At 60.1% G+C, this 41,335-nt stretch carries 38 protein-coding genes and 1 tRNA gene; 23 read left to right on the top strand and 16 right to left on the bottom strand.

What is annotated here, in order from left to right:
- Window positions 1-867 (top strand): class II fructose-bisphosphate aldolase (gene fbaA, locus ACILSL_RS20770; RefSeq protein WP_395733981.1); only part of this gene is annotated, 867 nt, incomplete at its 5' end.
- Between the two features lie 83 nt (window positions 868-950).
- Window positions 951-1,598 carry a histidine phosphatase family protein gene (locus ACILSL_RS20765; protein ID WP_395733980.1) on the top strand — a complete coding sequence of 216 codons (648 nt, stop codon included), beginning with the start codon at window positions 951-953 and terminating at the stop codon, window positions 1,596-1,598.
- Window positions 1,599-1,772: 174 nt separating this feature from the next.
- On the opposite strand, the gene ACILSL_RS20760 is transcribed toward ACILSL_RS20765, so the two are convergent.
- A complete protein-coding gene (locus ACILSL_RS20760) occupies window positions 1,773-2,873 on the bottom strand; it encodes an aminopeptidase (protein ID WP_395733979.1) in 1,101 nt (366 codons plus the stop codon).
- Window positions 2,874-2,939: 66 nt separating this feature from the next.
- On the opposite strand from ACILSL_RS20760, the gene ACILSL_RS20755 reads away from it, so the two are divergent.
- Entirely contained in the window at window positions 2,940-3,803 is an 864-nt protein-coding gene (locus tag ACILSL_RS20755; RefSeq protein WP_395733978.1) for a DUF3108 domain-containing protein, read from the top strand.
- On the opposite strand, the gene ACILSL_RS20750 is transcribed toward ACILSL_RS20755, so the two are convergent.
- From ACILSL_RS20750 to ACILSL_RS20720, 7 genes are all read right to left on the bottom strand, one after another.
- Window positions 3,800-4,447 carry a hypothetical protein gene (locus tag ACILSL_RS20750; RefSeq protein ID WP_395733977.1) on the bottom strand — a complete coding sequence of 216 codons (648 nt, stop codon included), beginning with the start codon at window positions 4,445-4,447 and terminating at the stop codon, window positions 3,800-3,802. The two genes, ACILSL_RS20755 and ACILSL_RS20750, sit on opposite strands and share 4 nt — an antisense overlap.
- Before the next feature lie 21 nt (window positions 4,448-4,468).
- Window positions 4,469-5,263, bottom strand: a complete 795-nt coding sequence (locus tag ACILSL_RS20745; protein WP_395733976.1) for a class I fructose-bisphosphate aldolase — start codon at window positions 5,261-5,263, stop codon at window positions 4,469-4,471.
- 87 nt (window positions 5,264-5,350) lie between these two features.
- Window positions 5,351-5,698 carry a hypothetical protein gene (locus tag ACILSL_RS20740; protein WP_395733975.1) on the bottom strand — a complete coding sequence of 116 codons (348 nt, stop codon included), beginning with the start codon at window positions 5,696-5,698 and terminating at the stop codon, window positions 5,351-5,353.
- Between the two features lie 65 nt (window positions 5,699-5,763).
- On the bottom strand, window positions 5,764-6,453 hold the full coding sequence (locus ACILSL_RS20735; protein ID WP_395733974.1) for a type II secretion system protein: 690 nt from the start codon (window positions 6,451-6,453) through the stop codon (window positions 5,764-5,766).
- A 33-nt stretch (window positions 6,454-6,486) separates the two neighbouring features.
- Complete coding sequence (locus tag ACILSL_RS20730) at window positions 6,487-7,767, bottom strand: type II secretion system F family protein (RefSeq protein ID WP_395733973.1); 1,281 nt, start codon at window positions 7,765-7,767, stop codon at window positions 6,487-6,489.
- A 122-nt stretch (window positions 7,768-7,889) separates the two neighbouring features.
- Window positions 7,890-9,554 (bottom strand): GspE/PulE family protein, encoded by a 1,665-nt coding sequence (locus ACILSL_RS20725; RefSeq protein ID WP_395733972.1) that lies wholly within the window; start codon window positions 9,552-9,554, stop codon window positions 7,890-7,892.
- A 48-nt stretch (window positions 9,555-9,602) separates the two neighbouring features.
- Window positions 9,603-11,261, bottom strand: a complete 1,659-nt coding sequence (locus tag ACILSL_RS20720) for a GspE/PulE family protein (protein WP_395733971.1) — start codon at window positions 11,259-11,261, stop codon at window positions 9,603-9,605.
- Window positions 11,262-11,457: 196 nt separating this feature from the next.
- On the opposite strand from ACILSL_RS20720, the gene ACILSL_RS20715 reads away from it, so the two are divergent.
- Complete coding sequence (locus ACILSL_RS20715) at window positions 11,458-12,507, top strand: DUF3500 domain-containing protein (RefSeq protein WP_395733970.1); 1,050 nt, start codon at window positions 11,458-11,460, stop codon at window positions 12,505-12,507.
- A gap of 345 nt (window positions 12,508-12,852) precedes the next feature.
- Window positions 12,853-14,286, top strand: coding sequence for a chromosomal replication initiator protein DnaA (gene dnaA, locus ACILSL_RS20710; RefSeq protein WP_395733969.1), 1,434 nt, complete (start codon window positions 12,853-12,855; stop codon window positions 14,284-14,286).
- Window positions 14,287-14,451: 165 nt separating this feature from the next.
- Here dnaA and ACILSL_RS20705 read toward each other — a convergent pair whose 3' ends face one another.
- Window positions 14,452-18,399, bottom strand: coding sequence for a PVC-type heme-binding CxxCH protein (locus tag ACILSL_RS20705; protein ID WP_395733968.1), 3,948 nt, complete (start codon window positions 18,397-18,399; stop codon window positions 14,452-14,454).
- A 136-nt stretch (window positions 18,400-18,535) separates the two neighbouring features.
- On the opposite strand from ACILSL_RS20705, the gene ACILSL_RS20700 reads away from it, so the two are divergent.
- From ACILSL_RS20700 to ACILSL_RS20675, 6 genes are read left to right on the top strand one after another with little or no spacing between them, the layout of a single operon-like run.
- Complete coding sequence (locus ACILSL_RS20700; RefSeq protein WP_395733967.1) at window positions 18,536-18,778, top strand: hypothetical protein; 243 nt, start codon at window positions 18,536-18,538, stop codon at window positions 18,776-18,778.
- A 52-nt stretch (window positions 18,779-18,830) separates the two neighbouring features.
- Complete coding sequence (locus tag ACILSL_RS20695) at window positions 18,831-19,106, top strand: hypothetical protein (RefSeq protein WP_395733966.1); 276 nt, start codon at window positions 18,831-18,833, stop codon at window positions 19,104-19,106.
- 17 nt (window positions 19,107-19,123) lie between these two features.
- Entirely contained in the window at window positions 19,124-20,341 is a 1,218-nt protein-coding gene (locus ACILSL_RS20690; RefSeq protein WP_395733965.1) for a cysteine desulfurase, read from the top strand.
- A gap of 33 nt (window positions 20,342-20,374) precedes the next feature.
- Window positions 20,375-20,812, top strand: a complete 438-nt coding sequence (gene sufU, locus ACILSL_RS20685; RefSeq protein WP_395733964.1) for a Fe-S cluster assembly sulfur transfer protein SufU — start codon at window positions 20,375-20,377, stop codon at window positions 20,810-20,812.
- A gap of 2 nt (window positions 20,813-20,814) precedes the next feature.
- A complete protein-coding gene (mutM, locus tag ACILSL_RS20680; protein WP_395733963.1) occupies window positions 20,815-21,633 on the top strand; it encodes a bifunctional DNA-formamidopyrimidine glycosylase/DNA-(apurinic or apyrimidinic site) lyase in 819 nt (272 codons plus the stop codon).
- A 60-nt stretch (window positions 21,634-21,693) separates the two neighbouring features.
- Window positions 21,694-22,743 (top strand): fructose-bisphosphatase class II family protein, encoded by a 1,050-nt coding sequence (locus ACILSL_RS20675; RefSeq protein ID WP_395733962.1) that lies wholly within the window; start codon window positions 21,694-21,696, stop codon window positions 22,741-22,743.
- On the opposite strand, the gene ACILSL_RS20670 is transcribed toward ACILSL_RS20675, so the two are convergent.
- Window positions 22,740-23,780, bottom strand: coding sequence for an SAM-dependent methyltransferase (locus ACILSL_RS20670; RefSeq protein ID WP_395733961.1), 1,041 nt, complete (start codon window positions 23,778-23,780; stop codon window positions 22,740-22,742). The two genes, ACILSL_RS20675 and ACILSL_RS20670, sit on opposite strands and share 4 nt — an antisense overlap.
- Window positions 23,781-23,844: 64 nt before the next feature.
- Window positions 23,845-24,279, bottom strand: a complete 435-nt coding sequence (locus ACILSL_RS20665) for a c-type cytochrome domain-containing protein (RefSeq protein WP_395733960.1) — start codon at window positions 24,277-24,279, stop codon at window positions 23,845-23,847.
- A gap of 160 nt (window positions 24,280-24,439) precedes the next feature.
- On the opposite strand from ACILSL_RS20665, the gene ACILSL_RS20660 reads away from it, so the two are divergent.
- Together ACILSL_RS20660 and ACILSL_RS20655 are read left to right on the top strand one after the other, a co-directional pair.
- The gene (locus ACILSL_RS20660) at window positions 24,440-27,082 is read left to right on the top strand and encodes a DNA translocase FtsK 4TM domain-containing protein (RefSeq protein WP_395733959.1); all 2,643 of its coding nucleotides are present in this window, start codon (window positions 24,440-24,442) and stop codon (window positions 27,080-27,082) included.
- A gap of 284 nt (window positions 27,083-27,366) precedes the next feature.
- Window positions 27,367-28,356, top strand: a complete 990-nt coding sequence (locus ACILSL_RS20655; protein WP_395733958.1) for an AAA family ATPase — start codon at window positions 27,367-27,369, stop codon at window positions 28,354-28,356.
- 13 nt (window positions 28,357-28,369) lie between these two features.
- On the opposite strand, the gene ACILSL_RS20650 is transcribed toward ACILSL_RS20655, so the two are convergent.
- Together ACILSL_RS20650 and ACILSL_RS20645 are read right to left on the bottom strand one after the other, a co-directional pair.
- Entirely contained in the window at window positions 28,370-29,053 is a 684-nt protein-coding gene (locus ACILSL_RS20650; protein WP_395733957.1) for a hypothetical protein, read from the bottom strand.
- A 45-nt stretch (window positions 29,054-29,098) separates the two neighbouring features.
- Window positions 29,099-29,767 carry a hypothetical protein gene (locus tag ACILSL_RS20645; protein ID WP_395733956.1) on the bottom strand — a complete coding sequence of 223 codons (669 nt, stop codon included), beginning with the start codon at window positions 29,765-29,767 and terminating at the stop codon, window positions 29,099-29,101.
- A 357-nt stretch (window positions 29,768-30,124) separates the two neighbouring features.
- On the opposite strand from ACILSL_RS20645, the gene ACILSL_RS20640 reads away from it, so the two are divergent.
- The 10 genes from ACILSL_RS20640 to ACILSL_RS20595 all read left to right on the top strand — a co-directional run bounded on the left by ACILSL_RS20640 (window position 30,125) and on the right by ACILSL_RS20595 (window position 39,883).
- Window positions 30,125-30,376, top strand: a complete 252-nt coding sequence (locus ACILSL_RS20640) for a hypothetical protein (protein WP_395733955.1) — start codon at window positions 30,125-30,127, stop codon at window positions 30,374-30,376.
- A 23-nt stretch (window positions 30,377-30,399) separates the two neighbouring features.
- Window positions 30,400-31,311 (top strand): DUF58 domain-containing protein, encoded by a 912-nt coding sequence (locus ACILSL_RS20635; protein WP_395733954.1) that lies wholly within the window; start codon window positions 30,400-30,402, stop codon window positions 31,309-31,311.
- A 67-nt stretch (window positions 31,312-31,378) separates the two neighbouring features.
- Window positions 31,379-31,723 carry a DMT family protein gene (locus ACILSL_RS20630; protein WP_395733953.1) on the top strand — a complete coding sequence of 115 codons (345 nt, stop codon included), beginning with the start codon at window positions 31,379-31,381 and terminating at the stop codon, window positions 31,721-31,723.
- Window positions 31,720-31,887: a hypothetical protein gene (locus tag ACILSL_RS20625; RefSeq protein ID WP_395733952.1), complete on the top strand. Its 168-nt coding sequence runs from the start codon at window positions 31,720-31,722 to the stop codon at window positions 31,885-31,887. The genes ACILSL_RS20630 and ACILSL_RS20625 overlap by 4 nt, the downstream gene beginning before the upstream one ends.
- Window positions 31,888-31,968: 81 nt before the next feature.
- Window positions 31,969-32,781 carry a hypothetical protein gene (locus ACILSL_RS20620; protein ID WP_395733951.1) on the top strand — a complete coding sequence of 271 codons (813 nt, stop codon included), beginning with the start codon at window positions 31,969-31,971 and terminating at the stop codon, window positions 32,779-32,781.
- 45 nt (window positions 32,782-32,826) lie between these two features.
- Window positions 32,827-34,176 carry an exodeoxyribonuclease VII large subunit gene (gene xseA, locus ACILSL_RS20615; protein WP_395733950.1) on the top strand — a complete coding sequence of 450 codons (1,350 nt, stop codon included), beginning with the start codon at window positions 32,827-32,829 and terminating at the stop codon, window positions 34,174-34,176.
- 130 nt (window positions 34,177-34,306) lie between these two features.
- Window positions 34,307-35,743 carry a DUF1501 domain-containing protein gene (locus ACILSL_RS20610; protein WP_395733949.1) on the top strand — a complete coding sequence of 479 codons (1,437 nt, stop codon included), beginning with the start codon at window positions 34,307-34,309 and terminating at the stop codon, window positions 35,741-35,743.
- A gap of 291 nt (window positions 35,744-36,034) precedes the next feature.
- Entirely contained in the window at window positions 36,035-37,558 is a 1,524-nt protein-coding gene (locus ACILSL_RS20605; RefSeq protein WP_395733948.1) for a DegQ family serine endoprotease, read from the top strand.
- A 260-nt stretch (window positions 37,559-37,818) separates the two neighbouring features.
- Window positions 37,819-38,493 (top strand): response regulator transcription factor, encoded by a 675-nt coding sequence (locus ACILSL_RS20600; protein WP_395733982.1) that lies wholly within the window; start codon window positions 37,819-37,821, stop codon window positions 38,491-38,493.
- Window positions 38,474-39,883: a sensor histidine kinase gene (locus ACILSL_RS20595; protein ID WP_395733947.1), complete on the top strand. Its 1,410-nt coding sequence runs from the start codon at window positions 38,474-38,476 to the stop codon at window positions 39,881-39,883. The genes ACILSL_RS20600 and ACILSL_RS20595 overlap by 20 nt, the downstream gene beginning before the upstream one ends.
- A 6-nt stretch (window positions 39,884-39,889) precedes the next feature.
- Here ACILSL_RS20595 and ACILSL_RS20590 read toward each other — a convergent pair whose 3' ends face one another.
- The 3 genes from ACILSL_RS20590 to ACILSL_RS20580 form a co-directional block, all read right to left on the bottom strand.
- Window positions 39,890-40,312, bottom strand: a complete 423-nt coding sequence (locus ACILSL_RS20590; protein ID WP_395733946.1) for a hypothetical protein — start codon at window positions 40,310-40,312, stop codon at window positions 39,890-39,892.
- A gap of 33 nt (window positions 40,313-40,345) precedes the next feature.
- Window positions 40,346-40,420 (bottom strand) — tRNA-Val (locus ACILSL_RS20585).
- A 64-nt stretch (window positions 40,421-40,484) separates the two neighbouring features.
- Window positions 40,485-41,204, bottom strand: a complete 720-nt coding sequence (locus tag ACILSL_RS20580; protein ID WP_395733945.1) for a VC0807 family protein — start codon at window positions 41,202-41,204, stop codon at window positions 40,485-40,487.
- Window positions 41,205-41,335 lie beyond the last annotated feature (131 nt).

Genomic DNA, 41,335 nt, shown 5'->3' with positions numbered 1-41,335 from the left:
GGCGGCGAATTTGCCTCCGGCACCGCTGTCAAAGATCAGGCGTTTGGGGCCATCGTCCTCGCTGAGGCCGCGCACCGCCTTGCGGAAAAGTACAACATCCTCGTCGGTCTGCACACCGACCACTGCCAGCCGAAGAAGGTGGACAGCTTCCTCAAGCCCCTCATCGCCGAAACTGCCAAGCGCCGCGCTGCGGGCCTGAACAACCTTTTCCAGAGCCACATGCTCGACGCCTCAGAGCTGCCGCTGGCCGAAAACATGCGCCTTTCCAAGGAACTCCTCGCTGAGTGCGTGAAGCACGAGATCATCCTCGAAGTCGAAGCCGGCGTTGTCGGTGGCGAAGAAGACGGCCACGACACCAGCGGTGTGGCTGCTGACAAGCTCTACACCACCCCCGAAGACATGGTGGAAGTGTATGAGACCCTCAGTGGCATCGGCCGCTTCATGTTCGCCGCCACCTTTGGCAACGTGCATGGTGCCTACAAGCCCGGTGCTGTGAAGCTCAAGCCCACCATTCTGCGCGACGGCCAGGCCGCAGTGACTGCCAAGCATGGCGCCAAGGCCGAGATGGACCTCGTCTTCCACGGCGGTTCCGGCTCCCTCCTTGAAGAAATTCGCGAGACCCTGGGCTACGGCGTGGTGAAGATGAACATCGACACCGACACCCAGTACGCCTTCACCCGCCCGATCGTGGATCACATGATGAAGAACTACGCCGGTGTCCTCAAGATCGACGGCGAAGTGGGCGACAAGAAGACCTACGACCCACGCAGCTACCTCAAGAAGGGCGAGCAGGGCCTCTGCGACCGCATGAAGGAAGCCTGCAACGATCTGCTGAGCACCGGCAAGACGATCTTCGGCACGGTGTAAGGCCGCTGGAATCATCAAACGCACATTCTGGAAGGCAGCGTTCAAACGCTGCCTTCCGTCTTTTCCCCTTCTATCGTTTTGTCATGAAATCCCATCTTCCGAATCATCCCATGCAGATCTATCTCATCCGCCACGGCGAGGTGGAGGAGAAGTATCACAAGGTGTTTGGCGGCTCGCGCATCGACATGGGGCTTTCACCTTTGGGCGTGAAACACGGGGAGGCCGTGGCGGCGTGGCTGAAGGACACGAAGCTGGATGCGCTTTATGCCAGCCCGATGCTGCGGGTGCAGCAGACGCTGGCACCACTGGCGGAGCAGCGGGGCATGCAGCCGACGCTGATGCCGGGGCTGCGGGAGATCGATTTTGGCGACTGGACCGGGCACCGCTGGGACGAGGTGCAGGCGAACTTTGGCATGAGCGCCTTTGACTGGCTGGAGATCATCGAGAGCAATGGCATCGCCAACGGCGAGAGCATCGACAGCCTGATGGATCGGGTGCGCGAGAGTTTGCTGCAGATCATTCAGGCGCACCCGCATCAGCAGGTGGCCATCTACTGCCACGGCGGCATCATTCGGGCGATCATCGCGCTGCTGATGGAGATGCCGCTGCGGCACATGGCGCATTTCAACATCGAGTACGGCAGCATCAGCCTGGTGGAGCTGCTGCCGGATCGGAAGCATGCGGTGGAGTTTGAGCTGCTGAATTTTCAGCCGCCGCTGGTGGTCGCGTGAGCATGCCGGTAAGTGATGTGGGCACTCCTGCCCGCAGCGAGTTTCCCGAGGCGTTCGAACTGCGGGCAGGAGTGCCCACATCACACTGATGGGGCGTTGGGTTTTCAACGCGAATGAAGAAGGAATGAGCGCGAATTATCGCGAATCAGAATCCAAGGCCAGGCAGGTGCACGTTTAGTAGTTCAGCGGCTTGAGCTCGGGCAGGAGGAACTTGCCGTCTTTGCGGATGAGCTTGCCATCGAAGTGGATTTCTCCGCCGCCGTATTCGGGGCGCTGGATGTTGACGAGGTCCCAGTGGACCTGGCTGCGGTTGCCGTTGTCGGCGACGCCTTCGTAGGCCTGGCCGGGGGTGAAGTGGAAGCTGCCGGCGATTTTTTCGTCGAACAGGATGTCGCGCATGGGCTCTTTGATTTCGCGGTTAAAGCCGATGGCGAACTCGCCGATGTAGCGGGCGCCGGGGTCGCTATCAAAGATCTTGTTGATGGCTTCGGTGTTGTTGGCGGTGGCGCTGACGATCTTGCCCTTGCTGAACTCGAGCTTCACGCTGTCGAAGGCGATGCCCTGATAGATGGTGGGGGCGTTGTAGCTGATGACGCCCTCAACGCTGTCTTTGACGGGGGCGCTGAAGACTTCGCCGTCGGGGATGTTGTGGTTGCCGCCGCAGGCGATGGCCTTGAGGCCTTTGAGGCTGAAGCTGAGATCGGTGCCGGGACCTGTGATGTGGACGTGCCTGGTCTTGTCCATGAGCTGCTTCAAGGCTTTCATGGCAGGGAGCAGGGCGGCGTAGTCGAGCAGGCAGACGCGGAAGAAGAAGTCTTCGAAGGCCTGGGTGCTCATGCCCGCCTGCTGGGCCATGGAGGCGGTGGGCCAGCGAAGGACGACCCAGCGGCTGTTGTTGACGCGCTCGTTCTGCACGGGGCGGAGCTTGGACATGACGAGCTTCATTTTTTCCGCCGGCACGTCTGCGGCCTCGGTGATGTTGTGGCTGCCGCGCACGGCGATGTAGCAGTCGGTCTGCTTCATGAGGGCGAGGTTGTTTTCGGCGATGATGTCGTACTGCTTCTCACTTGCATGGATCATCTGCTCGCGGGTGAGAACGGCGTCATTGATGCGCACCATGGGCAGGCCGCCGACGGCGACGACTTCACGGATGAGGCTCTGGCCGACGGTGTTCGGCACGTCGAAAAGGTCGATCCAGACGAGGTCGCCTTTTTTGACTTTGGTGGAGTAGCGGACAAGCTGGCGTGAGAGGGCGTCAATTCGGGGATCGTGCATGATGGGGGGATTGTGGCGGAAAAGACACGGACTGGCAAAAGGGAAAATCGAGGGAATACTGGGGGCATGCGCTTTCTGCTCCTTTTCCTCCTGGGTGTGCTGGGCCATTCTGTGACGTGTGCGCAGACGCCAGAGTGGGTCAAAGAGCTCACGCCAGGCACTGCTGGAACTCACCGGAAGGTGCCGCCGTGCAAGCTGACTTTTGACATCGGCTGGAGCCATGTGATGACGGCGGGGCAGGCCACGCTGACCGTGCGTGAGGCGGGTGAGTACTGGCGTGCCGATGCCTCCGCTGCGAGCACCGGGCTGGCGCGCTCTCTGTGGAAATACGACTGTGAGATGACCTCCATCATGCATCGCGGTGATCTGCGGGCGCACTTTCTGCAGCACCGTGAGACGGACAGTGAAGAGACCTGCCGCTACCGCGTGGCCTTTGAGCGGCATCGTGTGATCACGCAGACGCAGGTGCAGCCGGTGAAGGGCGCGCCTTCCTCCTCCACCGCCGTGTGCGCCTATGGCCCCATGGATGACATTCTTTCCGTGATCCTGTATGTGCGTAGCCTGGAGCTGAAAAACGGACAAAAGATCACGCGGGTGGTGCAGCCCTGGGATACGCCGTACCTGACCACCTTTGAGGTGCAGGGACGCGAGACCATAACGTATGGCGGGCAGAAGCGGCCCTGCATCAAGCTGGGGCTGAAGATTCGAAAGATCGACCGGTCCACGCTGGCGCTGAGCGCCTACAAGAAGATGAAGACGGCGACGATCTGGGTTTCAGATGACGAGCTACGCATTCCCATCGAGATGAATGCCAGCGTGTTTGTCGGGTTCATGTTTGCCCGGCTGACGAAATTCGAAACACTCAGCGGCAAAGAAGCAACGGCTTCATTGCCTCACCGAACCACGGTTAAACCACCGGCCAAGCCTTAAGGAGCGGCGGCTGCTGCTTCGACGCTGATTTTGATGTCGTCAAAGAACACGGGTTCGCCGGAGAAGGGCGTGGCCCAGATGGCGCATTTGCCCTGGCCTTTGAGCTTGGTTTCCTCGTGTTTGATGAGGGGCTCGGCTGGCTCTGCGGCATCGGCGGGCCAGGCTTTGCCGACGATGGTCCAGGCGTCTCCAGCGCCTTTTTTGGCTTCGAGTTTGACCTTCACCCAAGCTTCACTGGTCCAGGCAAAGGGAACGGTGACGAGAGTTTGATCGCCTTTGACGAGGTCGAGGGATTTTTTGGCGGGATTGAGGATGAGCCGGTGACCGCTCATGCCATGCACGCTGACGCCGAAGCGCGGTGTGCTGCGGCCGCGCTTGATAGCGAGGATTTTGGCTTCAATGCTGGCATTGCCGCTGGCGGAGACAGCGAGCTGGGCGCTGGCGTCGGTGACGGGATTGGGATCAATGACGATGGCCTTGCTGCCATCGCGTGCGGCGATTTTGATGGTGCCGTCCACGATGAAGACTTCCTTCGGCGGCTCACCTTCGGCCCAGTCGTCAGCCTTGATCTCGAAGGATTGCAGCTGCTGGGCGTGAAGAGAGCAGGTGGCGAACAGGCTGGCGGCAAGAAGCAGTCGTTTCATGGCGGGTAAAACGAAACTGACTCAGCGCACCGGTTCTTTCAGCAGTGCGAGGGCTTCAAGCGCGGAGGCGTCTTCATGTACGACGGCGGCGATGCTGCGGGCGATGGCGGCAGGGTTTTTGTGCTGCCAGACGTTACGGCCGATCGCCACGCCAGCGGCACCGGCGTCCATGGCGTCTTCCACCATCTTCAGGAGGCCTGCGTCGTCTCCCATGGCGGCACCGCCGAGGATGATGACAGGGACGAAGCTCTGGCCGATGATGCGACGGAAGTCGTCCACGCTGCCATTGGTCGGGTAGGGGCACTTCACGACATCCGAGCCAAGCTCGGCTGCGAGGCGGACGGCAAAGCTGACATTTTCCACGGTGTATTTTTCCGGTGCGCCCAGCGCGTAGGGCAGGGATTCCAGGATGACGGGAATGTCGGTATCGAGGCTGAGGCGGATAAGATCGGCGCACTCCTGAAAATTGGCCTTCTCATAGGCGGAGAAGGGGTAGAGCATGTTCATGACGGCATTGGCGCCGACCATTTCTGCTTCCTCGACGCCGAAGACGCCGATGCTGCCAGCGCCTTCACCTGTGGTGCGGGTGTTGTAGACGTCTGTGCGGAGGATGATGCCCTTGCCGGCGAGGCTGTCGGCCGCGCGCAGGGCGACGCCGAGGTTCATGACGTAGCCATCGACGAATTCATTGACCGAATCGATGAGCTGAAAGGGATTTTCCAAGCCAGGCACTGGAATGGCGCAACCGTGGTCAATGGGAAGGATGACGGTCTTGCCGTTGCGAAAGAGGGATTCGAGATTTTCCTGGCGATTCATGGGGTCGGGATTGGGAATGAGACGTTTCTTCGCAGCGATGCACGCCGCGTGCAAACCAAAATCCACCCCTTCAGGTCTGCCGCATCCTTAGCGGGCAATGCTCTGGGGCTGACTTTTGACCTTCTCGATTTCGCGGTTGGAGCTCATCTCTGCACGCTCAAAGCGTGTTTTGTCACGTTTGTGATCCCGCACCAGGTCAACTGTCCAGAAGGCTCCGCTGAGGCCGGTGGACAGGAGGAGCAGGAACAGCGTGAAGCAGATGAAGGACATCTGGCGCTCCTGGCTGCGCCTCTGATCCCGATTGGAATCCACATCGAGCACTCCGAGCAGATCCATCCACCAGAGCCGCCACACACTCGGATCACGTGCGATGTTCAATGCCCAGAAACTGACGAACAGCGCAAGAATGGAGGCGATGGCGAGACCGATGGGCATACTTGATCAAACTTTGCCCGGAAACACGCGATGGATGTCGATTTCAGATGCAGCAGCACCGCAATTCACCAGTTTTTGATCCATTTGACGGACACGGTTGGGTCCGCCAAAGAGCTGATGCTTTGCTTGGTGGTGTTCAACTCATCTTCTGAGTATGACCAGAGATCATACGTGGAGTTGATGGTGGTGGGAATGGGTGTGCTGCCCCCGCTTCCAGCGCCGGTCGTCGGGGTGGTGGGGATCGCGGCTTTGATGTACTGAAAGGGATGACCAAAGCCGTCGATGAGCATGAAATTGGCGCCTCTGCGGGTGTAGATGGTCTGGGGGATTTCGACGAACATCTTGTTTTTGAGTTCGGCGGCGCCTTCCACTTTGCCATCTGAGGTGCCACCAGATGCGCCTCCTGCAGTACCTGTGACGCCCTTGATCTGATCGTAACCGTCACCTGTCAGAGCCTGATAAAGGCATGAAGCGCCAGAGGTGTCATAGGTGGCCAAGCCGGGCGGGAACTGCATCATTTGATTGCTGCCTGTAGGCTGCGGGTATTCACCGAATTCCGTGTTGTAGCGTTCAAGGGCGAGCTTGATCGCCTCAAATGTTCCTGTGGTCAGGCGCCGTTTTGAGGAGCGCATGGCATAGGTGTACCCCCCCATGGTCAGGGCGGCAAGCAACGAGATGATGGTGACCACGATGAGCATCTCCACCAGGGTGAAGGCGCGTGCACGTGAGCGGAATGGCAAGCGGGTTGATTTCATGACTCCGAGGTTGGTTGGGGGTGGTGTCCGGTCCTAGCCGCCGGCGCCGCTGAGGTTTTTGATCACGTCGATGAGCGGGAGGAAGAGGGCCATGACGATCACACCCACGACGAGGGCGAGAACGACGATCATGAGCGGCTCCAGCATGGAGGTGAGGGCGGAGACGGAATTGTCCACTTCGTCTTCGTAGACGTCAGCGATTTTCAGCAGCATTTCAGGAAGCTGGCCGGTTTCTTCGCCCACGTCGACCATGGAGATCACCATCGGGGGGAACACGTTGCTGGACTCCAGGGGCGCGACCATGGACTCACCTTCTTTCACGGCGTCATGCACCTTGGTGATGGCGTCTGAGATGATGGTGTTGCCAGCGGTGTCGCGGGTGATGTTGAGGGCCTGCAGGATCGGCACGCCGGAGGTCACGAGCGTACCCAAGGTGCGGGTGAAGCGTGAGATGGCGGTCTTGCTCTGCACATCGCCGAAGAGCGGAAGTTTGAGCTTGGTGCGGTCGATCCAGCGGCGTCCGCCTTTGGTGGCGGCCATCATGCGCCAGCCGGCGATGATCGCAGCGAGGGCGGCCACCTGATACCAGATGTAATCGTACATGGTGCGGCTGAAGCCGATGACGAATTTCGTCAGGGCCGGCAGCTTTTCTTTGCCGCCCGGGATCATGTCATCAAAGATGGACTCAAAGCGTGGAACGATGACCAGCATGAGGAAGACCATGATGGCCGCGGCGATGAACATGACGATGATCGGGTAAACCATCGCCGCGACAATCTTGTTCTTGAGCTTCTGGGCCTTTTCCTGATACTCGGCAAGACGGTTGAGCACGAGCTCAAGCACACCGCCAAGCTCACCGGCTTTCACCATGTTGATGTAGAGCTTGTTGAAGATGCGCGGGTACTGCTGGAGGCTTTCGGAGAAGGTGCTGCCGGTCTGAACATTGTCTGCCAGCGTGGTGATCGTTGCTTTCATCACCGGATTGGGTTCCTGACGGCCCAGCACGGTGAGACCGCGCAGCAGGGGCAGGCCAGAATCGATGAGGGTCGCGAGCTGACGCGTGAAAATCATCAGGCTCTTGCTCTTCACCTTGGCGTTTGCACCGATTTTGACGGTCTTCGTTTTGCCCTTGGAGGTGGATTTGACCCGCTTCTTGATGGCAGCCGCCTGACCCTGGCCTTCGGCGGCGACGCTGGTCGGATAGAGGCCGGTCTGGCGCAGTTGATTGATGGCATCTGCCTCGGAGGCGGCTTCTAGATCTCCGGCGGTTTCCTGTCCGTTCTGATCCAGGGCGATGTAGTGAAACGTGGGCATAGGGGCGTATCGTGGCGGCGTTTGTTCAGGGTAATTTTAGAATACCGGGACGGCGGGTGTTCTGTCCATCAAATAATGTACAGGGTTGCACTCGGCAGGGGCGCCGTCTGGCGTTGCGGAGATCAGGTGTATTTCAGGACTTCCTCGATGGTTGTTGATCCATCGTAAATGCCGCGCAGACCGTCTTCACGCAGGGTGACCATGCCGAGCTCGATGGCTTTCTGCTTCAAGACGATGGAGGGAGCGCGTCCGGTGATGAGCTCGCGGATGGGGTCGGTGACGTCCAGCAGCTCGTAGAGGCCCTTTCGGCCTTTGTAGCCGCTGTTGCCGCAGACAGAGCAGCCCGAACCGGTGTAGAAGTGCTTCCCACCGAGGTCTTCCGGCGTGAGGCCAAGCTGATTGAGAATGCTCAGGCTCGGTTCATACGGAGAACGGCAGCTCTTGCAGATCGTACGCAGAAGGCGCTGGGCGAGCACTCCTTCCAGCGTGGCAGAGACGAGGAAGGGCTCCACGCCCATGTCCACCAGACGGGTGACTGCGCCGGCGGAGTCGTTGGTGTGCAGGGTGCTGAGCACCAAGTGGCCGGTGAGGGAGGCCTGGATCGCGATCTGGGCGGTCTCAAGGTCACGCATTTCTCCCACCATGATGCGGTCGGGGTCCTGACGCAGGAAGGAGCGCAGGGCCTTGGCAAAGGTCAGACCCACCGCGTCATTGATCGGCACCTGCATGACGCCGTCGAGCTCATATTCCACCGGGTCTTCGGCGGTGATCAGCTTGCAGTCGATGGTGTTGATCTTCCGCAGGCAGGCGTAGAGGGTGGTGGTCTTGCCGGCTCCGGTCGGACCGGTGACGATGAAGATGCCGTTGGGCTTGTGAATGGTCTCGACGATGTAGTCTTGAAGGAAGGGCTGCATGCCCAGCGCATCGAGTTCGATGTTGATGGAGGAGCGGTCAAGAACACGAAGCACCACGGACTCACCGTGCTGTGTGGGCAGGGAATTCACGCGCATGTCCACCGGCTTGCCACCGACGTTGGTCATGATGCGTCCGTCCTGCGGGATGCGGCGCTCGGCGATGTTCATGTTCGACATCACCTTGATACGGGAAATGATCGAGGTGGCCAGGTGAATGGGGGGAGGGGCCATTTCATACAGCGCGCCATCCACGCGGTAGCGGATTTTGAACTCACGCTCAAAGGGCTCGAAGTGAATGTCGCTCGCGCGCTCCTTGATGGCCTGCTGCATGACCAGATCGACGAACTTGACGATGGGGGCGGAATTTGCTTCAGCTTCGGCGGTGATCCCGTCTTTGGCGCTCTTGCCGAGCTGGCCGAAGATTTCCTCGATGCTGGGGGCGCCAGCGCCATAAAACTTTTCGATCAAGGTCAGCACCTGGCTGCGGCGGGCGACGACGGGTACAATCGTTTTTTCGAGCCCGAAGCGCAGGTCTTCCACCAGCTGGGGATTGAGGGGATCAGTGAAGGCGACGTGCAGGCCCTGGGCATCCAGAGTGATGGGGAAGGCGCCGTAGAGGCGTGCCATGCCAGCCGGAATCAAGGCGATGACGGAGGGCGGTGGCTCGAAATTGTCGAGATCGAAGTGGTCGGCGCCGAGTTCATCGGCCACCTGCGCCCAGAATTCATCCTCATTGGTGTAGATGCCGTAGGACAGCAGCACCTGGACAATGTCTTTGCCGTTTTGAACGGAATCCTGCTCGATGTCATAGGCGAGACCTTTGTCGATCACGCCCCGGCTTTTGAGCATCTCTACCACATTATGGGGAGTCATAGTCGTCTGTAAGAAATGAAGTTCGTTGGGAAAGTCTGGGGGTGGGGATCAATCGGCGTCAGACATGGTCGCTTCGATCACTTCATCGGCGGTGGTGAGGCCGGAGAGCACCTTGCGGATGCCGTCCTCGCGCAGGGTGCGCATGCCCAGTTCGCGTGCTCGTTTGCGCAGCTGGGGAGTGGTGAGCTGCTGGTTGATCATGCCGCGCACTTCGTCGTTGATTTTGAAAATCTCCACGAGGGACATACGGCCGCGGAAACCACGCTGGCGGCATTTGGAGCAGCCTACTGCGTTGTTGATGGTGGCCTCCGCCATTTGGGCGGCTTCGAGGCCGAGGGAGCGCAGTTCATGATTGGAGAGGCTGCCGGGCTGCTTGCAGTCGGGGCAGAGTTTGCGGACGAGTCGCTGCGCTTCGATCGCGCGAACGGCGGAGGCGGTGAGGAAGGGCTTGACCCCGATGTCCGTGAGACGTGCCACCGCGCTCGGTGCATCGTTGGTGTGCAGCGTACTGAAGACCAAGTGACCTGTGAGTGATGCCTGGATGGCGATGGAGGCCGTCTCCAAGTCGCGAATTTCCCCCAGCATGATGATGTTGGGCGCCTGACGCAGCATGGCGCGCAGTGCTGCGGCGAAGGTCATGCCGACGTCTTCCTTCACCATGACCTGGTTGATCCCTGCGAGTTCGTATTCGACCGGATCTTCCACCGTGATGATCTTGCGGTCGGGACGGTTGATGAAATTGAGGCAGGCGTAGAGCGTGGTAGTTTTGCCGGAACCCGTAGGGCCGGTCACCAGAATGATGCCGTCAGGCAGAGTGATGAGCTGCTCAAAGGAGGCCTGGTCATCACTGAGGAATCCCAGGTCCACCAGGCCGAGCTTCAGGCTGCTCTTGTCGAGCACACGCATGACGACGCTCTCGCCGTTGTTGGTGGGGATGATCGACACACGCATGTCGATCTCCTTGTCATTGAAGTTCATCTGAATGCGTCCGTCCTGCGGGATGCGCTTTTCATCCAGCTGCATGGAGCCGGTCATGATTTTGAGACGCCCGATGATCGCAGAATGGAGGCGCTTGGGGTGATGCTCCACGTCCACAAGGACGCCGTCCATGCGGTAGCGGATGCGGATGTCCTTCTCCAGCGGCTCCACATGAATATCAGAAGCCTTTTGTTTGAAGGCCTCCATCAGCAGGTTCTGCACCAGCCTGATGACCGGGGCGTCAGCGTCTGAGGAAGTGCCGGCGTCTGCGCCCTTCGTTTCAATGCCAAGAATGGCTTCATTGCCATAGATATTGGACTGCACTGTCTTGATCAGCCCCGGGGTGGAGCAGTAGTACTCAATGTCCGGCTGCAGCACATGCGGCAGTGCATCCAGCGTTTCAAAGTCAAACGGATCAGCCACGGCCACCTGCAGGGTGCTTCCGTTCATCCCCAGCGGCGCGATTTTATATTTCTTGGCCACATCCACAGGAACGAGTCCCTTGAGGCCTGGATGTGCTTCGAAGCCATTCAGATCGACGTATTCCATGCCGGAGCTGACAGCCACCGTGCGTGCGATCTGCTCGTCGGTGATCGTGCCCGTTTTAACCAGAATGGCAACGGCGCTCTCTCCAGGCTTCAGACCTGTTTTTGCATGCTGGATGTCGCGCTCGGACAGCTGGCCGGTTTCCAGGAGCTGTTCAAGGAGGTATGCTTCATTGGAGTACATGAATTCGGATCTGCTTGGCGGGTGGTGCGTTAAATCGGTAATTTACGATAATCATCAGACTACAACCTCACGCAGGAAAGTGTCAACGACTCGGCGCTCGCAAGATGAAAATTGATGACAATGAATGACAAACCACCCTAGGAATGAGCGTTCGACTTGCCCTGCCTGCCAATCACGACGACTCACTACAACCATCATGCACCTCGCTCAGCGTCTTTCCCTGCCGTTTCTCGGCATCTGCCTTGCCTTTTCAAGTTTCACTTCGAGCAAAGTTGGGGCGCACGATGCGGGCACGCAGATGTCCGCCATTGCCAAGGTCTTCCTGGCTGCGCTGACTCCGGAACAAAAAGCGAAGGCTTGTTTCGAGTTTGCCGCCGAGGAGCGCGAAAACTGGCACTTCATCCCGCGTGAGCGCAAGGGGCTGCCCCTCAAGGAAATGACGCCGCAGCAGCGCCTGCTCGCTCATGCTCTCTTGAATACCGGCCTCAGCTTCCGTGGCTCTGCCAAGGCGGTGACGATCATGAGTCTCGAAGAGGTGCTTTACCAAATGGAGGGCGCAGATGAGTCCAAGCGCGCCGCCGCCCGTGAAAAGCGCGATCCTGAAAAATACTTTGTCTCGATTTTCGGCGAACCTGCTGACAAGGGAGCCTGGGGCTGGCGTGTCGAAGGGCATCACCTGTCGTTGAATTTCACCCTCAAGGACGGCCAGATGCTCCGTGCCACTCCAGCTTTCATGGGCACCAACCCAGGTGAGATCCGCCAAGGGCCGCTTACCGGACTGCGGGTGCTTGGGGTTGAGGAGGAGCTGGGCCGTGAACTGGTCAAGTCGCTCACACCCGAGCAGTTCAAGACGGCGTTTGTCGCCACAGAAGCCCCCAAGGAAATGATCACTGCCGCCGAGCACAAAGTGAGCCCGCTGGCACCTGCGGGTCTTGCTGATTCCGAACTCAATGAGAATCAGAAGGGCATGCTCACGCGCATCATCGCCGAGTACATTGACCGGATGCGTCCTGAAATCGCTGAAGCCGCCCGTGCTGAGTTTAAAGCGAGCGGTCCGATTTATTTTGCCTGGGCGGGTGGCAAGGAGCGCGGCGAACCGCACTACTACCGTGTGCAGGGCAAGACCTTTCTGCTTGAGTATGACAACACCCAGAATGATGCCAACCATGTGCACAGTGTCTGGCGCAGCTTTGACGGCGACTTTGGCCGTGATCTGCTGGGCGAGCATGTGAAGCAGGCTCATTGATGCCGGCGGCTGCATGCGGGAATGATTTTTTCCCGCATGAAATCATGCACGCATTTTGCGAGCCTGTTCTGGTTGCTCACATCTATTCGCATGCTGTTCACAGCTTGTTCGCTGCTGTTTGAATGGATCTTCACAATTCAATGCAATTAATTTTGAATGTTTTGTTCGTTTGGATGGAAACTTCAAAAAATATATCGAAGAAGAGCTTGTTTCATGTGTCGGTTTCGACATACAAAGAAGAGTCGTTTAAAAAGATATTCGATGGCCTCCTGATTACTCCCATTTGAATCCTGTCGACGCTCTTACCAACCCAATCCCGACCTCATTCTCCCAGAAACACTCATCATGGCGCGCAACGATGAAAACTCGAATCACACTTCCCTCAATGGCTCGGCTCACCATGCACACACTGAATTGTTCACGCCAGTTCCCACGGTTTGGGACCAGGTCTGCGAAGTTTTGGTAAAGCGCCTCGGTGGCGACAATTTCCAGCGCTGCTTCAGCGGTACCTCGGGTCGTCTGGCAGATGATGGCAGGTTCATCATCACCGTGCCGAATCCGATCCATCAGCTGTGGATCGAGAGCAATCACACGGTGGCTGTTGCTGATGCCGTGGCTGAAGTCACTGGAGTGCCTGCAGTGATTGAATTTCATGTGGCGACGGAACCGACCCCCGTGTCCTACGCGCCCATGCCCGAACTCAAGGCGGCGCGTGTCAACGCTGCTGACCAGGCTCCGATCCGTTTCTTCAGCGAGGCCGGACTGAACGCCAAGTTCAACTTCGACAGCTATGTCATCGGCCCCAACAGCAGCTATTCTGTGGCCGTGGCCAAGGCGGTGGCTGAAAAGCCGGGCCGCATCTACAATCCGCTGTTCTTCTACGGTGCCACCGGACTGGGCAAGACGCATCTCCTGCAGGCCATCGGCCAGGAAGTGCTGGCGCGCAAGCCGCGTGCCAATGTGCGCTACGTCACCTCCGAACAGTTCACCAACGAATTTGTCGACGCCATCAAGCGCCAGACCTTCAGCCAGTTCCGCCAGAAATACCGCAAGGTGGATGTGCTGCTCATCGACGATGTGCAATTCTTCGAAGGCAAGGACAGCACGCAGGAGGAGTTCTTCCACACCTTCAACGAGCTCTTCAACAACGCGAAGCAGATCGTTCTGGCCAGCGACCGCCCGCCGAGTGAGATCAAAAACCTCGAAAGCCGTCTGGTCTCACGTTTTGAATGGGGTCTTGCCACGCAGATTCAGGTGCCGGATTTTGAAACCCGCATCGCCATCCTGCGCCGCAAGCAGAGCGACTTCAATGTCTCCCTCGACCCATGGATCCTCGACTTTATGGCGCAGCGCATCCGTGTGAACGTGCGCAAGCTGGAAGGTGCTCTGATGCGCGTGGCCGCCCATGTCTCGCTTGAAGGCTCCGTGCCCACGGAGTCCGCGCTCGCGACGATGCTGCATGATGTGATCGATGAAGATCCATCAAAGACCGTCACGGTGGACCGCATCCAGCGCATCATCGCCACGCATTATGATCTGCGCGTGAGCGACCTCACCGGCCCGCGTCGTCCGAAAAACATCGCCGAAGCCCGTCAGGTGGCCATGTATCTCACGCGCACGCTCACCAAGCTGCCGCTGGTGCAGATTGGCGATGAATTTGGGGGTCGCGACCACGGCACTGTCATTCACGCCTGCAAAGTTGTCACGAATCTCGTCAACGGCTCCAACGACTTCAAGCGCACGCTGGACGCGCTGGCTGGAAAGATCCGCGAGAACTGAGCCACGCTTTCATGTGCGGTCTGGGGTATCGAGAACGCGCCAGCGTTTTGGAGTGCTCCAAACCTCTGGAGCTTTACGTGGGCCGGTGGACGTTCGAAAGCGCCGGAAGACCGGCGCACGCCAAGACGCTGGCGCGCACGCGGTGATTTCGCTGGACTGTCCGCCTCACTTCGTCACGCTCAGCGTCCCCCACATGAGCACGGCATGGCCGGGGAAGGTGCAGACGAATTCGTAGTCGCCGGGTTGTGAGGGGGCTTTGAGTTTGATGGTTTCCTTCTGGCCGGGTTCCAGGAGCTTGGTGGCGGCGAGGATTTCTTTTTCGAAGGCGGCGGGCATGAAGGCGCGGCCTTGTTTATCGAGCTTGTCGGGTGTCATGGTCATGGCGGCGGTGCCGATTTCCATGTGCTTGCCGGGCGGGACGATGGCGAAGTTGTGCGGCATGACGTCGTCGTTTTCAAAGATGACTTCAAACTGCTTGCCGGCGGTGACTTCGATCCGGGTGGTGTCGAAGCGGAGCTGCTCATGCACGGTGTGGACGACGAAGACATCGACGCTGATGGTTTTCAGCTCGGCGAGGATGCCTTTGCCTGCGTCTCCCTGCAGCGCGGCCATTTCTTTGGCGGCGGAAATGATTTCCACATACTCGGACTTGCTGCGGTCGGCGGGTTTGACGGTCCTGCCATAGGCCAGCACGGCATCGGTGATGGCCTTCGCTTTGGCGGCATCCCAGCTGGCTTTCGGAAACTTGATGAGGGCCTTGGCGGCGGCATTGCGCTCTTGGCCGTCGATGAGGTGCCGGGCCACGATCTGGAAGTTTGCGGCAGCATTGTCAGCGCCCATCAGGGGCAGGGCGGTGAGCACGGCGCGCAGGCGGCCGCCGTCGAGTTTGGCATCTCCCAGCAGGGCGGTGAGGTGCGGCTGGAACTTGGCGCGCAGCGCGGCTTCATTGGCGGGGATGAGGGCGATGGCTTCGATGAGGTAGTTGCGCTCGCCACCGTCGGTGACGGCCTTCCAGAGATTGTCAGGTGTTTTGTCGCCGACGATGTAGGCGGCGTAGCAGGCGCGTTTTACGGGAGCCTGTTTCGCATCTCTGGCCAGGGTCTTGAGGAGCGTGCCATGGCGGGCCAGCATGCCGGAGGATTGCGCGAGCAGGAGTTTGCCGAGGTCGTCGGCAGTCGAGTTGAGCTTGCCATCCGCGGCTTCGACACGCCTGAGCATGTTCACAAGCACGACGGGGGTGTCGTCACCGCTGGTCTTGGCGAGTTCTTCGAGGGCTTTGGCACGAACATCCGCGGTGAGTTTCGGGCGCGTGAGTTTTTCAACGAGCACGGGCTGCAGGTCTGGCAGGCCCTTCAAGTCGGCGTCGGTGGTTTTGGCGATGAACTCGGCGAGCGCGCCGGGATCTTTTGGCAGGATCTTGGTCTTGAGCACGGACTGCAGGCCTTTGCGGCATTCGCTGAAGACGTGGTCGATGTAGGAATCCGTTGGCTGCTTGAGCACGTCGTAGGCGATCTCGAGGGCCTTCTCAGCATCGGGTGTGGGCTGGTAGAAGCTGAGGGCGCGTACGGCGTGCATGCGTACAGGCATGGCGGAGTCGTTGACGGCAACCTTGAGCAGATCGAGCGCGCCGGGCACGCGGTCCTTCCAGTAGCAGAGCACGCGGGTGGCGGCGGCGCGGGCGCGGGGCTCGGGGGATTTCAAAACGGCTTTGAGCAGATCCACATCTACCACATCGACCCACTGGTGAACCCACAGGGCTTCGAGGCGGTGGTGCTCGTATTCTTTGTCGGTCGGATCGAGCTTTGTGGCCCAGGCTTTCGCGGCAGCAGCGACTTTGGCGGGCTCATGCTTGGCGAGTTCGATCTTGCTGCGCATGCGCACGTTGTCCTCCCACGCCTTGAGGTTTTCGAGCAGGTGCTCGATGCTCTCGCCGTGGATTTTGGCGGGCTTGAGCAGCGCGCGGCCTTCATAGGTCAGCTTATAAATGCGGCCGTGCAGGTGGTCGCGGTTCGGATCACGCAGGTGGTGCTGCATGTGGCCGATGATGGCATTGGACCAGTCGCAAAAATACAGCGCGCCATCCGGGCCGACGCTGACAGCGCTGGGGCGGAAGGTGGGGTAAACAGCAGGATCGACCTTGACGAGTTCGTTGCTGACTTCGCCTTTCAGAGCGGAGCCGTCTGGCATGAGCGGCACGCGCCAGATGCCCTGGAAGCTGATGACGTTGCAGTTGAGGAAGTTATTTTGCCAGTCGTCCGGAAAGTGGCGGCTGGAGATGAGGTTGTTGCCGGCGGCGGGGCGTGCGGGGCGTTTCCAGAATTCCTGCAGCTTGGCACTGCCGCCGCCTTCGCGTGGCAGGTAGCAGGAGGAGGCTTCGGCAAAGGTGTTCACGTTGCCGGTGGCGTCGGTGAAGAAGGCATTGCCCCAGCGGTCCCAGACTTTGCCGTGCGGGTTCACCGTGGCGTCCGTGGTGAAGCGCTCCAGTGTGCGGCGGTTGAGGTCAAAACGGTAGATGCAGCCGTTCGTGTTGCGCACTGGGCCGTAGAGTGTTTCCACCTGCGTGCGATGGAAGACGCCGTCACTTGGATAGAGAGCGCCACCGCAGTCGTAGCTCAACGCATTCGTTTCATGGTGGGAGTCGGCGGCACAGAGGCCCATCAGCAGGATGGTGCGTTTGTCGCTTTTGCCATCGCCATCGGTATCTTCGAGATACACGAGATTCGGCGACTGCATGACGATGACGCCATCCCTGTAGAAATTGAATCCGGTGGGGCAGTTCAGATTGTCGGCAAACTCGGTCATCTTGTCCGCCGTGCCGTCACCGTTGGTGTCTTCAAAGACCAGCAGGCTGTCGCCTTTAGTGCTGGTGGGGGTGCGCTCAGGGTAGTTCCGCCAGGCGCTGATCCACAGGCGGCCGCGGGTGTCCCATGCCATCTGGACGGGCTTGGCGAGCTCGGGGAACCGCTTTTCATCGGCAAACAGTGTGATCTTCAGGCCAGGTTCCACCTGGATGTTTTTCATCGCCTCCTTGGCGTCCGGGAAGGCCACGAGGCCTTCAGGCGTGAAGGTCATGCCGGTCATCGGCACCTTGTTGAACTCCTTGCCCTCCTTCGGGTCGGGCATGTTGGTCGGTACTTTTTCGACGGGCGGCAGGTTGTCGTCTTTGACTTCGAGATCGCCGCCCTTGGCGATGGCGTGCACGCGCAGATCGCGGTTGGCGGTCTTCACATCGCGCTGGGCCATTTCCTCCATCATCACCTGATAGTTGGAGATGTAGGGCTTGTCGGGATTGCGCTCGTTCTGTTTGAAGCCGCCCACGCCGGCGGCGTAGGCGAGGCCGGAGCGGCCGCCATAGACATTGTAGCCGTCCACGGTGCGGTAGCGCTGGTGCCACTCCCAGTTTTTGTCGTTGATGGCCTTGCGCAGTTTTTCATTCACCTGTGGTGCATCTTTGCCGGTGAGGGATTTGAAGGCGGCCTCTGCGATGGCCTTTTCGCCGCTGTCGGTGATGTAGAGGCCGTCGAGCGTTGAGCCTTCCGGCAGGCCCTTGGCGCTGGGCTGGAAGAGATCGACAAACGTCACGCCTTTGGCGGCGGCGACTTCATTCATCGCGGCGGCGTAGTTTTGGATGTTGGTGTTCTTTTCCTCCACCGGCGGGAGGCTGGGGTTCGCCAGTTTTTGCAGGGCGATGGGCGAGAACAGCACGATGCGCGGCGCGCCTTTGCCGCTGTAGTTTTGCGCCTTGGTGTCGTCGATGAACTTGGCGAGGTTCTTTTTAAACTCCTCGATGCCTTCGTAGCCTTTGAAGGATTCGTTGTAGCCGTAGAAGGCGAAGATGACGTCCGCCTTCACCTTGGTGAGCCATTCGTCGCGCGTGCCAAAGTTGTCGATGCGGTGCCAGGTCTGCACCTCATCGCCCGAAAAGGCCAGGTTGCGGAAGGTGAGGTCTTTGCCTGCGTTGGCCTGGGTCAGCATCGACTCCAGCCAGCCTGAATATTGCGAGCGGTCAGGCAGCGCATTGCCGAGGATGGCGATGCTGTCGCCCTGCTTGAGTTCGATCTCGGCCTGGAGCGAGACGGTGAGGACGAGGAGGAGGGAGAGCAGTTTCTTCATGTGGGTTGGAAACGGAAGGGCAGTGCAATACGGAGCGGCAGGGGCAATGTTTGCCGCATAAAGAGCAAGTTTCGCCTTCGCCCAAGGGGGCATCATATATGTTTACTCACTGGGGCGGTTGTGATAATAACAACAAATGCCCGTGAAATCCCGTCTGATCTTTGCCTGTGCCGCCGCCCTTTTGCTGAGCAATTGTGGTTTGATAGGCACGGCGTTGAGGCTGGCTCCTTATGCCATGTTTTTTGCTGACGAAAATGGAACGACGGCAACTGCGGGCAAGAGTTTGGAAATGCGCGCACGCGAAGTGCAGGAAAAAAGGGTGCATGACCTTCAGCCCCTGGATGGCAAGACCGGCTCTCAGGTGGCTTTCAAGCGCTGAACATCTTGTTGTTTACAGAAAAGCAAGATCATGATAAACACGATTCCATAATATGAAATTGCGCCACCTAAGTTTTCTTGTTTTGCTCTCTGTCTGCTCCACCAGCTGCAGCCAGACTTGGAGTGCTTTAAAGAACACCTATCCGGTGAGAATGATGGATGAGACCGGTTCAGCCTTGCTGGGTTACATTTCTGAAAACAACCTTCCTACCGACGGCAAGCCTGCCTCCATGCAGGAGCGCGCCCGCGAGATCGAAAGCCGTGGCCACTACGCCGGCAAGGTGCCCGCTGCATCCGTTTCGTCTCATCAGCGCACGGCTTCACGCTAGTGCCTGAGTCCAAGATCATGGACTGGCACCGCATACGCTCGGATTTCCCCATCCTCGATCAGCAGGTGAATGGGCACCCGCTCGTTTATCTGGACAGTGCGGCCAGCAGCCAGAAGCCGCGTACGGTCATCCAGACGCTTTCGCGCTATTACGAGCGTGACAACGCGAACGTCCACCGCGCCCTGCACGAACTGAGCAACCGTGCGACGGAGGCCTTTGAGGCGGTGCGTGGCAAGGCGGCCCGATTCATTGGCGCGGCGTCGGAGGATGAGATTATTTTCACCCGTGGCACCACCGAGGGCATCAACCTCGTCGCGAACACTTGGGGCACGGCGAATCTTCGTCCGGGGGATGTCATCCTGATCACCGGCATGGAGCATCACAGCAACATCGTCCCGTGGCAGCTGCTCGCCCAGCGCACTGGCGCGACGCTCAAGTACATCCCCGTGCTGGATGATGGCACGCTCGATGCCGAGGCCATCGAAACTTTGCTGAATGAGCAGGTCAAGCTGTTTGCCTTCGTCCATATTTCCAATTCCCTGGGCACCATCAATCCGGCGAAGGAACTCATTGCCAAGGCAAAGGCTCTTGGGGCTGTGACGCTGCTGGATGGCGCGCAAAGCGCGGGGCACATGCCGATCCAAGTGCAGGATCTGGGCTGCGACTTCTTCGTTTTCTCCGGCCACAAGATGTGCGGCCCCACGGGCATCGGCGTGCTGTATGGCCGCATGGCCCTGCTGGAAACCATGCCGCCGTGGCATGGTGGGGGCGAGATGATTCTGACGGTCACCATGGAGACCAGCAGCTACAAGGCGCCGCCGCATCGTTTCGAGGCGGGCACGCCAGACATCTCCGGCGTCATCGGTCTCGGTGCTGCCATTGACTATCTGGAGGCCATCGGCCTGGAAAACATCCAGCGGCATGACCACAATCTGGCCAACTACGCGGTGCAGCGTATGAGCGAGGTTCCCGGCATTCGCATCCTCGGCCCGCAGAGCGGCCACCGGGGCGCGCTGGCGGCCTTCCATCTCGACTTTGCGCATCCGCACGATCTCGTGGAATTTGCCAACAGCCATGGCGTGGCCATGCGCGGCGGGCACCACTGCACGCAGCCGCTGATGAAGCGCTTCAAGGTGCCCGGCACCACCCGCGCCAGCTTTTATTTCTACAACACGCTCGAAGAGATCAATCGCCTCGTCGAAGTACTGCTCCTCGCGCGTAAGTTCTTTACGTGACACAGGCCTCCAGCCTGTTAAGTCTCTTTGATCATGCTCTCTGACGACCTCCGCGACCTCTATCAGCAGGTGATCCTGGATCACTCCCGGAACCCTCGCAACAACGGCGAACTCCCGCCGCCCTGCCTCCATGCCCACGGCGACAACCCCTCCTGCGGCGACGAGATCGACGTGTGGGTGCGTGTCTCCGACAAGGGAGACATCGAAGACCTCAAGTTCACCGGCCAGGGTTGTGCCATCAGCCAGGCCAGCGCCTCGATGATGACGCAGAAGATCAAGGGCAAGTCCAAGGACGAAGCCGCCGCCGTGCGCGAAGACTTCCGCCGTGTGGTCATGGGAGACGGCGCTCCGGCGAATGAAGATGCGCTGGGCGAGCTCATCCTGCTGGAAGGAGTGCAGAAATTTCCGCAGCGTGTGAAGTGCGCGATGCTGGCGTGGAGAGCGCTGGAGCAGGCTTTGGAGGGGAAGTAGGCATGCCTGAACTCCCGGAAGTCGAAACCGCCCTGCGTGGTGTCTCGCCGCATGTGGTCGGCAAGCGGGTGCGGGAGGTGATCGTGCGGGACAAGCGGCTGCGCTGGCCGGTGCCGGACACGATTCATGAACTCGAGGGCTGCCGGATTGAAACCGGCACGCGCCGGGCGAAGTACCTGCTGTTTGGCACCGCCAAAGGCACCCTGCTGCTGCATTTGGGCATGTCGGGAAATCTACGGGTGCTGTCGGCGGACACGCCGTTTAAAAAGCATGACCATCTGGCCATCACGCTGGAGGGCGGCAAGCAACTGCGCCTGCATGATCCGCGTCGTTTTGGCGCGGCGCTGTGGATTGAGGGAGATCCCATGGAGCATCCGCTGCTCAAAGACCTGGGCCCGGAGCCGCTGGGGGATGACTTCACGGCTGATCATCTGCAGGCGGCCTGCAAGGGCAAGACGGCGGCGATCAAGCAGGTGATCATGGACGCGCATGTTGTGGTTGGCGTTGGCAACATCTACGCCAGCGAGGCCTTGTTCATGGCGGGAATCAACCCTCGTCAGGCTGCGGGTAAGGTGACGAAGCCGAAGCTTGGGAAACTCGTGAAGGCCATCCGCGAGGTGCTGGCGGCTTCCATCGAAATGGGCGGCACCACGCTGCGGGACTTTTTGAATGAGAGCGGGGAGCCAGGCTACTTCAAGCTGACGCTGCGCGTGTATGACCGCGAGGGCGAGCCCTGCCGCGTTTGCAAAACGGCGATCAAGCGCATCGTCCAAGGGCAGCGTTCGACATTCTTTTGTCCGACGTGCCAGAAGCAGGGGTAATGCGAATGAGGCAATACTTTCATTCGTCATTTCAATATTCGTCATTCAACGTTGCGGGCCATGTCCACCTCTCTTCCACCGCTGCGCAGCACTCACGATCTGGAACGCATTCTCGAGTTCGAATTCATTCGAGCCACGGAAAATGCGGCACTGCAGGCGATTCACTGGCTGGGTCGCGGTGAAAAGGAGCTTGCGGACGGAGCAGCCTGCAGCGCGATTTACGGCGTCTTCGACATCCTCGACATTCGTGGCGAGGTCGTGATCGGAGAGGGGATCAAGGACAACGCGCCCGGCATTTTCGTCGGCGAGCACCTGGGCACCTGGCGCGATGGCTCACCGCGCTTCAACATCGCGCTCGATCCCATCGACGGCACCAGCAACATTGCCAAAGGCCTGCCCAACAGCATCTCCGTCATCGCAGCGGCCCAGATTCCAGATGGGGCGCCGTGTGCCATGAAAAGCATTCCGAGTTTCTACAGCCACAAGATCGCCTACGGTCCGGCGGTGAAGAAAGCGCTGGAGGGCAGCGGAGACCGCTGCTTCCTCGACATGCCGCTGCAGGAGGTCATCACCTTTGTGGCGAAAGCCTTGGGCAAGCGTGAACGCGACCTCGTGGTTTCCACCATGGATCGTCCGCGGCATCATGAGATTGTCGAACAGATCCGCCGCTCAGGGGCTGCGCTGCGCATGGTGACGGATGGCGACATCGCTGCTGCGGTGGCTCCTTCGATGCCGGAGTCCAACTGCGATCTCTATGTGGGCATGGGCGGCTCTCCCGAAGGCATTCTGGCGGCTGCCGCGCTGAAATGTCTCGGTGGCGACATGCAGCTGCGCATGTGGTTTCATGATGAAGCCCACCGCGCCGAAGTCGCGGCGTACACGCCTGCCGCTGAGATGGAGCAAGTTTTTCGGGTGCATGAACTCATCGTGGGAGAGAGCGCCTTGTTCTGCGCCACGGGAATCAGCGACAGCCCCTTGCTGCCTGGATGCCGGCTCGTCGGGCACCGCGTGGAAACGCACTCCATTTTGATGCGTTCACGCAGCGGTACGGTCCGCCGCATTCATGCCACCCATGATCTGGACCGCAAGGTGGTGCCGCTGAGGGCTTAGTCGGCGCAAATGCAGATCTCCCGGCGATTGCCTGCAAGCTGCGTGGCAAAAACGGGGGCGGGGGCGAAGTCGCGGATGGTGTCGATGAACTCGTGGGCGCGGTCTTCGAGGGCCGGGGTGTTGAGCTTGATGGTGAGGATGAGGCGGCGGGCCTGCACGGCATCCTGAATGCGCTGGAGAGTGGGGATGATCTCGGGCGGGGCGAGATTGATGTCGCAGAGGAGCAGGGCGGGTTCGCGGGGCAGGGCGGTGAGGTTGAGACGGCCGGCGGCGGTGCGCCAGTGCTCAAACCGGACGCCTTTGGCCTTGGCCAGATCAAGCACGCGCGGGTCCATTTCCCCCGTATCAATGCCGAGGACGTTCATGCCGCGCTGGATCAGCGCGTAGGTGGCACCGCCGGGAGCGCAGCCGAGGTCGAGGGCGGTCTGCCCGCGCAGATCAAGCTGATCCCAGCCACGCCAGGCGAGGGCTTGTTCAAGTTTGAGCCAGGCACGTGAGGGCACTTCTTCTGGCAGCGCGATGCGTGGCAGGCCGCCGGGATGCGTGTGCATGCCGGGCTGGTGCTCGTGGCAGCCGAGGAAGATGGGCTCCTCAGGAGTCTCGCCGACGATGACATCGAGAATGAGATCGCCTTGGGCGAGGGGCTGCTGAGTTTCGAGGGCGATGCCGGCCTCGGTGAGCGCGGTGGTGATCTCGGCGGCGAGGGTGTCGATGCGCTGCCAGGTGGCGGCTTCCACGCCGTCCTCTGCCGTGATGCGCGGGAAGACGTGCAGGCGCAGGGGCTTGCTGCCGAGATTCCGGGCGTGCTCGACGAGTTCGGCCAGCGTTTTGCACAGGCCGAGGGAGATGCCGCTGACGCGGGCAAAGTGGCTGAGGTTTTTCGGCGGGCTGAAGCCTGGATGCTTCACCTTCCAGGTGATGAACTGCGGCTTCATGAAGGCCGGGGTGAGCTCTCCGGCGAAGTGGCTGGCGATGTCACGCTTGAGCGTGGCTTCAGATCCGGCGCGGCAGGTGGTGAAACGGAAAGGTGTGTTCATGAAGGGGAAAAAGAAAGGCGGAGCCGAGGCTCCGCCCTTCGTGGTGAGATGTGGTGACTAAAATTTACTCAACGCCCTTCCAGGCTCCGAAGCTGGCACCTTCGGTGATCCACTTCTTGATGAGGTCGATGTTGGCAGGGGTGACGCGGTCACCCTTGCCTTCCGGAGGCATGGCCAGGTCATCCGTGTCAGGCAGAGCCATGGTCTTCACCAGCCAGCTGGCGTCAGGCTTGCCGGCCACGACGTTTTCATTCGGATATTCTTTGCCGCCTTTGGTGATGGCTGCAGCGCTGTCGAGGCGAAGGCCGCCTTTGGGCTTCTTGATCTTGCCATTTTCTTCGTGCTCCTTCTCGTGGCACTTGAAGCAGCTCTCCTTCAGGACGGGGAGGATCTGCTTTTCAAAGTCCACTTTGCCGGCGTCCTGAGCACTGGTGGTGGAGGTGACGGAGACGCCGAGGGCAAGCACGGCGGCAAGGGTGAGGGCGAGGGTGTTTTTCATGATTGTGGTGTGACGTAGCAAGGAATAAAGATGTTCGCGGGATTTTTTGCGGTCAAGCAGCAACCCGGAACGGATCGAAGCCGATCCACAAAAGTGAGGCAAGATAAATATTTTGGTAGCCTTAAATAATTTCGTCTGCCACAATTACCAGATTGTCGTCATGAGTCGTGCCGCTGCAGCCTCCCGCCCCCCTCGCGCCCGGTCTACGGACGAGAAGGAAAGCCCATGGAATGACGCCTTCGGCATCCTTTTGCTGATGCTGGCGACCCTGCTGCTGCTGGCGCTGGTGTCCTATGATCCGCGTGACATGCCGTCCTGGTCCTTTCTGGCGCTGTCCGAATCTTCCGGGGATACGACGCATAATTTTGTCGGGCGCATCGGCGCGCTGGCGGCGGGGCACATGCTCTGGCTCATGGGCTTTTCGGCCTATCTGCTGCCCTTCAGCATGACGTGGTTCGGGGTGTGCAAACTGCACTCCAAGATGAAGATCACCCGCGCAGCGTGGCTGGGCGTGGCCATCATGATCATCAGCGGGGCAGCCCTGCTGGAGGTGCAAAGCCTGCTGAGCGAGCGGGACCACTTCACCCCTTTGGGCGGTGCGGGTGGTTTGGGATACGTGATCGGCGGCGGCCTTCTGAAAAACCTGCTCGGCAAGGTGGGGGCCACCGTGGTGCTGGGCACCGTTTACATGGGCGGACTCTTCCTCGTGACCGGCCAGCACCCGCTGACCGTGATTCAAAATATTCGTTTGGAACTGACCCGCTGGAAGGCGGAGCGCGAGGCGCAGCGCCTGATCCAGGAAAAGCTGGCCGAGGAAGCGGCGAACACCATTCCAGGCACCGTGACGCCGGTGCCGGAAGGCCTGCGGCGGAAGAAGAAGGACAAGGGCACGGAACTGCGCGGGGACACCCCTGCGGCTGCGGCCACCAACATGGAGCTGCCGCTCAAGTTTGACCCGCCACCGCCGAAGATCATCGACTCCTCGATCTCACGAGCACATGAGGACCGCGCGGACAAACCGAAGCTGGCCGAGGTCTGGGAACAGAAGCGTGCGCAGAAGATGGAGCAGGCGCCGCATGGCTCGCTGGGAAATCTGACCAAGCTTTTCAAGGACTACAAGCTGCCCTCCATGGAGCTGCTAAAATGGCCGGAGGAGACGCATCGTGCGCCGACGGACAAGAGCGAGCTGCTTGGCATCCAGGCCACCATCGTCAAAGCGCTGGCGAGTTTCGGCATCAGCGTGGAGCCGGGGGACATCACCCGTGGCCCGGCGATCACCCGCTATGAAGTGCGTCCCGTGGATGGTCTGCGCGTGAGCCGTATTGCGAATCTGGATGCGGACATCGCCCGCGCCACACGCGCCGAGCGTATCAACATCCTCGCGCCGATTCCTGGCAAGGACACCGTGGGCATCGAGCTGGCCAACTCGGAGAAGACCATCGTGCCGCTGCGTGAGCTGCTGGAGGATGATGTGTTCGTTAACGGCAAGTCCAAGCTTCCCGTCGCGCTGGGCAAGGACGTGTATGGCAAGACGATCATCGGCGATCTCGCGGCCATGCCGCATCTGCTCGTCGCGGGTGCCACGGGCAGTGGCAAGAGCGTGTGTATCAACAGCATCATCACGAGCCTGATCTGCCGCTTTGCGCCGGATGAGCTGCGCTTCATCATGATCGACCCCAAGGTCGTAGAAATGCAGAACTACGAGGAGCTGCCGCATCTGGCGCTGCCGGTGGTGACGGATCCGAAGAAGGCGCTGCTGGCCCTGCGCTGGGTGGTCAAGGAGATGGAGAACCGCTACCAGATCTTTGCGCAGGAAGGCTGCCGTAATTTCGAAGCCTTTAACAACCGCAATATCAAACGCAAGGCCGAGGCAGACGCCGCTCGTGCCGCACGCAATGCTGCCGCCGCGGCTGCGCCAGCGCCTGCGGCGACCGTTCCTGCCAAGCCCAAGACCAAGGCAGGAGTGGATGACGCCCGAGTCTCCGCCGCTTTCGCCGAGGAGGCTGCGCAGGAAAATGAGGCGCCGAAGACCGCTGAAGTCGGCACCGTGGATGGTGACAACGAATTGCGCGATGCCAGCGGCACCTGGCTGGGTGACTCCCAGGCACCACCGCCGCGTAAGCAGGAGGTCGTGATTCCTGACACGATGCCTTACATTGTCGTCATCGTGGATGAGCTGGCGGATTTGATGCAGACCGCGCCTGCGGACATCGAAGTGGCCATCGCCCGCATCACCCAGATGGCGCGTGCGGCCGGCATTCACCTCATCGTCGCCACGCAGACACCGCGTGCGGACGTGATCACGGGCGTCATCAAGGCGAACATCCCGACGCGCATCGCGTTCCAGGTGTCCTCCGCGCTGGACAGCCGCGTCATTCTCGACCGCAAAGGGGCGGAAAATCTGGTGGGCAAAGGGGACATGCTTTACGTGCCGCCCGGTGGTGCGCAGCCGATCCGCAGCCAGGGCGCGCTGGTCACCGATGACGAAATTCATGCGCTGGTGCAGCATTGCGTCGCGCAGGGCAAGCCGGTCTTCGATGTCAAAGTCGATGACGAAAGCGGCGAGTTCGGAGACGATGATGACATGGGTGAAGATGGCGTCAGCTCCGATGAGCAGGAATGCCTGGAGAAATGCCTTGAGGTCATCCGGCAGGAGAAAAAAGCCAGCACCAGCCTGCTGCAGCGCCGCCTGCGCCTGGGGTATGGCAAGGCTGCCCGGATGATCGACATCCTCGAAGACCGTGGGATTATTGGGCCGGGCGAGGGAGCGAAGCCGCGCGAGATTTTGGTGCAGATGGATTGATGCCGAAACGCATGCGAGGTTCGGTGCGACAGCATTGGGGGGACTTGGTTGAATTTTGGACAGGATTAACGGGATTTCAGAATTTCAGGATTAACCCAATCCGCTGCATCGGCTAAACGACACGGCTTTGAGGACGCGATCTCGAATCACTGCGCCTTAATCCTGCCTCATTCTGTTCATCTTGTTAATCCTGTCTGAATCGACTGACGTGGCTGCACGCCAATCTTTTCGCCCATCGCGCGAACCACCCTTGCGCAATTGGGACCGCTGGCGAGAATCGTCCCATGTCTGACCACGCTGACTTCCGCACCCTGTTCACCAGCCTCAAGGCCGAGATGCAAAAAGCCATCGTCGGGTATGACGAACTGCTCAGTGACGTGCTGGTGGCCATTTTCTCCGGCGGGCATGTGCTGCTGGAAGGCGTTCCCGGTCTCGGCAAGACCTACCTCGTGCGCACGCTTTCGCAGGTGGTGGGCTTGGAGCCGGGGCGTGTGCAGTGTACGCCCGACCTGATGCCGGCGGACATTCTGGGAACGCACATCGTGGGTGAAGATGAAAAAGGCCGCCGCACCCTGCGCTATGAAAAAGGCCCGGTGTTCAAGAACCTGCTGCTGGTGGATGAAATCAACCGTGCCACGCCGAAGACCCAGGCCGCGCTGCTGGAAGTGATGCAGGAGCGCTGTGTGACCACCGGCGGCGAGCGCCATCTGGTGCCGGAGCCCTTTCTCGTGCTGGCCACGCAAAACCCCATGGAGATGGAGGGCACCTACCCGCTGCCGGAAGCGCAGCTGGACCGCTTCATGTTCAAGATCAAGGTGCCGTTCCCGGATCTGGATGCGCTCGTTGAAATCTCACGCCGCACCACCGGCTTCACCGAGCCAAAACTCGCGACGATGACGGACGGGCCCAAGCTCATCGAACTGCAGCAGCAGCTTTCCAAAATTCCCGTGGCCGATCCCGTGGCGCATTACGCTTCGCGGTTGATTTTGAGCAGCCACCCCGAGCAGCCCGATGCGCTCCCCGAAGTGAAGCGCTACGTTTCCTACGGAGCCAGCCCGCGTGGATTGCAGGCCCTCATTCGCGGAGCCCGCGTCTGGGCCGCCATCCAGGGGGCCACGGCTGTTTCCACAGAGGACATCCGCGCCATTGCCCACGTGTCACTGCGTCACCGCATTATCCTGAACTTCGAAGGGGAAGCCGGGCAGGTGAAGGTAGACGACGTCATCACCAAGCTGCTCGACCAGGTGAAGACACCGGCGCAGCAGGCAGCGTGAGGAAGGCTGGTATTCACTGTGGGTTTCTTTGACGATAAAAAGCCCGCCTCCTGCGCCAGCGCCACAGGGCGTCGCTCATGGCGCTGCACAGCATGAGAAACCAGATCAGCAGGCCTGCGCCCACCATGCAGAGATTCACCGTTAAGTTTGGGGACTCACCGTCATTCAAAATCACAAAATCCTCCGCCAGATTCATGTTCAGCCTGGCCAGTCGGGCCCGCATGAAAAGATCGTAGAGGATACCGTAGCGGGTCAAGCCGGTGATGTCCTGCCGCATGAACAGCCTGTCTGCCTGATGGGCGGCGGCATCGACTTTCTTATTCATCGGGGCGGTTGATTGGCCCAGGGCCTTCAAGGCGGACGCGACGGCTTGATCCTCGGTGGAGAGGAGGATGTGAACGGGGGCCTCCTTGGATTCTCCCACGGGGCGTATCGGGATGAAAACTTCGGCGACTCTTCCCAGCCGTGCCTTGTAGGCTGCCTCCACGAGACAGATTTCCGCGTCCTTCAGCGTCATCCATTCGGCGTTCGGCTTTTTGGCAAGGTAGTCGGACACCGTGATCTCCAGCGGTTCCGAGTTCTTCAGTGCCACATAGACACCCTGGCCACCGATGATCAGCAGGCCCAGGATGGTCATGTAGCCGAGAAAGCCCAGGCTGGTGAAGCCTGCGGGGTGGTGCAGGGGACGGATTTTCATGCAGCCTCCTGAGCCCTCGTCATGGGAGATTCAATCCTCATGCTGTTAAACCTGGGGTGGCAAATTAGGTGTTGGTAGCGGTGGGGCTGCCGGTTCTGCTTTACGCAGTATGAAGAATCCAATCAGCAAGCCGATGCCCAGCATGGACATGCTGCCAAAAAGGCTGGGGGCTGCGCCATCATTCAAGATCACGAAATCCGGTGCCAGATTCATGTCCAGCTTGGCCAGTTTGGCCCGGGTCTTGTCGTCGGAATCAATGCCGAAGCAGATGAGGCCAGAGACGTCCTTTTTCATGAAGAGCTTGTCCGCATGGCGTGAGGCGGCATCGATCACCTCCTGCTTGGTGGCGGAGGACTTGTTCATGTCCTCCAGCGCGGCCACGATGTCTTGTTTTTTGGTGGAGAGCAGGATGTTCACCTGCGTGTCTGTGGATTCACCCTGGGGTCGTACTGGGATGAAGATTTCGGATATGTTTCCGCCAACCCCCTTGTGGGCGGCCTCGAGGAGATTCAGCTGCGCATTCTTGAGCGTCACCCATTTGGCATCCGGCTTCTTTGCAATGTAGTCGGTCACCGTGATCTCCAGCGGCTGGCGGTTCTTCAGCGCTGTGTAGACCCCCTGGCAACCACCCCAGAGGAGGGCAATAACGACCAGGTAACCGAGGCAGCCCAGACTGATGAAGCCCGGCGGGTGATTGAGGGGACGGATTTCCATGCGGGTATCTGCTTAACAAAATTATCTTGGCCAATGCAAGACACTTCCTTGCCATGTCTGAAAAGACCTGCTTCAAGCTTACTGCACATTTCTCATTAACCCAATGCAAACTCCGCCCGCGACGGCCAATGGCTGGTCTCAAGAAGACGTCAACCACTACCTAAGCCAGCCATTGCTGGACAAAGGACGCCCGATGTCAGGGACGGAAGGCATGAGCCTCCAGCAGATCGAGGACGATGTGCTGCGCGGTGGCCGCTTCAGGATCTTCCGCTACAATTTCTCTATTGTCGTCATCAGCTTCCAGCGCAGCTCAGGCATTTACTGCATTCGCGCGGGTCATGGGCCTGGAGCGCATGCGTGGCCACGGCGCTGCTCTCCATGGTGGTGGGCTGGTGGGGCATTCCTTGGGGCATCTTTTTCACCATCCAGACGCTCTACACCAACTGCATGGGCGGAAAAGATGTGACCTCAGAGATGCTGAATTCGGTCATGGCGCAGGCGCAGAAACCGCAGTCTGACATTCTGCTGTGGTTGCTGCGTATTTTTGTCCTGTTGATTCCGTTGAGTATCTTTGCAGCAATCGCGGGCGCTGAGCACAGTTCTCGTTAAGATTGTCCGACCTGATACCTCGAATGCCCGACACCCTCGAACGCGAAGACCTTTTTGATGCCTCCTTTCTGGACCGGCTGAGGGTGCTGGCGCTGCGCCTGCGCAAGCGGCGGCAGCTGATGAGGCGGGGTTCGCAATCGACCTCGGCCACGGGCTTTACGCGTGAGTTCAAGGACTACCGCCACTATACGCCGCGTGAGGACTACCGCGCCATCGACTGGCGATTGTATGCGCGGCTGGACAAGCTTTTTGTGCGGCTCTACGAAGAGACGCAGGAGCTGAACCTGCACATCATGCTGGACACCAGCACCTCCATGGCGGAGCCGTTTCCGGAGAAGCGGCGGCAGGCGCTGCGCTTTGCGGTGGCGCTGGCCTATCTGGCGCTGAGTGCGCAGCAACGGGTGAGCCTGTACTCGATGAGCAGCGGCGTGCATCAGGAACTGCCGCCTCTGCGCGGGCAGGGGAACATTGAGAAGGTGATCCAGGCGGTGCTGAAGCTGAAATTTGAAGGTCTCACGGACATGAAGCGCTGCTTTGAGGAATTCCGCCCCAGCAAGCAGCGCTACGGCATCATCTTCATCATCAGCGACTTTTTTGGCCGGGAGATCGGCAGCGCCACGGAGGCAGTAGCCCGCGTGGCGGCGTGGCCGGGGGAAAACCACTTCCTCCAGATCGTGCATCCCAAAGAACGCCTGCCGGAGATCGAGGGCGAGCTGGAACTGACCGAGGTGGAGACTGGCGAGCGCCGCCGCTTCTGGCTGACCAAGCGGGATGTGCAACGCTATGTGGAAACCTTTGACGCCTTTGTGGGCAACCTCGCCAGTGAGTGCGCCAGCCACAGTGTGGATTTCATGCAGGTGACGAGCGATGAGGCCTTTGAGGAGCGATTCCTGGACCTGCTCGTGCGTGGTTCTGCGCTGGCAGGCGGGGCGTGATGGTGGGCGGGCGGCGAGATTGGTGGCTGCGCTTGGCATCCGGCATTCCTATGCTCTCATGCAGCGCATGAACTGGCCTGTGATCAAAGCGGTGGGACTCCTGGTGGGGTCGAATATTTTCATGACGTTTGCCTGGTATGCGCACCTGCGGGATTTGAAGGCGAAGCCGTGGTTCATCGCTGCGCTGATCAGCTGGGGTATCGCGTTTTTTGAATACATGCTGCAGGTGCCCGCCAATCGCATCGGCAGCACGGCGCTCAGTTTGCCGCAGCTCAAAATCATTCAGGAGGTCATCACGCTGATGGTATTCGTCCCTTTTGTGGTGTTTTACATGAAGGAGTCTCTCAAGTGGGATTACCTGTGGGCGGCTCTCTGCATGTGCGGGGCGGTGTACTTCATTTTTCGCAAATGAACCGCTTCACCGAGAGCTTTTTGGGCGAACGGCTCGGTGATCTTGGGTCATGGACTGTTCGGCTGCTCAGCCTAGGCTTTTACAAGCCTGATCCGGAGTCATGGGCGGCGATTGGGATCGGTTTTTTCGTTCTAATCGGCGCGGTCGTTTATTGGAAATTGTGAAAAGAACGGCACATTATTATTCACATATTCACATTTAAATTGTGAAGATGTTTAACAAATGTTAAACAATTCATCATTCCCATGTCCACCGCGAACCTGCGCAGACATCTCCATGAGACCCGAAACCGCCCCGCCGGAATCAAAAACCGGCACGATGTGCAGAGGGACCGCTACCTGCTGCTTTTGAAGCGCTGGATTGGGGGGGCGGTGCTGGCCCCGGCCTGCCTTGTCACGGCCATCACGCTGATCATGATGCTCTGGCGTGCGGTGGCCCGCATGGATTTCCTGAGGTCCGAGGAGTTCATCTTTTTCACCTTCGGCGGCGTCGTCTGGGGCATTGCCTATCTGGCCGGGGTGAGGCCGGTGACGGCGTATGTTTTTGGCCATGAACTCAGCCACCTTGTGACCGCGAGGATGTTTGGCGGGCGCATCTTCGACTGGAAAGTCAGCGCCGAGGGCGGCTACGTGGAGACGGACAAGTCGAACACGTGGATCACTCTGGCCCCTTATTTGATTCCCTTTTACACACTGATCATCATGCTGGTGTTTGGGCTGGTGGGCCTGGCGCTGGACATGCAGCAGTCGCATGACGTGCACCTCTTGAAGTGGACGGTGCATCTAAAGCCCCTGCGGTTCCTTTATGCACTGGTCGGGCTGACGTGGTGCTTTCATGCCACCTACACGGTCAAAACCGTGATCGCCGAGCAGGGAGACCTGAAGCGCAATGGGGAGTTCTTCTCGATGATGCTGATCTTTTTGATCAACGCCTTCCTGCTGATAGCGCTGTTTCTTGCCTCATCGCCTGCGCCGGGGCTGGGCTTCATGGAAGTGGCGCGCTGCTGGTGGTCGGTGGCTTCCGGCATGGTTGGCTGGCTGTGGCATCTGGTGTTCTGAGCTGAGGCTGGACTTTGCCCGCTTTTCGGTCAATGAACGCTGTCCATGCCCGAAGACCCTGATGTCCTCTCTGTGACCCAGCTCACGCGCGAAATCCGCGACGTTTTGCAAAGCCGCATCGGCAGCGTGTGGGTGGAGGGGGAGATCAGCAACCACCGCCTGCAATCCTCCGGACATCAGTACTTCACGCTGAAGGATGCCGGGGCGCAGCTGAGCTGTGTGATGTTTCGAGGAGCGGCGGCGCGCAGCACGGCACGCATCCAGGATGGGGCGCTGATGCAGGTGCATGGGGAGATCAGCGTGTATGAGCCGCGCGGGCAGTACCAGATGGTCGTCAAACAGGTGCAGGCGAAGGGCAAGGGCTCGCTGCAAGAGCGGTTTGAGGCGCTGAAGCGCAAGCTGCATGCCGAGGGGCTGTTTGATGCGGAGGGTAAGCGTGCCATCCCGCGCTTTCCACGGGTGGTGGCGCTGGTGACTTCGCCCACAGGGGCGGCGATCCAGGACATGCTGAACATCCTGACGCGGCGTGCGCCGTGGGTGCGGGTTCTCGTCTTTCCTGTGCGCGTGCAGGGGCAGGGGGCGGAGCTGGAGATTGTGCGGGCGCTTAAAGTGCTGGGCGATGCGGAGAGCTTTGGCTTGCCGGTGCCGGACACCATCGTGGTGGGCCGTGGCGGCGGCAGTCTGGAGGACCTGTGGTGCTTCAATGAGGAGGTGCTGGCGCGTGCCATCGCTGACTGTCCTATTCCTGTGATCTCCGCCGTCGGGCATGAGATTGACTTTACCATCGCGGACTTCGTGGCGGATCTGCGTGCACCGACTCCCAGCGCGGCGGCGGAACTGCTGGCACCGGACAGCACGGAGCTGCAGCGGCACTTTGACAGCATCGCCCGCACGCTGAAAGCGCGGGTGGGCTCGCTGCTGGAGCATCATCAGCACGTGATCGAGCTCACTGCCAAAGGCCCGCTGCTGCATGCGCCGGACCGTTTGCTGCAGCAGGCGGAGCAGAATGTGGATGAGCATGAGCAGCGGCTGCGCGATACGCTGCGCGAAAGGCTGCAATCCTGGACGGATGACCTCACGCAAAAGCAGCATGTGCTGGCGGCGCATCATCCGCGCGTGCAGCTCACCGAGGCCGTGCACCGTGCGGAGACGAGCGCGCGCCGTTTGCAGCAGGGGCTCCTGCATCGGCTGGACCGGCTGGCGGACCGGCTGCAATCACGCGCGGAATTGCTCAAACACATCGGCCCGCAGGCGGTGCTCTCCCGCGGTTTTTCCTTCGCCACGAATGCGGCGGGGAAAGTGCTCAAGGATGCCGCCGAGGTGAAGGCGGGGGATGAGATCGTGACGCGGCTGGCGCATGGGGCGGTGAGAAGTGTGGTGAAGGGTGCCGAATAACTCAGCGCTGCTTCCATTTTCCTCCTCCGGGGCTTTCCGGATTTCCGGGAGGAGGAGTCAAAGTAGGAGGAAGAGAAGGATTGGCGGGGTGCAGGGGAAGATTTGGCCCGCTGGCTGCGTAGGTAAAGGCATGCTCCACTCACGCCGCTCCATTCTGCACCGCTCCGCCTACGGCATCGGCGGGATCGCTTTGGCCACGTTGCTGAAGGAGCAGAACCTGCTGGCCAGTCCCGAGCAGATCGGGCCCAAGCATTTCGATCTGAAGCCCAAGATGCCGCACGGCTTTGGGCAGGCCAAGGCCATGATCTCCATGTTCATGCAGGGCGGGCCGAGCCACATGGATCTCTTCGATCCCAAGCCCGAGCTCACCAAGTACGACGGCAAGGATTTCCCAGGCGAAGTGAAATACGACGACGCCGCCGGTGCCAGCCGCGAGTGTCTGGGCAGCCCGTGGAAGTTCAAAAAATACGGCCAGAGCGGCATGGATGTCAGCGAGCTGCTGCCGCATTTCTCCAACATCGTCGACGACGTCACGCTCATCCGCTCGATGCACACAGGCGTGAACAATCACGGCCAGTCGATCTACGCCTTGCTCAATGGCCAGGTGACCGGCGGCCGCCCCACGTTGGGGAGCTGGCTCACGTATGGCCTCGGCTCCGAGAATCAGGATCTGCCCGCCTACGTGGCCCTCACCGATCCACGCGGCCTGCCCGTGCTGGGCGTGGACAACTGGAGCAACGGCTGGCTGCCCTCGCTGTATCAGGGCACCGTCATTCGTCCCAAGGAGCCGCGCATTCCGAATCTCGACGCGCCGCTGAGCCTCAAGGGCGATGCGCAGGCCCGTTATCTCAATTTCGTGCAGCGTCTGAACAAGGAGCACCTCGAATCGCGCCCCGGCGAGGCCGATCTCGAAGCGCGCATCCAGAGCTTTGAGTTGGCCGCGCGCATGCAGACGGCGGCGAAGGAAGCCCTGGACATCGATCAGGAAAGCGCCGCCACCAAGAAGCTCTACGGTCTCGACAATCCCGCGGCGGCCGAGTTCGGCACGCGCTGCCTCATCGCCCGCCGCCTCGTCGAGCGCGGTGTGCGCTGTGTCTCGCTTTTCACCGGGAACCAGACTTGGGACAATCATCAGAACATCCGCACGCTTCTGCCTGCCGCTTGTACCTATGTGGACCAAGGGGCAGCAGCTCTCGTCATTGACTTGAAGCAGCGCGGTTTGCTGGACACCACCATCGTCCACTGGGGCGGCGAGATGGGCCGACTCCCCGTCATTCAAAACCGCTCCGGCTCCAAGGACCGCAGCACTGTGGGCCGCGACCACAACACCTACGGCTTCAGCATGTGGGTGGCCGGTGGCGGCTTCAAGGCAGGCCACATCCACGGTGCCACCGACGATTTCGGCCACCACGCCGTGAAGGACGTGGTGAATCACTACGACTACCACGCCACCCTGCTGCACCTGTTTGGTCTCGACGCCAAGCACCTCAGCTACCGCCGCAATGGCACGGAGCAGGTGCTCGTGGAGAATCCGCAGGCACGGGTGGTGAATGAGATTTTGGCGTGAGTACGATGGGCGCTCCTGCCCGTCGGCCAGCGTTTGGTCAGCATGTTGGCTCACGCTTTACTGCAAGTAGGCGCGTGGTGGAGTTCCATGCCGTTGATGTGTCGGCATTGTGGGTGTGTATGGAAGACGTGGGTTTTGGCGGTAGCGCTGATCGACGGGCAGGACTGCCCATCGTACTGATCCTTACACGCTTGTAATGTGGGGGTAATGAAGTTGGCAGGCGTGGGGTGGTTTGATTGCGGTGGAAATCGATCCACCCAACACAATCCCATGAACCCCATTGATACTCCTATGAAAACTTCATCCTCCCACCCGTCCATCTGGAAGCGCACGGCCGTGCTCGGCTCTGTGTGCGCCCTGAGCGTATCGCTGGTGGCTTTCACCGCAGCAAAGGAAGCGACCGGCACCAAGACGGAGCCGCTTCGCATTCAGGTCAGCGATGCACCGCTGTCCACCGCAGCCCGGGGCTTCCCGAGCTTTGCGCCCATTGTTAAAGCCGTGGCTCCCAGCGTGGTGAAGATCTCGGTCTCGAGCGAGGCCAAGGTCAGCCCGATGCAGATGCCCGAAGGCTTCGACCTGCGCCGCTTCTTTGGCCCGGGCTTCCAGATGCCTGAGGAATTCCAGCAGCAGCGCGGTGCGCCACAGCGCCATGCGCCCAGAGAGCAGGGCGTGGGCTCCGGCATCATCGTGACCAAGGACGGCTACATCCTGACGAACAACCACGTGGTGGAAAATGCCAGCGCGATCAAGGTCAGCCTGACCGACGGACGCGAGTTCAATGGCAAGGTGATCGGTCGCGATCCGAAGACGGATGTGGCCGTGGTCAAGGTGGAGGCCAAGGACCTGCCCGCCATGGCTTTTGCTGACAGCGACAAAATCGAAGTCGGTGACATGGTGCTCGCCGTGGGGCATCCGTTTGGCATCGGCCAGACGGTGACCAGCGGCATCGTCAGTGCCAAAGGTCGCGCCACGCTGGGCCTCGATTATGAGGACTTCATCCAGACGGATGCCGCCATCAATCCCGGCAACTCCGGTGGTGCGCTGGTGGACGTGGAAGGCCGCCTGATCGGCATGAACACGGCCATCCTGAGCCGCAGCGGTGGCAATCAGGGCGTGGGCTTTGCAGTGCCCACCAACCTAGCCCGCTGGGTGATGGAAAGCCTCGTCAATACAGGTCGCGTGGAGCGTGGCTTCCTGGGAGTGAACATCCAGGACCTCACGCCGCAGCTGGCGCAGCAGTTTAAGATGGACGCTGCCAAAGGTGCGCTGGTGTCCGGTGTCTCGCCTGACAGCCCTGCTGAAAAAGCCGGTCTGAAAAGCGGTGACGTGATCACCGACTTCAATGGCAAGCCCGTCAACGACAGCCGTCATCTGAAGCTGCAGGTGGGCTCCACCGCCCCCGGTGCCGCTGTGCCCATGAATGTGCTGCGCGATGGCAAGACCGTGACTCTCACCGTGACCGTCAAGGAACTGCCCGGCGACAAAGTGGCTGACGCCACTCCTGCCGCAGGCAATGCGGATGACGCCCTGCATGGTGTCGGTGTCGCGGACCTCGACCAGGCGACGCGTGAGCAGCTCAAGGTGCCCTCCCACATCAAAGGTGCCGTGGTGGCCTCTGTGGAGGAAGATTCCGCAGCCTATGATGCGGGCCTCCGCGAAGGCGATGTGATCCTGGAGATCAACCGCCAGCCCGTGAAGAACGCCGAGCAGGCCACCGCGCTGTGCGAAAAGCCTGCGACCAAAGTCACGCTGGTGAAGGTCTGGAGCCGTGCAGGCACCCGCTTCATCGTCGTGGATGAAAGCAATGCCGGCTGATGTGTGAATGAGCGATCGTGTGTGAACGCGGCCCGCCCTGGTGCGAAAGTGCCGGGGCGGTTTTTTTTTCTTCTCACGGTAGCGCGGGCAATCCTGCCCGCAGCGAGCGCTTTCTCCATCGGGCAGAGCCAAGCGAAGCGAGGCAGACGAACGCAGTGAGCCCGCAGGGTGAGTGAAACGAATCAATTGCCCGAACTACTTCTGCCTACATTGGACAACTCTTCTCTGTTCAGCTACCCATGGACACTCCCCAGCCAGCCATGCGCATTCTAGTGATCGAAGATGACAGCAAGATCGCCTCGTTCATCGTGAACGGACTGAAGCAAAACGGCTTCGGGGTGGATGCTGCCGCCGATGGCGAGCAGGGGCTGGATCTGGCCTGCACGGTGACCTACGACTGCATCGTGCTGGACCTCATGCTGCCCAAGCTGGATGGCCTCTCGCTGCTGCGGCAGCTGCGCAAAGAGAAGGTCAATACGCCGGTGGTCATCCTCAGCGCCAAGGCCACGGTGGATGATCGCGTGAAGGGCCTGCAAGCTGGTGGCGATGACTACCTGACGAAGCCCTTTGCCTTTTCCGAGTTGCTGGCCCGCGTGCAGGCGCTGATCCGCCGCGCCACCCATGTGGTGGAGCCGACGACGCTCACCGCCGCAGGTGTCACGCTTGATTTGCTGTCGCGTGAAGTCATGCGTGAGGGGCGCAGCATTGAGCTGCAAAGCCGGGAGTTTGCCCTGCTGGAGCTGCTGATGCGCACGCCCGGCCGCGTCGTTACCAAGACGATGATTTTGGAGCATGTCTGGGATTACAGCTTTGATCCGCAGACCAATGTGGTGGACGTACTGGTGCACCGTTTGCGTGCGAAACTGGACAAAGATTTTGATGTGAAGCTCATCCAAACCATCCGCGGAGTCGGCTATGTCTTCAAACCTGCTTAAGCACTGGGGGCGCAGCTTTGCGGTGCGGCTGACGCTTGGCTATGCGATGATTTTCACGCTGAGTGCCGTCGTGCTCTTTGGGCTGCTTTATGTGCTGCTGGCCTCTGCTTTGGAGCGCAAGGACCGCGAGGTCATCGACGCACGGCTGAAGGAATGTGCCGCCGTTTATGCCAGCGGCGGTCTGCCGGCGCTGCGCAATCTGGTGAAGCTCAACAGCACGGACGAGAGCAAATCGAAGTCCTTCTTTGTGCGCGTCACCGGCAATCTCGGCAGCGTGCTGTTTGTGGATGTGCCCAACGACTGGCTGCAGGCGGATGCGGCGTCACTGCAAACGCAAAACGGCAACGAGCGCTCCGAGTGGCTGCGCATTCCCAAAGATGAGGAGCGCGATCTGACCGTGGCCAGTGCGCGGCTCTATGATGGGGCCATCCTGCAGGTAGGCCGCAGCACCAACAGCCGTGAGACCGTGCTGCAGCCTTTCCGGCGGAATTTCCTGCTGGTGATGACGCCCACGCTGCTGCTCGCCGTGCTGGGCGGTGCCTACTTTGCGCATCGCGCCACCCAGCCGGTGCGGGAGGTCGTGGCCACGGCGCGCACCATTTCAGACACCGGGGATTTTTCCGCGCGCGTCACCGCGCAGATGAACCGCACGGAACTCGAAGAGCTGGCCACCGAGTTCAACCGCCTGCTCGACAAAAACCAGTCGCTCATTCAAGGCATGCGCCATGCACTGGACAACGTGGCGCATGATCTGCGCACACCGCTGACCCGCCTGCGCGGTACTGCGGAGGCTGCGGTGCAGACCACGCCCGATCCCGTCGCGCGCGAGGCGCTGGCCGATTGCGTGGAGGAGTCCGACCGCGTGCTGACCATGCTCAAGGCCCTGATGGACATCAGCGAAGCCGAGGCCGGCATGATGAAGCTGCACCGCGAGCTGACGTCCATTCCTGCGCTCCTGCGACAGGTGGTCGAGATGTACGACCTTATCAGCGAGGAGAAGCACATCACCATCACCACCGATTTCACGCCCGACTGCCAGGCTTCCGTGGACCCCACACGCTTGAGCCAGGCTTTTGCCAACCTGCTCGACAATGCGCTCAAATACACGCCTGAAGGAGGCCAGGTGCATCTGGCCTGCCGGGCGGCTGAGAACACGGTGACAGTCACCATTCGCGATACCGGCATGGGTATCCCAGCGAGCGATCAGCCGCACATCTGGGACCGCCTGTATCGTGGCGACAAAAGCCGCACGCAGCGTGGCCTGGGCCTGGGGCTGAGTTTGGTGAAGGCGATTGTCGAAGCGCACAGTGGCAGCGTGGCAGTGACAAGTGACGCTGGGCAGGGGGCGGAGTTTGTGATCACGGTGCCGCAGATTCTGCTGGCGGGGTGAGGGGGATCAAAGCGGTCCGCCGTATTTTTTCAACACTTCTGCATAGGCCGTGCTGACACGTCGCTGGCCTTTAGGCATCTGCTCCAGAAATTCGATGGTTCGTTCGAGTTCAGAATCGTCCATGAGTTCGCAGAAATCATCGAATGTATAGTCTTCCCAAGGCTCGTCCGTGCTGTCTGCGATGGCCGAAATACGCTGCTTCCATTTGGCTGCATGCAACTTTTGCGTGTGAGTTTGCCAGCGCTGCCAAAGCAAATAGCCGAACATTGGAATCGTCAGCGCGATGAGAACGTAGCTCGAGATGTTCACTAGCTTTTCCAAATTAGCACTGCCCAAAAAGTAATCTCCCAGCGCGAAAAGCGAAGTGGCAATCAGCAACGCGAGGACATTCCACAAGACTTTTCCAATGAAGTGGTCTTTGAGACTCATGGGGTTGGGTGGACTGAAATCTTCAATCGAAGATGGTGCGCGATACAGGGTTCGAACCTGTGACCCCTACCATGTCAAGGTAATGCTCTACCACTGAGCTAATCGCGCGAGTCCGGGGGCGAAGTCTATAAACGGCCTCGGAGGATTGGGCAAACGTTTTTTAAGAAGGAAATCAGCCGTTGTTCACCTGCTTGCGCACCGTGGTGCCCTGATTCATCAGATCGTCGCGCTCCAGACCGGTGAGGCGGGTGATGGAACGCAGCAGCCAGAGCAGCAGGGCGAAGGTCACGCCCATGAGAGGGATGCCGATGACGAGGAAGCCGCTCCAGTTCAGGCGGCCGATGGCCTTGGTGTATTCCTCGCTGCCGGGGGCTTTGTCTCCCAGCAGGTAGATCGCGAGGGCGAAATTCAAGGCAGAGGACAGCAGCATCGTCCCGGCCATGCCCCAGGAGGCTTTTTTGAGCAGCACGGCAAACTCGTGGTGCTTCTCCGGGGTGTCCAAGGCCCGGTGCAGGGCGGGCTGGTTGATGACCTGCGGATTGAGCAGCATCTCGTTGATCAGCGGCTTGCCCCAGCGATGGCTCAGCGGGAAGGCGATGCCGAGGAAGATGGGGAACATGGCCTCCTTGGCGGCAAACCACACGGCATTCAGATTCCACAGGCCCAGCACACCGGTGATGATGACGGCGATCAAGCCGAGCACGGAGAAGAAGTTCAGACCGCGCTTCTGCATGAAGCACCAGATGCCAAACCCCAGCGGCAGGAGCAGCGCCACGATCAGCGCCCACAGCGGGCCGAGCCGATCCGGCGCGCTGAGCTTTTCCAAGGCGATGGACGGCAGGATGACGGTGAGTGCGAGATCGAGAAGGGGGTGCGGCTGTTTTTGGGTCACGGGGAACTGTGGAATGATGAAGGCGGAATGTCGAATGCGATGTGCTGGCAGTCTTTAGAGGAAGTGGAACAATGCGGTGCGGCAGTTCTGGACCCGAGGTCGTATCCGATAGACCTCCCTCTTGCTTCCTC

Origin of the sequence: Prosthecobacter sp. (genome assembly GCF_044222345.1) — a bacterium.
In the GTDB taxonomy this organism is placed as follows: Bacteria; Verrucomicrobiota; Verrucomicrobiia; order Verrucomicrobiales; family Verrucomicrobiaceae; genus Prosthecobacter.
The sequence above is the reverse complement of the archived record's forward strand: the minus strand, read 5'-3'. Positions and strand labels throughout refer to the sequence as shown.

Excerpts from the sequence above, each read along its gene's own strand:
- ACILSL_RS20765 (WP_395733980.1), top strand. The coding sequence starts at position 951 with ATGAAATCCCATCTTCCGAATCATCCCATGCAGATCTATCTCATCCGC.
- ACILSL_RS20760 (WP_395733979.1), bottom strand. The coding sequence starts at position 2,873 with ATGCACGATCCCCGAATTGACGCCCTCTCACGCCAGCTTGTCCGCTAC.
- ACILSL_RS20755 (WP_395733978.1), top strand. The coding sequence starts at position 2,940 with ATGCGCTTTCTGCTCCTTTTCCTCCTGGGTGTGCTGGGCCATTCTGTG.
- ACILSL_RS20750 (WP_395733977.1), bottom strand. The coding sequence starts at position 4,447 with ATGAAACGACTGCTTCTTGCCGCCAGCCTGTTCGCCACCTGCTCTCTT.
- ACILSL_RS20745 (WP_395733976.1), bottom strand. The coding sequence starts at position 5,263 with ATGAATCGCCAGGAAAATCTCGAATCCCTCTTTCGCAACGGCAAGACC.
- ACILSL_RS20740 (WP_395733975.1), bottom strand. The coding sequence starts at position 5,698 with ATGCCCATCGGTCTCGCCATCGCCTCCATTCTTGCGCTGTTCGTCAGT.
- ACILSL_RS20735 (WP_395733974.1), bottom strand. The coding sequence starts at position 6,453 with ATGAAATCAACCCGCTTGCCATTCCGCTCACGTGCACGCGCCTTCACC.
- ACILSL_RS20730 (WP_395733973.1), bottom strand. The coding sequence starts at position 7,767 with ATGCCCACGTTTCACTACATCGCCCTGGATCAGAACGGACAGGAAACC.
- ACILSL_RS20725 (WP_395733972.1), bottom strand. The coding sequence starts at position 9,554 with ATGACTCCCCATAATGTGGTAGAGATGCTCAAAAGCCGGGGCGTGATC.
- ACILSL_RS20720 (WP_395733971.1), bottom strand. The coding sequence starts at position 11,261 with ATGTACTCCAATGAAGCATACCTCCTTGAACAGCTCCTGGAAACCGGC.
- ACILSL_RS20715 (WP_395733970.1), top strand. The coding sequence starts at position 11,458 with ATGCACCTCGCTCAGCGTCTTTCCCTGCCGTTTCTCGGCATCTGCCTT.
- dnaA (WP_395733969.1), top strand. The coding sequence starts at position 12,853 with ATGGCGCGCAACGATGAAAACTCGAATCACACTTCCCTCAATGGCTCG.
- ACILSL_RS20705 (WP_395733968.1), bottom strand. The coding sequence starts at position 18,399 with ATGAAGAAACTGCTCTCCCTCCTCCTCGTCCTCACCGTCTCGCTCCAG.
- ACILSL_RS20700 (WP_395733967.1), top strand. The coding sequence starts at position 18,536 with ATGCCCGTGAAATCCCGTCTGATCTTTGCCTGTGCCGCCGCCCTTTTG.
- ACILSL_RS20695 (WP_395733966.1), top strand. The coding sequence starts at position 18,831 with ATGAAATTGCGCCACCTAAGTTTTCTTGTTTTGCTCTCTGTCTGCTCC.
- ACILSL_RS20690 (WP_395733965.1), top strand. The coding sequence starts at position 19,124 with ATGGACTGGCACCGCATACGCTCGGATTTCCCCATCCTCGATCAGCAG.
- sufU (WP_395733964.1), top strand. The coding sequence starts at position 20,375 with ATGCTCTCTGACGACCTCCGCGACCTCTATCAGCAGGTGATCCTGGAT.
- mutM (WP_395733963.1), top strand. The coding sequence starts at position 20,815 with ATGCCTGAACTCCCGGAAGTCGAAACCGCCCTGCGTGGTGTCTCGCCG.
- ACILSL_RS20675 (WP_395733962.1), top strand. The coding sequence starts at position 21,694 with ATGTCCACCTCTCTTCCACCGCTGCGCAGCACTCACGATCTGGAACGC.
- ACILSL_RS20670 (WP_395733961.1), bottom strand. The coding sequence starts at position 23,780 with ATGAACACACCTTTCCGTTTCACCACCTGCCGCGCCGGATCTGAAGCC.
- ACILSL_RS20665 (WP_395733960.1), bottom strand. The coding sequence starts at position 24,279 with ATGAAAAACACCCTCGCCCTCACCCTTGCCGCCGTGCTTGCCCTCGGC.
- ACILSL_RS20660 (WP_395733959.1), top strand. The coding sequence starts at position 24,440 with ATGAGTCGTGCCGCTGCAGCCTCCCGCCCCCCTCGCGCCCGGTCTACG.
- ACILSL_RS20655 (WP_395733958.1), top strand. The coding sequence starts at position 27,367 with ATGTCTGACCACGCTGACTTCCGCACCCTGTTCACCAGCCTCAAGGCC.
- ACILSL_RS20650 (WP_395733957.1), bottom strand. The coding sequence starts at position 29,053 with ATGAAAATCCGTCCCCTGCACCACCCCGCAGGCTTCACCAGCCTGGGC.
- ACILSL_RS20645 (WP_395733956.1), bottom strand. The coding sequence starts at position 29,767 with ATGGAAATCCGTCCCCTCAATCACCCGCCGGGCTTCATCAGTCTGGGC.
- ACILSL_RS20635 (WP_395733954.1), top strand. The coding sequence starts at position 30,400 with ATGCCCGACACCCTCGAACGCGAAGACCTTTTTGATGCCTCCTTTCTG.
- ACILSL_RS20630 (WP_395733953.1), top strand. The coding sequence starts at position 31,379 with ATGAACTGGCCTGTGATCAAAGCGGTGGGACTCCTGGTGGGGTCGAAT.
- ACILSL_RS20625 (WP_395733952.1), top strand. The coding sequence starts at position 31,720 with ATGAACCGCTTCACCGAGAGCTTTTTGGGCGAACGGCTCGGTGATCTT.
- ACILSL_RS20620 (WP_395733951.1), top strand. The coding sequence starts at position 31,969 with ATGTCCACCGCGAACCTGCGCAGACATCTCCATGAGACCCGAAACCGC.
- xseA (WP_395733950.1), top strand. The coding sequence starts at position 32,827 with ATGCCCGAAGACCCTGATGTCCTCTCTGTGACCCAGCTCACGCGCGAA.
- ACILSL_RS20610 (WP_395733949.1), top strand. The coding sequence starts at position 34,307 with ATGCTCCACTCACGCCGCTCCATTCTGCACCGCTCCGCCTACGGCATC.
- ACILSL_RS20605 (WP_395733948.1), top strand. The coding sequence starts at position 36,035 with ATGAAAACTTCATCCTCCCACCCGTCCATCTGGAAGCGCACGGCCGTG.
- ACILSL_RS20600 (WP_395733982.1), top strand. The coding sequence starts at position 37,819 with ATGCGCATTCTAGTGATCGAAGATGACAGCAAGATCGCCTCGTTCATC.
- ACILSL_RS20595 (WP_395733947.1), top strand. The coding sequence starts at position 38,474 with ATGTCTTCAAACCTGCTTAAGCACTGGGGGCGCAGCTTTGCGGTGCGG.
- ACILSL_RS20590 (WP_395733946.1), bottom strand. The coding sequence starts at position 40,312 with ATGAGTCTCAAAGACCACTTCATTGGAAAAGTCTTGTGGAATGTCCTC.